Source organism: Cognatundibacterium oligocarboniphilum, assembly GCF_013377855.1.
Lineage (GTDB): Bacteria > Pseudomonadota > Gammaproteobacteria > Burkholderiales > Burkholderiaceae_D > Undibacterium > Undibacterium oligocarboniphilum.
Genome location: NZ_JABXYJ010000004.1, coordinates 57,672 through 115,342 on the forward strand (window position 1 = coordinate 57,672; position 57,671 = coordinate 115,342).

The window sequence follows — 57,671 nt, forward strand, 5'->3', positions numbered from 1 at the left end:
AATCCGGCAGTTTCCGGAAGGGGCGCTGCAGTTTGAAATCGGCATCCAGAGTTTCAATCCTGACGTGCAGAGCCTGATCAGCCGCAAGCAGAATAACGACAAAGCCGCCGACAATATCCGCTGGCTGACCACGCAGTCGCATGCGCATCTGCATGTCGATCTGATTGCCGGACTGCCCGGAGAAACCATTGCCAGCTTTGCTGACGGGTTTAACCAGCTGGTGGCGCTCGGCCCGCATGAAATCCAGTTCGGCATTTTAAAACGTCTGCGCGGCACGCCGATTATCCGCCATACCGAAGCCTATGCACTGGCATTTGACCCCCAGCCACCGTACACGATCCTGGCGAACCGGGACATCTCTTTTGCCGACATGCAAAGACTGGTGCGATTTGCCCGTTACTGGGACATGATTGCGAATTCGGGCCGATTTGCGCACACCCTGCCGGTGATTCTGCACGATGCGCCGTTTGAAAATTTCATGGAATTGTCAGACTGGATTTATGCCAATACCGACGCCACGCACCGCATTGCACTTGACCGGCTGGCAGGGCTGGTGGCGACCTGGCTGCAGGAACAACGCGGCATGCCGCAGGCCAGCGCCGTGATGCTGATCAGCAGCGATTATGCCGGCAACGCCAAGCATATTCAGGGCGGCGAAAAATCAAGGTCAACCGGACAGACTCAGGAGCCGGCCGTAGCGCGCGCCACACCGCAACGCCAGAGTCGCCATCTGGCGGCCTGAGTCACTTGCGGCCTGCATTCATGATGCGGGCAATGTCGCCGTTTTTCTTTCCGGAACGGATCACGCCGTTGAGCTTGCGTATCCAGAGATCGTAACGGCCGGGTGTGGCGGCAAAACACAGTTCATCCACCAGCAGCGGTTTCGGCAAAACCGTGAAGTCCGGTTGATTACCGTCAGCACGCACCATGTCACGCGCAGTGACCTGATGCAAATAGGCCGCCACCTCGTCTGCCCGCTCATGAAAATCCCCGAACAGCATGGCATCCATGCGGCGGTTCATCAGCTTTTTCAGGCGGGGAATATCGGAACTGACGTCTTCTTCAACGTTGAATTTCACCTGCCGCTGCGCCTCGAATGCATCGCCATAACTGGAACCGCGGGTGATGCCGATGGTTTTTCCCTGCAGATCCGCCACACTGTCAAACGGAAACACCGCATCGCTGCGCACCACCAGCCACACATAATTGGCATAGAAAACGTCGGAAAATGCCAGATCAGACAGGAGCTTTCCCTTACTCAGTCCAAACGCCAGACCTTCGCCCTGACGCACATTATCAATCAGACGGGGATAGGTGTAACGGCGGATATCGAAACGGATTTGCAGACGCCGTTCAACATAGTCCAGTAAATGCCGCACTTCGGGACGCAAAGGCTGCATGTCGCCGGATTCGTTGCGGTTTTCCCGGATCAGCAGTACCAGTGTGGCCGGCTCGGTCGCTGCGGCCTGTACCGGAGACATCATCAGTAGCCAGGACAGGAGCAGGCAGCCGCAAGTGCGCACGCTGCGCCGCCTGAACCATTCAACACTCCTGCTGCCCATTATTGATGCCATGCTATTTCCTCTGCATATCACTTCATCATAATGCACAGCGGGGAAATAAAATTTCTTTCAGGCAAATTTTTCCAATAAGGTGGCAAGACGCTGACTACTGATCAGCATTTCTTCTCTGGTTGTCGCCTGTCCGGCATGAGTCGTTACGGAATCCGTCAGCAAGGTCACAAAGGAGCGATCGAGCGCTTTGCGGGCCGCAGACATCTGCTGCGCAATGCCTTCGCAATCGGCAGGGTCGTCGGCCTTGGCGATCAGCTTCTGCACGCCGCGCAACTGACCTTCGATACGCGCCAGACGATGTAATAAATCTTTTTTCTGGGCATCGCTCAGTGCCTTGCCAGAGATGATTTTTAATGGGGGAGTATCGGACATATTGCTCTTTCTGCTGTGATGAAATAAGGGGTTCTGTGCTACCAAAAGACATACTCTGCCCAGTATATATCTCACATTCAAGAAGGGTGCAAAATATCACTTCGCCTCTTGTGCGACGGCACGACAGACTTACCCGGTACAGATCCGCTCAGGCAAAGAAATTTCCGTCAAAAAATATTTATTTCCAAGAAGAATTTCACTATGGAAATTTTATTGCCGGATTCGGCCACGATTCACAATTTAACGTCGCTAAACAACGTGCAAATGCCATTTGTCTGCAGCTTATGCCGCATAATAAAGTCTGTCTGATTCTGTTTTTCTGCCATGCCGAATTCGCTGCAAGCGCACCTCCCCGTTTTGTCATCCGCCAAACCCAGGTTTTCTCTGGTGTTGCTGGTCATGCTGTTGTATTTTCTGGCGAGCAAAATGACGTTTGCGGTGTCTCACAGTTACCCGAATGTCAGCCTGATCTGGCTGCCGTCCGGCATTGCCACGGCAGCATTGTTCCGGTTTGGCCGTCCGATGATGGCGGTGATTTTTGTTGCCGGCCTGCTCATGGAACTGAGCTGGAGCCTGAAGCTCCACGTCGCCGTACCGCTGGCGCTGGGCAATCTGCTCGGTCCGCTGCTGGCAAGCTGGATCATGCGCCGGCAGCGCTTCAATCCGCGCTTTGCCCGGCGACGCGATGTCGTCGGCTTTACCGCTGCCGCCATGCTGGGCGCGGCCTTGTCCTCGTCCGCCGGCATACTGACCGTGATGGCGCTTGGGCGACAACCCGTCTCCGGCAGCTCCTGGTTCAGCTGGTGGGCGGGCGATGCGGTGGGCACATTGCTGATCGCTCCCATGCTGCTGAGCCTGTCTGCGCATTTTCCGACCGCATTACAGAGACGAACCAAGGAACTCCTGACTTTCCTCGTGGTGCTGTGCAGCGTGCACTGGTTTGTGTTCCTGTCGCCTTACAATCACCTGAACATGATTTTTATCGTAGTCGGCACGCTGATCTGGGCAGCAATCCGCTTTGACCTGACACTGGTCAGCAGCTCCACCCTGGCTTCGGCATTATTTGCCGCCTGGGCCGCCTCTCAGCATCAGGGGCCGTTTTCAGATGACGACTCTGCCAGTTTGTTTACCCTGTGGGCTTATGCCACGACGATTGCGCTGATTACGCTGCTGATTGCGTCCCTGCAATCGGAAAACCGCGCTGCACGCAAGCAGATCCATGATGCTTACCAGCGCATTCACAAAGTGGCTTCGCGGCTGCCCGGACTGGTCATGCAATACCGGGTCCGGGATCAACATACCTCCAGCGTACCGTTTGCCAGTGACACCATCCGGCAAATGTTTGAAGTCGCCGCCGACGAGGTCAGAGAAAATGCACGCCCCCTGTTTCAACGGATCGACCGGCGCGACTTCGAAACCGGTAAGCGCCGCCTGTACGAAGCCGCCGCTCAGTTATCTGCCTGGCAAACCGAATTCCGCCTGCACCGCCGCGATGGCAGCATACGCTGGCTGTATATCGATGCGCTGCCAGAACCGGAGCCCGATGGTGCGATGCTGTGGCACTGTTTCGTCACCGATATCACCGACCGCAAGCAGGCCGATACCGAGCTGAGGATTGCAGCCTGTACCTTTGAATCGCAGGAAGGTATTTTCGTCACGGATCCCAACTGGCGGATTTTGAAAGTCAACCAGACCTTCACCCGCCTGACCGGTTACGAAGCAACCGAGCTGACCGGTTGTCACCCGCCAATATTGCGCAACCGGGAGCAGCACGAAGGATTTTTCCAGGAAATTGTTGACGCCCTGCATCAGCATCATTTCTGGCACGGAGAATTATGGAGCTCCAGAAAAAACGGTGATATTTATCCCCAGATGATCACCCTGACTGCCATCATGGACGATAATGGCGAGGTCAGCAATTACATCGGCTCATTCACCGATATCAGCCAGCACAAAGGTTATGAAGCCGAAATCCGCAATCTGGCTTTTTACGATTCCCTGACGCAGCTTCCGAATCGCCGGTTGCTGATGGACCGGCTGGCGCATCTGATTTCCATCCACCAGCGCAACAGCAGCCACAGCGCGATTTTCTTTATCGATCTCGACAACTTCAAAGCCCTCAACGATACACGCGGCCATGATGCCGGCGATCTGTTGCTGGTTGAAACGGCAAAACGGCTGTGCGAATGTGTGCGGGATAGCGACACCGTGGCACGGCTGGGCGGCGACGAATTCGTGGTGGTGCTGGAAGAACTCAGCGACAGCAAGGAAGAAGCCCTGCAACAGGCCGGCAAAGTCGCAGAAAAAGTGCGTCAGGTGTTAAGTGAGCCATATCAGATCACCGATTTTGAACATCATGGTTCCAGCAGTATCGGCGTCTGCCTGTTTCAGGGCGGCGACATTACCGTCAAAGACCTGTTCAAGCGCGCCGATACCGCCATGTATGAAGCCAAAACCGCCGGCAGGAACGCGGTACGCTTTTTTGATCCGGCAATGCAGGCCATCCTGGTGGTGCGCATGCTGATGGAATCGAACCTGCGCGCGGCGCTGGCCAACAACCAGTTCCAGCTGCATTATCAGGTACAGGTCAATGCCGATGGCAAGCTGATTGGCGCAGAAGCCCTGCTGCGCTGGAAACATTCTGACCGCGGCTTTATTTCACCCGCCGATTTCATTCCTGTTGCCGAGGAAACCGGGCTGATCCTGCCGATCGGAAAATGGGTGCTGGAAACTGCCTGCGTCCAGCTCAAAAAATGGGAGGCCGACCCGGATACGGCCGATCTGACACTGGCGGTGAATGTCAGCGCCAAACAATTCCAACAGCATGATTTTGTCGATACGCTGTGCGACATGGTCAGCCGGCATCAGATTAATCCGACCCGGCTGAAACTGGAGCTGACAGAAAGCACGATTCTGGATAATGTCGATGCGACGACAGAAAAAATGCATCTGCTCAGAAAGATCGGCATTGCCTTTTCGATGGACGATTTCGGCACTGGCTACTCCTCGCTGGCCTACCTGCAACGGCTGCCACTGAATCAGCTGAAAATCGACCAGTCGTTTGTGCGTGACCTGAGTGAAGATGAAAATAACGCCACTATCGTCAGAGCGATTATCTCGCTGGGCGTGAATCTGGGACTGAACGTGATTGCCGAGGGCGTGGAAACCAAGGCGCAGCGCGCCTTCCTGATTGCGCATAACTGCTACGCCTTTCAAGGCTACCTGTTTTCCAGACCCTTGCCGCAGGAAGGCTTTCTGGCCATGATCAAAGAGCCGCCATCAAACGATGCCTAAGGCGCTCCAGTCCACCTTATCATCCCGTACCGGCGGGCACCAGAAATAACTGGTGGTCAGCGGCAAGGTAAAACGGAACAGGGCATCGGTGATGCCGTCTTCCGCACCGGACATGCGCCGCAGCTGCGCTTCAAACGCGGCGAACGAGGCGGCAAACGCCACGAACACCAAGCCGGCCTGCTGCCCGTCCGCCCAGGGCATGGAACGGCGCAGCATAAATGCTTCCGGCTCAAAATCTTCCTGCGCGGTACGTTTCACATGCGCCGATGTGGGAGCATCTTCCAGTTCTTCATTGTCCGACGCACGCCGCCCTATCATCTGATCGCGCTCGTCCTGCGAGATGGCGTCCAATTTGTCGAAACGGTGTTCCCATTGCTGAACTGCGGCAAAGCTGCCGCCGTCTGCCGTCAGCGCCACCTGCAGCGCTTCCTCGCCCTGCGGATTTTCAGTGCCGTCTTCATAACCGCTGAGATCGCGTCCGTCCTGATAGCGGAAAGCGCAGATTGCCTGCCGCAAAACGAAGGCCGGTGCCAGCATCTGCTGCACATGGCGCTGCACGTGCACCAGCGCCCCGCGCTCGCTGTCGCGGCACCACAGCCATAATGCCGCCGGTGTCGCGGGCAGATGCATTGTCGCTCCCGGAATTTCCGTAAAATCGTACAGACCGGGAATCGCCGCGCCGAACAAGGCAGCCAGTTGCGCACCGATACCGGCCACCACCCGCTCGCCGTCTGCCAGTGACTGCAGTGCGCGTAACGCCGCCTCTGCGGCAGAACGGTCTGCCTGCGGCGAGAGCTCAAAACTCAGATAAACCGCCTGCGCCGGAATCGCCTGCAAAATCCCTTTCTGATACGCCTTCATTTCCTTCCTCCATCATTGCCGAAACCGGATCACTGTCCAGACCATAGTGTAATGCGGCGCAGCCCACCCTGCACAGAGCCTGACAAAAGGCTTGTGATCTCATCGCGTTCGTGATTACAATGAATCCGGCTGCAGGTTTTCACAAGAAGCCTTGTCACCACGTCGCTCGGACGGTTCCGGGCGTTACGTCACCCTACAATTTACTTTTCTGTCATGACTACTACACTAACTCCGCCGGGCCGGGGTTCAGCAGGTGAGGGCGTTGCTTCGTCCGGACCGCAGTTCTCCTTTTCCCGCATCAATCGTCTGCCTCCCTACGTTTTCAATATCACCGCCGAGCTGAAGATGGCGGCGCGCCGTCGCGGCGAAGATATCATCGACATGTCGATGGGCAATCCCGATGGCGCCACCCCGAAACATATCGTCGACAAGCTGGTGGAAGTCGCCCAGCGCCCAGACACGCATGGCTACTCGGCATCGAAAGGCATACCGCGCCTGCGCCGTGCCATTGCACGCTGGTATAAAGATCGTTACGAAGTCGAACTCAACCCTGATTCTGAAGCGATCGTCACCATCGGCTCCAAGGAAGGTCTGGCGCATCTGATGCTGGCGACGCTCGACAAAGGCGACACCGTGCTGGTGCCGAACCCCAGCTATCCGATCCATATCTACGGTGCGGTGATTGCCGGTGCCGATATCCGCTCGATACGCATGAGCCCCGGCGTCGATTTTTTCGCCGAACTCGAAAGAGCGATACGCGAAACCTATCCGAAACCGAAGATGATGATTTTCGGTTTTCCATCCAACCCGACCGCGCAATGCGTGGAACTGGATTTTTTTGAGCGCGTGGTGAAGCTGGCCAAAGAACACAACATTCTGGTGGTGCATGATCTGGCGTATGCCGACATCGTGTATGACGGCTGGAAAGCGCCATCAATCATGCAGGTGGAAGGCGCGCGCGATGTGGCGGTGGAATTTTTTACCATGTCGAAGAGCTATAACATGGCGGGCTGGCGCATCGGCTTCATGGTCGGCAACAAAGAGCTGGTTGCCGCACTGGCACGCATCAAGAGCTATCATGATTACGGCAGTTTTACGCCGGTGCAGGTGGCGGCGATTGCCGCGCTGGAAGGCGACCAGAGTTGCGTGCATCAGATCCGCGATACCTATCAGGCGCGACGCGATGTGCTGGTGAAGGGTTTGCACGATATCGGCTGGATGGTTGAAAAACCGAAAGCCTCAATGTATATCTGGGCTGAAATTCCGGAACACTACCGCCATCTCGGTTCGCTGGAATTCGCGAAACAGGTGCTGGAAAAGGCCAGGCTGTGTGTGTCGCCCGGTATCGGTTTCGGCGAATACGGCGATGCTTATGTACGCTTTGCACTGATCGAAAATGAAGCGCGCATCCGTCAGGCTTTGCGCGGCTTGAAGCAGATGTTCAAGGAGGACGGTCTGATCAGCTGAACCGGGATACCGCTTCCCGCGACGCTGGCAACACGTTCCTGAACATTTACCATGCGGTCAGCACAAGAACGTTTTTGTGCTGACCTTTTTTCTGATTTTTTGTTTATCACCCTATCATGAGCCAATACTGGAGCAGCCTTGTTCACACCCTGACCCCTTATGTGCCGGGCGAACAGCCGAAGCTGCAGCAACTCATCAAACTCAATACCAACGAAAATCCGTATCCGCCGTCGCCGCAAGTACTGGCGGCCATTACCGGGGCAGCGTCTGCTGATCTGCGACTGTATCCCGATCCCGGTTCGGACCGGCTGCGCGAAACGATCGCTGCGTATTACAGTCGCGAAAGCGACAGCAGTATCACACCGCAGCAGGTGTTTGTCGGCAACAGTTCCGACGAAGTGCTGGCGCATACATTTCAGGCGCTGCTCAAGCATGCGCTGCCTTTGCTGTTTCCGGACATTACCTACAGTTTTTATCCGGTGTATTGCGGCCTGTATGGCATCACTTACCGCAGCGTGGCGCTGGATGCCGACTTCCGGATTCAGACTGCGGATTATGCGCAGCCGAATGGCGGCATTATTTTTCCAAATCCGAATGCCCCGACCGGCTGTCTGCTGGGTCTGGAACAGATCGCCGCGCTGCTGGAAAGCAACCGGGATTCGGTAGTAGTAATCGATGAAGCGTATATCGATTTCGGCGGCGCATCGGCGATCCGGCTCGTGAACCGGTACCCGAATCTGCTGGTGGTGCAGACCCTGTCCAAATCCCGTTCGCTGGCCGGTTTGCGGGTCGGGCTGGCTGTTGGTCATCCCGATCTGATTGAAGCACTGAACCGCATCAAAAACAGCTTTAACTCTTACCCGCTCGACCGGGTGGCGGTGGCGGGCGCGATGGCTGCGTTTGAGGATCAGGCCTATTTTGAACAGATCTGCCGCGCAGTGATTGCTACCCGCGACCGGCTCACGCAAGGTTTGCAGCAGCTGGGATTTTTCGTGTTGCCGTCAGCGGCCAATTTTGTGTTTGCCCGCCATCCGCAGCACGATGCGGCAACACTGGCGCAGCGGCTGCGGGAACAGCATATCATCGTGCGCCATTTCCGCTTGCCGCGGATTGAACAATTTTTGCGCATTTCTGTCGGTACCGATGCGGAATGCGATGCGCTGCTGACGACACTCGCGCAGTTAGCCGGACAATAAAAAACAGCGGTCTTCGCCGCTGTTGTCTGTTTGCCTGACCGGCGCTGCCGGTTTGTTTTACAGGGTCGGCGTGCCGTGCGGAGATTATTCCGGCCAGACTGACAGCACGAGTTCTTCGATATTGTCAGGATGACTGATTTTCTTGCGGGCATCGGCCCAGTCTGACGGTTCCGGTCTGGCCTTACGGGTCTGCACCGGGGTGTCGACCGCCATTTTCATGGCAAATACGACGATGCCGGATTTGACCTCAAACGGCGGCAGTTTCTGCACGATGTCGTCGATCTGGCCCGCATAGTATTCATGCAGCGCCGGGCTCATGTCGAGCCAGGAAGCGGTCGCGCCATCGGAACGGATGGCGATCACCAGATAACCGGAAGTGGCCGGGATTTTCGCTTTTTTGAGTGTCTGGTAAATCTTCGACTGCAGCGTCCGTGAATAACGCCCCAGATTATCCGCCGTCACGCCTTTCTGTTGCAGCACCGGGTCGGGCTGGAAAAAATAAAACGCGTCAAACCGCACTTCTGCGGCCGGCGCCCAGGCCGACAGGGACAGTAACAGCGCAGCCAGCAGCAGTCTCATGATGTTTCCTTTTTTTATTTATGCACAAACACACCGGCGGCGCGATTTTTCTGCACGTCGTTCCACGGAAAAACCTTGCCGTTCATCGCCACATGCACGCCGGGTGGCAGCAATTGGGCGGCGGCACAGGCAAAGCCAAGATTGAAAAACGCGTCGGAATTGGCGATTTCATACGGAATCATGGCGCCGGTGAAAACGATGGTTTTATCCAGTCCTGCCGCGCCCAGCACTTCGGCAGTTTCACGCATGGTGTCGGTGCCGTGGATGATGACGATGGCTTTTTCAGTCGCCTGGCTGCAGGCCTGCAGAACCGTCTGACGGTGACTGTCGTCCATGTCGAGCGAATCCATCAGCATGCAGATATCCAGCGCAACCGGCACCGTCAGCCGCGCGCGCTGCAGCACCTCGGGCAGATGGCTGTCGGTAAAACTGAGTTTGCCGTTGATTTCATCGTAGTGTTTGTCAAACGTACCGCCGGTGGCGAGAATGCGCAGTGTCATGGTGAGTTTATTCGTAGAGGTGAAGGGAATCGGATGCCGCCATTGTAACGCGCCGGGGCAGGTGCTGAAAACTGCTACACTGACGCGCCTTCCCCCTGTTTGCTGGATGATTCCTGCTATGAAACCGATTGCTCCCGGCACTGTTATTTTTCACCGGCACCGCGGCTATGGCGTGCTGACGGCTGTGAATCTGCTCACGGGCTGGGTCGGTGCGCGCTTCGGGGATGAAAAACGCAGCATCGATCTGAATTTGTCGGCCGATGAAGTCCGGCATGCAGACGGCGAACCCATCCTGTTCCGGCGCGCGCCGCCGGAATGTATGCCGCATGCGCGCCTGATGGCGATGGTGCGCGAGCTGCACGCTGCGGGCTATCAACGGCTGTATCTGTACAGCTGGCCCAAACCGTCCGGCCTGCACTGGCGCTGGCAACTGTTCTCCGGCCAGCGCCACTGGATGCAGCGGCCACTGCGCGAGGGCTGGTATGGCTCGGGGGCCGATTATATTTTCAATCCCGTCATGGGCTGGGGCGATGCGCCCGGTGCAGACACCGCCGGACTGATCGCGGCGCTGGCGCAATACGACCCCGCCGGACTGGCCCAGGCGCTGGGCAGGGACGAAGATCACACGCGCTGGTTTGCCGGCGTTTGCGACGCGCTGCTGCCCGACTACGCCTACAGTCTCGGCGCCGATACCCCGGAGCAACCGCTGCCGCTGGATTTGCCGGTGATGGCGGTGCACCCGCGCCTGCCGCCTTATGCGAGATCTGCACTGACGTATCCGCCGGGCTGGGAACAGACCTGGAGCCCGGACAGCATCGCCCGCCGCCATCAACAGCGCACCGTGGTACGGCATGATGTGATTCCGTCCGGCTGGAGTCTGCCGCTGGAGTGGTAAGACCGACCAGCCTGTTCCGGATTTTTTCAAATCAATCCTGTCTCCACAGATACTCCCCCCACTTTTTTCCAAAATCAGTCTGATATCAAGATTTAACAAGATCATTTTTATATACTCCCATTGAGTATATTTTTCCCCTGATAGTCATTCGCGTAAAAAGCGGGCACCGCAACATCTGCCATTGTCCTGCCCACTGTCGCCGCACGGCATGAAACCGGACAAAATCCGCTACAATCCCGCTTCCACCACATGTCGCGCATTGCCCGTCTCAGGACAAACGCGGCACGCACCCGGGGACGACCCCGGCGCATCTCGTCATTCGCAGGGACGACCCTGCAGCCATCACCTTTCGGAATCCCATCATGAACTGGATCACTCTGCTTACCGCCGGTCTGTTTGAAATCGTCTGGGCCATCGGCCTGAAATACACCGACAGCTTTTCCCGTTTCTGGCCCAGCGCCTTGACACTGGCTGCTATGGCAGTGAGTGTGGGCTTACTCGGAATCGCCATGAAAGGCCTGCCGGTCGGCACCGCCTATGCGGTCTGGGTCGGCGTTGGCGCAGTTGGCACCGCGATCATGGGCATCATCCTGTTCGGCGAACCCGCCAGCCCGGCGCGCCTGCTCAGCCTCGCCCTGATCGTCTGCGGCATCATCGGCCTGAAACTTGCCACGCCTGCCTGAGTTTGCCACCAGCAATGCGCCTGTGCATCCAACAAGCGTGCGTAAATCAGCCGCTAAAATACAGGTGAACCAATGGAATTCTGCATACTCCTCCTGTTTTTAAGAAAAACCCTAAAATCCCGTCATAAATATTGGGCTTGTAAACATACCCAGGGGAGTATATTTTTGGTGTTTTGAGATCGTGTGACGCGGTGGATTCGATCACTAACAGCAAATGGACAATGCCAGACTCAGGCTGATGTGATGATTGTTGAAGAAAGCGTGGGGATTTGGGGTTCAACTCCGAACTAACCAGCACCCAGCATGTGCCGCGAAGCGGCAAGCTCTTTGCTGGGTGTCTGGGTTGAGTGACAAGTTAGGCAGGTGGCAAAGGCTCGATTGGTTGCGTCGTTAATGCGTTGCTCTGTGTTCGTTTTTTATTTTTTTAAAGCTTAGTACGCCACGTTTCTAAAACCAATTTCACCGCAGGCAAAAGAGGCTTTGTGGTTCCATCGTTAAGTGTGACGAAAACTTCAGCTGCTTCTGCGAAGCCACCTTCGCCAAACGACGCATGAAAAAGACCGAGTGTCGTGGTGACCCGATCGGAGGTTGGCACTTCGCGCACAGGTTTACTAGGGCTCTTTGGAACAAAAAGTTTCGCGTGCTTTGCTGCGTCCGCGATGTCTTGAATGAATTGGAAGCCAGGACATATTTCGAGCATTTCATTGCGAACAGCATCTAGGCGCTGGTTCATCGTTGAGCGATCCGTGGGAGGTTGGCCTTCCTGTGCTAAGTGATCTGCCATGTGATTAAGCACAATGGCTGCAAGCAATCCACGCCGCAGATCATGCGGAGATTGCGCGAACTCGGCCACAGTTGGTTCGACCATTAGGGTGAGAAAGTCTTTGGCACTTGACGGCATGGATTTTTCGAGGCCTAACATGATTTAATTTTCATTTTGCAACATTAACCGTCAATGATCAAACTGTCAACATGTTGCAATCCCCTTGAAAACCGCATGAATATTGACTGCATTTGTTTATACCGATATTTTATACAGTACAAATAAATGAACAAAAACATCATCCCTCAAAAACCACGCTTGCTGGATCAGGTGCACGAACGTTTGCGTTATCAGCATGACAGCTTTTCGACTGAAAAAGTGTACGTGTGCTGGATACGTTTCTTCCTTCGCTGGTGAAAACTCACACGTTCTGCCACCACATCGCACACTGCCAGTCATTGTGCATATATCTAACCTTATCCACAGCACATCTTCACCCCTACAATAAATTAGTCGGCATACCCTTCGCGAAATTCACGACATTCTGAAATGCCACCGAGAAATACAACTCGTAGCTGTCTTTTTCGACATAGCCCAGGTGCGGCGTCGCCAGCACGTTTTCTCTTCGCAGCAGCGGATGCTGCAAGGGCAGCGGTTCGCTTTCAAACACGTCCAGCGCGGCAAAACCGGGGCGGCCGGCGTCCAGCGCCTGTTCCAGCGCACCGGGCTCCACCAGCTCGGCACGGCTGGTGTTGACGAACAGCGCATCCGGCTGCATCTGCGCCAGATCGGCACGGGTCACGATGCCGCGCGTGGCGTCATTCAGTCGCAGATGCAGCGACAGCACGTCGCAACTGGCAAAAAAGTCTTGTTTCGATGAGGCTACCTGATAGCCGTCTTGCAGCGCCTGATCGAGACTGGCTTCGCTGCCCCAGACCACCACGTGCATGCCGAAAGCGCGACCGTAACCCGCCACCAGCCGCCCGATGCGGCCATAGCCCCAGATACCGAGCCGCCGGTTGCTGAGTACGCGTCCCAACTGATTCTGTGCGGCATGCACCGAAGCCGTCTGCCACAGTCCCTGCTGCAGCAGCGACGTATAATTCACCAGCCGCCGCATGGAAGCCATGATCAGCGTCCAGGTCAGCTCGGCCGGCGCAGTCGGGTCGCCGATGCCCTCGGTGACCGCAATGCCGCGCTCTCTGGCCGTCTCCAGATCAATATGCCCCGCCACTTTGCCGGTCTGGGAAATCAGCTTCAGATTTGGCAGACGCAGCAGCAAAGCCCGCGGCAGGCGGGTGCGCTCGCGGATCAGCACCAGCGCATCAAACGGCGCCAGCCGAATCGCCAGCTGACCCACGCCGACGGCGCTGTTATGAAACACTTTCACTTCGTGCTCGCTCAATAACTCAAAGCAGCCGAGCTGCCGCACCACATCCTGATAGTCATCCAGGATTGCAATCTTCATGGCGGGATTCCTTTGCGTGGAAAGAACAGATGAAACTGTTTCACTTTCATATTTTATATAATTATGATAACGAATCTGATGCAAAATTCGCCCGAAACAGCGCGGGCGTGTACAATTGTCAGTCCGTAGCTTTTTGATTCTTCCGCCCGCTCACCTGGCAGGCGCTAGCTGGAGTCGGGATCATCGTCCTGATTTCCTATTATCCGACAGAACCGCCGCTAGGGTATCCGCTTTGCTGGAGCCGGGAAATGCGTTCCCCCCGCGCTCGCAGGCCAGCCTTTCAACGACGATCCTGCCGTGCCGCTACACCGGAATTTTTTATTGAAATGGCATTGGAGGTAGTATCGTGAATCAACCTATCATGCAAGGCGTGGCTGCAATCAACGCACCCGCTCACGTGAAACATCAGAAACTGATCAACTGGGTCGCTGAAATGGCGGCACTGACCAAGCCCGACACCATTTACTGGTGCGATGGCAGTCAGGAAGAATACGACCGCCTGTGCGCCCAGATGGTCGCTGCCGGCACCATGAAAAAGCTGAACCAGGCGAAGCGTCCGAACAGCTATCTGGCCTGCTCCGACCCGACAGACGTTGCCCGCGTCGAAGACCGCACCTATATCTGTTCCGAGAAAAAAGAAGACGCCGGCCCGACCAATAACTGGATGGCACCGGCAGAAATGCGCGCCACGCTGAACCCGCTGTTCGACGGCTGCATGCAAGGCCGCACGATGTATGTGGTGCCGTTCTCGATGGGTCCGCTCGGCTCACCGATTGCGCATATCGGCGTGGAATTGTCTGACTCTCCGTATGTGGCAGTCAACATGCGCATCATGACGCGCATGGGCAAAGCCGTATTTGACGTGCTGGGGACGGACGGTGATTTCGTCCCTTGCGTCCATACTGTCGGCGCACCGCTGGCAGCCGGTCAGCAAGACGTGGCATGGCCGTGCAATGCCACGAAATACATTGTGCATTATCCTGAAACCCGCGAAATCTGGTCGTTTGGTTCCGGCTACGGCGGCAATGCGTTGCTGGGCAAAAAATGCTTCGCGCTGCGTATCGCTTCGACCATGGGCCGCGATCAGGGCTGGCTGGCAGAACACATGCTGATTCTGGGCGTGGAATCACCTGAAGGTAAAAAACATTATGTTGCAGCGGCGTTCCCGTCGGCGTGCGGCAAAACAAATTTTGCAATGCTGATTCCAGCGATCAAAGGTTGGAAAGTCACCACGATCGGTGACGATATCGCGTGGATCAAACCGGGCAAAGATGGCCGCCTGTATGCGATCAATCCGGAAGCCGGTTATTTCGGTGTGGCACCGGGCACCAATACGGCAACCAATTCGAATTGCATGGCATCGCTGACAGCGAATACGATATTCACCAACGTCGCACTGACCGACGATGGTGATGTCTGGTGGGAAGGCATGACGAAGGAAGCGCCGGCCCATCTGATCGACTGGCAGGGTAAAGACTGGACCCCGGCCATCGCCAAGGAAACCGGCGCGAAAGCGGCGCATCCGAATGCCCGCTTCACCGTCGCCGCCACACAAAATCCGGTGATCGATGCAGCCTGGGATGATCCGGCTGGTGTACCGATTTCTGCGTTTATTTTCGGTGGCCGCCGTTCCACCACCGTACCGCTGGTGACGGAAGCACGTAACTGGATCGAAGGCGTCTACATGGCCGCGACCATGGGTTCCGAAACCACTGCCGCCGCCGCTGGTCAGCAGGGCGTGGTGCGTCGCGATCCGTTTGCGATGCTGCCGTTCATGGGTTACAACATGAGCGACTATTTCCAGCACTGGCTGGACATGGGTAAGAAAATCGACGCTGCTGGCGCAAAACAGCCTGCCATTTTCTGCGTCAACTGGTTCCGTACCGATGCGAATGGCAAGTTCGTCTGGCCTGGTTTTGGCGACAATATGCGCGTACTGAAGTGGATGCTGGATCGTATCGAAGGTAATGCCAACGGCGTGGAAAACGTGTTTGGCGTCACACCGACCTTTGACGACCTGAACTGGGATGGCCTCCAGTTCACGCAAGAACAGTTCAATACCATCACGTCGATCGATAAGACGGCATGGGAAGCAGAGCTGAAACTGCATACCGAGCTGTTCGAGAAACTGGCCTACCATCTGCCGGCAGAACTCGAAGCGACCCGCGTGGCGCTGGAAAAACGTCTGGCAGCATAAGCGGCGGTCTGATCCACGAAAAAGCGCGAAATCTTTCGCGCTTTTTTTATGGTTTGCTACACTCTGCCTGTTACGGATAAGAAACAGGTCCACGATGCATCTCCGTCTTCCTCTCTGCCGCCCGCAACACTTGCTATGCCGTCTGTGATTCTGGTTGTGCTGCGCGGCCAGCAGCTCTGTTCATGCGATGACCCCGTTGCAAATTATCATCCTGGACGACACACGCCCCAGCTCTGTTGCTGCCAGAGAAGTATTACAGCAGGCTTATCAGCGCCTGAAGATACCGGTGCAATTCATCGAGGTTCCGGCGAAACGGGGTATCGGTCTGTTGCAGGCAGGAAGCGCGGATGGCGTGACTTTCCGTCTGACGCTGGAACCCGACTACGATATGCTGCCGGTGAAAGTGCCGGTGACCAGTGAAGAACTGATGGTTTATACCAGCGGAAAAAATTTTGAAGTGCATGGTTTTGCCAGCCTGCAGCCTTATCTGACCGGTTATGTCAACGGTGTGCTGATCATTGCCGAGCACACCGGTAATCTGCGCACAGACACCGCCCCGTCGATTGATTCGCTGTTCCGCAAATTAGCCGCCGGACGGACAGATATCGCTCTGGAATCGCGCCAGAGCTTATGCCATGTCATCCGCCTCGGCTTAACGCAGATTGTGATGCTGGAACCATCGCTGATGCAGCGTCCTGGTTTTCATGTACTGCACAAAAAATACCAGACATTGATTCCGAAACTGGAAGTCGTGTTATCGCAAATGGAAAAACAGGGAGAAATCCGCAAAATCAACGAAGCAGCTATCCAGTCTTATCTGTCGCACTGCCATCAGGGGTTGCAAGCCCGAAGCTGATTTTTTTCCGACGCCGGATGCTACGGTACGCCGATAGCGGACTCAGCGCACTCGCCCGACAAAGACCATCCCCAGTTGCCGCGCCCGCTTTTCCTCCTCCATATGCAGGTAGACCCGAGGTGGTCGACACCGAGCACGGCGACAGGGCACGGCTGCGCTCGACGATCACCCAAAGGATCAGCCACTCGGTCCCTTGGCGGTAGGCAATCCGGGTAGGGGCGCTTTCAAGTCGCTTTCAGCATACATAGTTGAATTTCGGTCCGGGGCAGCACCGGCGCGAACCGGTGACGCGTCGTCTTATACGGGAAAATTCTGTTCTGCCACAGAATAGTGCGAAAAATGCAGTCGACGCAAAACGCTTCCCCGGTGTTCCAATCCGTGACCGCGACACGCGGGTCGTCGTAGCTGAGCAGCACGCACGGCAAATGGTTCAGTCCCAACAAGGCCGCCGCCCGTATCCGGTGGTTGCCATCCATGACGATGCCGGTGCCGCCGTCAACGGGGACCGGTGTCGTCCAGATGCCCGCTTCTGAAATGACGGAAGCCAGCTTGTGTACGTCGACGTGGTCAACATCTTCCGAAGGACGGAAGAAATCGATCGGCTTGAGTGCAACGCAATAGGAGTGATGATCGGCCATGTTTTCTTTCCTTGGAGACGATTTCAATGACATAGATGAGGGTTTCAAATTCGTGCCAATGTCGTCCCGTTATCGCCCCGACGCCGTGCGCGGCCGCTGCAACGCAAAACTGGAACGCCGCGCCAGCTCGACATCGAAATGCGGTGGGGCGTCAGCCGCAATGGGCACGAAGGTGCCGTGCACGCGAAACACCTGCTCGATCAGACTGGTTCCGGCGAGTGCGTGCGGATCCCCGTCGAACACCAGGCTGCCCCGCTCAAGCAGCGAAATGCGGTCGCAAACAGACATTGCCTGATTCAGATCGTGGATCGCCATCACGATGGCGACACCCCTGTCGCGGCTGAGCCGATAGACGAGATCGAGTACCTCGACCTGATAACCGATATCGAGGAAGGTGGTCGGCTCATCAAGCAGCAGGATCTGAGCCTCCTGCGCCAGTGCGGCCGAAATCCAGGCCCGCTGGCGCTCGCCGCCCGACAGTTCGGTGAGGCTACGGTCGGCAAGCCCGCTCAAGCCGGTGCATTCCAGCGCCCACCGGATCGCCTGCTCGTCGTCCGGACCATAGCCGCGGAACAAGCCGACGTGGGCGAATCTCCCCTGCCGCACCAATTGCGCGACGGTCATTTCATCGGGGGCCGTCGGCTGCTGGGGCAGATAGGCAAGGTGCCGGGCGAGTTCGCGGCGCGGCATCGCATCGACTGGCCTGCCGTCGATGGCGACGCTTCCGGCTGCCGGCCGAATCAGCCCGGCAAGCGCCTGCAGCGCCGTGCTCTTGCCGGAACCATTGGGGCCGATCAGGGCACGGATTTCGCCTTTTTCAAGAGCAAGATCAAATCCATCCAGCACCATGCGGCGGCCATAAGCGACGGATAACTGGGAACAGGTGAGCGGCATCGCAATCCTCATGGGGTTTTGCGCAAGAGCGCAATCAGTACGGGAACGCCGCACAACGCTGTGACCACACCAATCGGAATCTCGTCTGCCTGGCCGGCGAGGCGGCCGACGAGATCGGCCAGCGTGACCGTGACGGCGCCGAGGGTGATCGTCAGGGGCAGGCGCAGGGCGCTGTGCCGGCCGGCAACGAAACAGGCGAAATGGGGAACGATCAGCCCGACGAACACAATGGGGCCGACAACGCCGACCGCGCTCGATGCAAGGCAGGCGGAAAGCAACAGAACCAGCGAAAAGGCCGGGCGATAGGCAAGCCCGAAGGAGCGCGCCACCGGTGTCGAGAGGCTGAGGAGATCAAGGGGGCGGCGGATGAGCGGCAGTACGGCGAGGCCGACGATGGTAAAGGGCAGAAGAAAAACGGCATGCCGCCAGGTGCGCGCATAAAGGCTGCCGGACAGCCATTCGAGCAGAACTTCGATCCGCGTCGATCCCCATCCGGCAATGAGGCCGATTGCCACTGCATGCAGCACCGCGCCGACGGCGATGCCGGCGAGTGTCAGGCGCAGGGGGCCGAGATCGGCCTGCAGCGCCAGGGCATAAACGACAACGCAGGCGGCCAGTCCGCCGAGCAGGCCGATGCCCGGCAGCCAGTGCAGCGGAATTTCCGTGATCTGTGCGCTCGATCCTGGCGCGTAGGCATGAGCACCGAAGAGAAGGAACAGCGTGACGCTGAGCGTCGCTCCCTGGGAAATACCGACCAGCGACGGGTCGGCAAGTGGATTACGCGTGATGTTCTGGAGCAGGAAGCCGGCCAGGGCGAAATGGATGCCCGCCAGTACGCCAGTGGCGATTCTCGGCAAACGAATGTCGAGGATGATTGCCTGCGCCTCCGGTGATCCATGTCCGAGCAACGTGGCGGCGACATCTCCCGGCGGCAGATCGACCACGCCGAAAAAAACGGCGAGGACGAGCGACAGTAGAAAGAGAGCGAAAGATGCCGGCAGAAAGATCCGGGAAGAGGCCGGCCCGGCACCGGGGCGTAAAGAGTGGACTGTCATGTTGCGGCCTCTCCCCTGAAGGCAAGGCTTTTGCTCTGGATAAGGTAGATGAAGACCGGCCCGCCAACGAGGGCTGCGACAATGCTGACCGGCAGCTCACGCGGCAGGGCTACGGTCCGGGCAACGATGTCGGCCGCGACCGTGGTGAAACCGCCGATCGTGGCGGCGAAGCCGATGGTCCAGCCCGGTCCGCCGGGTTTCAGGAACCGGGCGATATGCGGCGAGACCAGGCCGACGAAGGTGACCGGCCCGGCCACAGGGGTAACACCGGCCACCGGCAGAACAGCGAGGACGAGCAGCACCGGTTTCCAGAAGGCCAGCCGGATGCCCATGCCGGCAGCGGCTTCGTCGGAGAGCGTCATGAGGCCGATGACGCGTCGGCAGACCAGCGCTCCTGCGATGCCGGCTGCAACCCAGGGAGTCATATAGGCAAGATGCGACCATGACCGCCCCTGGAAGCCGCCCGACAACCAGAACAGCAGAGATTTCACCTGTGCGCCACTCCGCATCATGATATAGGTGGTGACGGCGGAGAGAAGCATCGATACGGAAATGCCGCCGAGCGCCAGGTGCAGCGAACGCGACCTTCCGGATGGCCCGTGGGCGATCCAAAAAGTGACGACTGCCGCAGCAAGCCCTCCCGCCATGCCGATCAACGGATAGCAGGCGGGAGAAAGCCTCGGCAGAAAGACAAAACAGAATACGATCGCGGCCACCGCGCCGGAGGAAACGCCGGTCAGCCCCGGCCCGGCAAGAGGATTGCGCGTCAGCGTCTGCAACAGAAAACCGGAAACGCCGAGACCGGCACCGCCGACGAAAGCGGCCAGACTGCGCGGCAGGCGCAGCGTCCACACGAGAATGGAATCGATCCGGTCATCGGGCGACAGCAGGATGGAGACGAGCGCCGAGGGCGTCAGCGACCGGGTACCGGTCATCAACCCGGCGACGGCCACCAGCAGGGCACCGGCAGTCAGAGCCAGCGTCCAGCCTAACGGCCGCAGCCACGACCTTGCCGGTGCGGGTAACAAGGATGGTGTCATTTCTGCAACCCGGCCGGGATCAGTTTCACCGCCTCTGCGCGGACATCGACGGCCGGGAAGGTGCCGGGGTAAAGGTAGTGAGCCGCCTCGCGCAGAACGATCTCGCGGGCGATCGGCCCGTTGGTCTCGACCCAGTGGTCGCCAACATAATGGACGCGCTTGTTCTTAACGGCAGAAAGTTGCTTCCAGATCGGGTTATTTTCATGGGGGCGGTCCGGGCCGGAATCATAGACGAAGATCACCTCCGGGTTCTTTTCCAGCATGGACTCCAGGCTCAGTTCCGTACCGAACCGGCCGCCCTGTGTCATGGGGCCGGCAATGTTGACGCCGCCGAGCCCGATCGCAATCGAAGCGGCAGTGTTCTCGTCATGGAAGGAAAAGGGCGTGGCGCCTGCCCACATGATCAGAAAGCGCGGATGCACGGCCTTGGGCGCCTTGTTTGCGTAATCCTGCAGATGCTGTCTGAAGGTGGCGTTGAGTTCCTTGCCGCGCTCGGGCTTGCCGAGAATCCTGGACAATTCGGTGACTTCCTTCTCGCTTTCGGAGAACAGCTCCATATTGTAGGCGACATAGGGCGCGATCTTCTCTAGGTGCTGCGCATTGGCGGCGGTATAGCGCCGCATAGCGATAACCAGATCAGGCTTAGCTTTGGACAGAAGTTCAAGATTGGGCTTGGCGCGCTGACCGAGCTGCACCATGTCCCTGGTCAGGCCAAGCAGGAAGTCGGGCGCGCGCCCCGGCGTCAGATAGGTAGTGGCAAAGGGTTTGATACCGAGCGCCAGGGAAACATCCGCAGCCAGGTAGGAAATACCGGCGACGCGCTTCGGCGCAGCGGAAAGACGCACCGTCACGCCACGGTCGTCCCGAACCACAAAGCCCGGCTTGTCCTGCCCGCAGGCCGGTCCCGATGTCAGCGCCGCCAGCGCCACAATCGCGCTTCCTGCCGCCCATATGGTGCGAAGATGCCGCATCACTTATTTTCTCCAAAATATATTTGTTGTCACGATTGTTTCCGCCCCGGCATTCATCGCGATGCCAGGCGCACTGCTGCCGGTTCGTCTTTCTGCTGCGGCTTCAGAACCGCCTGCAGGTCCGCGGCGAAGCGCCAGCCGAGCAGAGCGCTTGTGACAGCGAATCCAAGGCAGAGACCAAACCAGATGCCGTAACTTTTCCAGCCCAACCAGTAGCCGCAGACGGCCATGGCGGGGATACCGATCAGCCAGTAGCCGATGAGGGTGTTGGTGAGCCCGGCTTTGGTGTTGCCAAGTCCGCGCAGCAGACCGACACATATGTTCTGCGCGCCCTTGCAGTACTGATGCACGATGGCAAACCACAGCAAGCCGCCCGCCGCCGCCAGCACAGCCGGGTCTGCATCCGTTCCGAGAAAAGGCCGCAGCACGATGCCCGGCACGGCCACATAGGCGATGGCAACGAGAGTCATGACGGCAAAGCTGATGGTAAAGCTGCGCGCCGCGATAGCACCGATCTTCCCCATTTCCCCCTTGCCAGTCGCACGACTCACCAGAATGGAAGAGCCGTGCGACAGCCCGATATTGAGCTGGTAGACGATGTACGCGAGCTGGTTGACGATGTTGGAGGCGGCCAGAACCACCGGCCCGAAGGTGCCCATGAAGACGGCGGCAATCGAGGTGATCGCAGCCTCCGAGCCATAGGTCAGCGTGATCGGCGTGCCCATCCTGGCGATGCGTGCAACCGTTTCCCGTCTGGCGCACCAACCGTTCAGGGCGATCAGCGCACCCAGTTTTTGATCGCGCAGCACGGTGCGGAGATAGACGAGAAAGGTCCACATATTGACCGCTGTGGTCGCCAGCCCGATGCCGGCGAGCCCTAGCTGCGGCAAGCCGAACCAGCCATAGATGAAGACAGCGTTGAGAAAGGCGTTGACAGCGATGGACACCAACGTAACCATCAGCAACGAGCCGGCGCGGCGCATGCCCACCGCGAATTGACGCAGGACATTGAGCCAGAGCATGGGCAGCAGACCCGGCGCCAGCGCCAGCATGATCGGCTTGGCCAGGGCGATCACCGCTGCATCCTGCCCCAGGAGAGGCAACAAATGGCCGAGACCGACCAGCAGCGTGCCGGCGCCAAAGGCAACGATGGTCGCCAGCAGCAGGGCAGCCCGCAACAGATCGCGGATTTCCTCGCGGGCAGGTTCATCCAGATCGGCGCTGCTGGTCCGTGTCTCGCCCTGTCCGGCGGCGGACGCGATGAGATTGCCGAGTCCCGTCACCATGCCGACGCACATGGTCCGCAGCTGATTGTAGAGCAGGAGGGCAAGTCCGCCGGCCGCGACGGCTTGCACGCCGATCAGGCCCATCATCAGAAGGTCGGTACTCGTCAGCGCGACCTGGGCGAACTGGATGCCCGCAATGGGAGCGGCGAGCGCGATGATTTCCCGATACTGTCGAAATTCCATGGTCATTCGTTATCCTCCCGCCGCCAGATTGCACGACGGGCGCGATGCAAGGTGTATCGAGTCCCGATAAGCATCGAACAGCCTGTGAAGACGCTGATGCGCCAGTTCGTCGAGGAGGTGGCGCTCGCGCAGCCACTCGTCGTCGTAGACGCTGTCGAGATATTTCTCTCCCGCGTCGCAGACCAATACCACCATGGTGCTGTTCGGTTCGACCAGCGCCAGCCGTTTCAGCGCGACATGAATCGCCGCGCCGGACGTGCCGCCGACCAGAATGCCGGTCCGGCGCGCAACGACGCGGGCGGCGGCAAAGGCGTCGATGTCGCTGACGGTCAGCCCTTCGTCGATCAGCGTGTGATCGACGTTCGGCCCGACGGTGAACCCGCCCGGTGCGCCGGCTCCGGTCTGCCAATACTTGCCGGGGGGACCGCCGAAGATGATGGATCCCAAAGGTTCGACGCCGATGCTGGTGACCAGGGAACCCAGGTGGCGCAGCTCCTTGACCGTGCCGCACATGGTGCCGCCGGTACCGACCGTGCCAACCAGATAATCGAGATCCGTGCCGAGATCGCCGAGCAGCTCGGCGGCAAGCCCGGCATAACCCTTGTTGTTGTTCGGGTTGGTGTGCTGATCCGGCCAGAATGCGCCGGTCTTCGCGACGATTTCTTCAGCCAGCCGGCGCCGCGCGATCGTACTCGGCCCATCGCCCCTGCTCTCGGCAAAGACCAGATTGACGCCCATTGCCTGCATCGCGCGGAGCTTATCGCGTGCCGCATGATGGTCGACGATGGCCGTGAACTTGTAGCCGCGCTCGATGGCGACGAGGGCGATTCCCTGCCCGGTATTGCCCGAGGTGGGTTCGACGATATGACCTCCCGGCTTGAGCCTGCCGTCGCGTTCGGCGGCGAGGATCATCTCGCGGGCCATCCGGACTTTGCAGGAGCCGGTAGGGTTGAATTGTTCCAGCTTCAGCAGCAGGCGGCTGCCCGATCCGGTACGGGCCAACTCATACAACGGCGTCCCGCCAATCAGGTCGGAACATGCCATTACAATCCGTTCAGCAGACTGATGTTTGGGGATCATTGGTTTATTCTCCAGGTGAAGCGTCCGTCGTGTTGGTTCACGACGATTTTGGGCGGCAGAGCGAGCTGGTGGAACTCGCTCTCGTTCTTGTCCATCTGATAACCAGCGGTATTGGGGTAAACGATCAGGTCGCCGTGGCGGGGTACGGCGGGGAACGTGATCTTGCGCCACGTCAGTACGTCGTACTCCATGCAACTGGAACCGCCGATCACCGCGCACACCGGATTTTGCGGACGCGCCGGTCCGCGCTGCACCAGGAAGGGAGCCGGCAAAAACTCGCTGTTTTTCCACTGCTCCGATAGGCTCATGGAGAGGCCCGCGACAGTCACGATCCCGTGCTCCGCATTGCGCTTGAAGCCTTGCACGGGAAAGACTGTCATTCCCGCGCCATCGAGCAGCGCCCGTCCCGGTTCCAGATAGAGCTGCACATCGGCAGCGATGAGCCTGGCTGCCAGCGTTCCGCCTCCTGTTTCAGTTATCGTCTGCAAGATCGCATCCAGCATCGCCGCGCCGGTGGGCGACTGGTAATAAGGATAGAAATGGCTGAAGCTCTTTCCCGCATGGAACTGGGCGGGATCGAGCCTTTCCTTGAAGACGCGCCAATCGTCCTCTTCGACGTAACTGCAGGCAAAACCACCACCGATGGAGACCGACGAGCAGGGAAAGCCCTGGCCGCGCGCTGCCACGCACCGGTCGATCAGCGCGGCAGCCAGCTCGGCGCGCGGCGCCACCGCGTAGCCGTCGAGATGAAAGGAAAAACCGTCCATCAAAATGTGCCGGCGGGCATCCGCGCAGCGCTGAAGCGCCGCGAGAAGATCGTCCTGATTCAGCCCGAAGCGGCTATTGGGGCTGTTAGGTGGAAGCACGCGCAGCAGGATCCGCAAGACGTTTTCCGTGTTCGATCCTGCTGCAACGGCAATCGCGCGCTCCAGTTCGTCCAGGGCATCGATGGCAACGATCGCGCCGTGGCGGCAGGCCAGCCATAACAGATCGTCGCTCTTGGCCGCGCCCGTGACGCCGATGTCTTCTCCGCGGATGCCGTTGGCAAGCGCATGGACGAACTCGGGTTTACTGGCGACATCGACCGCGCCGCCGAGCCTTGCCACTTCGCGCAACCACGCTCCTGCCTTGTTGGCCTTCTTGCCGAAATAGACTTGCCCCGCGATGTTGCGGTCCCGCAGAACACGCTGAAAGTCCGACAGATTCCCGGCAAAACTCTCGGGGTGAACGAGGTGGAAGGGGCCGTCCACCGCGCGGGTAATCTGGTCGAGCAGCGCGATGTCCTGTCGGGCGTCAACGGCCCAGGCCCGTTCGCAGGCGCGCATCGAGTTGGTGGTCAATTCCATAGTTCGATCCGCTTGCCGCGGCCTGCGGCAATGCCTCTGGTTGCGAGGGCATGCGCGACGGGAATATCCGTGATGATCATTCCGCTCGAGAATGCGAACACCCTATCCTCTTGCGATCGTCGCCCCGGCTTGCGGCCGGCCACGATGTCGGGCAGCTCGGCATCGATACGGGCTTCGTCGCCGGAGCCGGCGAGCCGCTTTCCGGTGACGCCCATCTGCCCTTCGTTCGTCGCGATCGCGTAGTCGGCGTCCAGCAGTGCGCCGGCCTCCACACCCTTGCTGGCGACCGAAATGAGCAAGCCGCCGGGTGGCAGCCACTTGGTCTGGATCTTGGGATGAGCGGCGCGTCCCGAAGCCACGACGACGATATCGGATTGGGCGACAGCAGCGGGCACGTCCTTCACCAGTTCGATCTCGCGATCGGGAAAATACCTGGCAAAGGTCGAAAGACTTGCGGCGATCCCGTCAGGATGTGTGCCGAACAGGCGTAGGGTTTTGAGGGAAGGCAGCGCGGTCAGGAGATAGGGCAGCGTGTTGATGCCCTGCGCTCCGGTGCCGATCATCAACGCCGATTGGACATTCTCCTTGGCGCAGTGCTTGGCGATGATCGCCGTCGTTGCCGGCGTGCGGGAGCCCCCGACACGGTGGCAATCCATGAACACGAACGGTAATCCGGTTGTGTCGTCATAGAGGCTGATCGTCGTATAGTATTTTTCTGCGCTATCGGTGCCCTGGCGATAGGAGGTCTTGAAGCCGAGCTGCTGGAGAGCGCCGTCGTAACCGAGCATCGAATAAGAAACCGCGTCCCGCTGCGCATCGGGAAGTTCCATCATGAGTTTCGTCGGGCAACGGGACTCTCCGTTGGCGTAGAACAAATAAGCATCCTCTACGAGCCGGATCACGTCCGCCGGAGGAAGCTCGATGTCAACCAGATCCGAACGGCTGAGAATATGGACGGCAGGTGTACGCATATATGACTTGGTCATGTCAATTCCTTTCGATGTCGTTAAAGATCAGCCGATACCGTGATACTAATGGTCCGCGGGGCGCCAACACTCATGTAGCCCGCCGTGTTCGACTCCCAGTACTTGCGGTTAAACAGGTTCGCGATGTTCAGATTGAGCGAGACGGGGGTGTCAGCGACCTTGGTGGAATACCGCGCGCCTGCATCGAAGCGGGTCCAGCTCGGCATCTGCACCTTGTTCGCCGCATCCAGGAATCGGGAGCCGGTGTGGAGGGTGCGACCGGTCAACGTCAGCCCAGGTATGGATGGGGCATCCCATTCAAGGCCAAGATTGAATTGAACCTTCGGCACTCCCACGGCCTGGTTGCCGTCAGTGCTGCCACCTGCGGTCTTCGTCAACTTGGGGTCCATCACGGTCACGCCGCTGAGCAAGCGCAGGTTGCGTGTCAACTCGCCAAAGCCCATGATTTCGATCCCCCGGTGGCGTTGCTCGCCGTCTACGCCAAACACGCCCGTGCTCGGGTTCGTGATGCCATTCGGCGTGGAAATCTGAAACGCGCCTGCGGTAAGCGCCAAGGTGCCGAAGTCGTATTTCGTGCCAATTTCGACCTGCTTCGTCCTGTAGGGCGCGAATATCTGTCCTGCATTCACACTGGTTCCTGGGGCCGTAGGTCCTTGGGTGAGGCCCTCGACATAGCTCCCGTAGAAGGCCAGTGACTTGTTCGGGCGCAGGGTCACGCCCACCATGGGCGTGGTTGCACTCTGGTCGTACTGGGAAGTGATCGCGCCGGTCGTTCCTGAAAAGTTATCGACCTTGATCTTTTGGTGCCTGATGCCACCAGAGACCTGTAGGAAGCCGTCCGCGAAAGAGGCGACGTCGGCGATGGCGATCCCCGACAGCGAGGTTTCGGATGCGCGTTTCTTCGAGAAGGAGGACAAGGGAGACGCAATGGCTGTCGGCTGCGCCAACAGGACAGGCGCGTAAATGTTCGTCAGGAAGCTGGCGTACGATGTTTTCCCCAAGTCTTGATCCAGGCTGATACTGCTCGCCGCGATGCTCAAGTTGTGGTCAACCGCTCCAGTCCTGAATTTGCTCCTGATTCCGGCTTCACTCGATTTCGACCCATAGTCGGCGTCTTGGGATACCGACGCCACGCGCCCGCCACCGTTGGCATCGAGGATTTGGGTGCCGTTCTGATAGTCCAACCTGCGTTGATTGAACTGCGCGGCGCCGGTGGCTGCGAACAGGACGATGCGATCGGTGAGGTCGTATTCGGCCCGCACCATCCCAGTCGTACCGCGCGTCTTCGAGTAATCGAACGACTGGCTGGTATTGATGCCGGGGGTGGGAACGGAAGGAAGGCCGACTCCCGAGGCCAGAAAGTAGCCACGCTCGGGAGCATGGATGGTGTCGGCCTGATACAGCAGATCGGCAAATAGCCGAAGCCGTTGGCCTTGGTAGTCCAGCCCCAGGGACATGTCCCCACTGTTCGCCTTTTGCCGATCGATCGGCGGACGTCCATCTCGATAAGCAACGTTCATACGTATGCCGATCTGTTTGTCCTCACCCAGGCGGCGAGCCAAATCCAGATGACTGCCGAAACGGGAATCGGATGCGTATTCCGCAGTCAGACGGGTCAACGGATCGGCACCCGCACGCTTGGTCACGACGTTGATGTTGCCCCCCGTGCTGCCGCGCGGTGGCGTGCCGTTAAGTAGCGCGCTCGGCCCCTTGAGCAGTTCGATGCGCTCCAGAGCGTCCGTGCTCACCATGTGCTTGGGAAGAAGGCCATACAGACCGTTCAAGGCCACGTCGTCGTTCGTAACCCGAAAGCCGCGGATCGTAAAGGCTTCGTACAGATTGTCCCGACCTACCACGTCACGGACGGATGGGTCGACCACGGTTAATAGATCTCCCACAGACTTTGCTTGCTGATCGCGTATGGCCTGCTCCGTATAGCTGGTCATGCTGAAGGGAACGTCCATAAAATCTACATTGCCAAGCATGCCAAGGCTTCCACCGCGCGCAACTTGACCGCCGGAATAAGGCAGAGAGAGCGCGTCAGGCCGTCTCGCAGTGACCGTCACTACGGGGAGAGTTGTTACATCTCCGGCACCCTCTTGTTTTGGCGCGGTTTGGGCGTGACCGTGACTCATCACTCCGGTGGTCAATAGTCCCGCGAAGGCCATACGCAAGGCGGAAGCCAGCGGCTTGGATAGCATGGGCGCAGAGGCGCCCGTAGAGCGGGAAGCAGAAGTAGTCTTGTGCAGCACAGTGTTCCTTTCTTTTGGATGCACTGGCTGGCGACAGCAGGCTTGTGCGACGATCGGTTGGTTTTAATTGGTGAGGATCAACTTTCCATTCAGCGTCAGTCGTAGCCGGTAAACTCTCCCGTCATGCACGATCTTCAATTCGCGCCGGTGGCCGGGAAGTTCCGCGCTCGTGATCCGTCCACATGCAGGACCACCAGCAATTGCATGATCAGCCGCCGGCTGGCACTTATCGGGCATTTCGTTTGGAGCGGATAATCGAGAAAATAAGCGCATGCACAAATTATAAATAAGAATCATTATTATTTGCAACAATATTGTTCTCTATTTTCACCGCTGCACATAAATGCCATGCTTAGTATCATTTAAAAATGGATTGCGCGATTCGAGTGACAGCGCCGTGCCCGTATCAATGTGAACTGCTAATGCCTGGAAACACGAACAGAAGTACTTTTAATCAAAATATATGATGCGCAAACCAATGGATATTCCGCAAGAGCTGCGGGCATCCGGTCTGAAGGCGACTCTGCCGCGCTTGCGCATTTTGCAGTTTTCCCATGAAGGCAAAAACAAACCCTTGGCTGCCGAGAATGTGTATCGCTCCTTGCTGGATGAGAAAATCGATGTCGGCCTGGCGACCATCTACCGGGGGGGCTGGTGCAATTTGCGAAAGCGGAAATCCTGATGCGCCGTCAGTTTGAATCCGGCCCCGGTGTCTTTGAATTGAATAAGGGCAGCCATCATGATCACTTGATCTGTACGGCATACGGCACAAGGTCGAGGAGTTTGTCGATATTAAAATCGGGCGTCGTCAGGAAGAAGTTGCGAAAGAACGTGGCTATGCATTGCATCAACATTCACTGTCTTTGTGTGGTATTTGTGCGAGCCGCGGACAAGGGAAAGTCAAGACGGACACAGCCTGTTGAAGGACTTTCTGACATGATGCCGCACGCCGGACAAATAGATCGTGCAGCGAGAGATGCCAACTTCTATATCCCGATTCCTGATTCTCAGCAGCCACCCTCGTGGCCGGATCATCGGGCATCGTATCGCCCCAAATAATTAGAACACTGAGTCACCAGGATTGGGACATAGTAGATGGGAGTGACCTTCGTCGGCCGGGCACGTTAAATCAGACACCGGCGTACTGCAACGCCCCAGCGTCGGAAAAAATCAGTTCTGGACTTATATCCCCACCAGGAACAGTCATAAAAAAAGCCGCACAGAGCACGGCTTCAATCTAGCAATTGCAATGTGGTGGTTGCCGTCTCCGCAGTATTGTTTTCAGTAACGACTTGCAGACAAAGATTTGACTTGTAAACCAGCGATCCGGGTCGCTTCTGCAGCAGCATGCGGGATATCGCTGACCATCAGTCCCTGACGAACCGGCAAAGCAATGGGCACAACCGGCTGACTCATGCTGCGGCTGACGTGGTTCAACATAGGACGCAGCATATACGCGACCGGAAACGCGATGGGCCAGGTGGTCAGCCACGCTTCCATCCAGGCACCGAAAAAATCGTTGCTGAAACCCAGCCACAGCAGGCGCATGACGGCCGTTGCGACCAGCGTGATCACGCCGGTACTCAGCATGGTCGGCAGCATGGATGCCAGGCTTTTGGAACCTGCAATCTGACGCGGTATCTTCTGTGGCAGAACAGAAACATAAGCTGACATCGTTTTATCTCCGCAGGCAAAAATTTGTTGCATTGCAAAAGCAGGGATATGATCTGGCTTGTGCGAAATTTTTCATTTATCCGCGGGCAGCCAGTGCACGCAATTCTGCCGCCATATTCGGCGATGTGCTGTCGAGGTCATTGGCAATATTGCGCACGGCCAGCATGCTGCGCAGATTACGCAGTGCGGATTTTTCTTCGCGGGTCTTATTCGGGAAAACAGCCAGTTTCAAGGCGCGCAGCATACCTGCCAGTAACGGCTTGAACACGACCAGCATGGTGGTCAGCACGCCCAGACCCAGCAATGGACGGAATGAGGCGATCATTGTGCTGATGGCAGCTTCGGCAACAGGCAGGGCGCTGGTAGCGGGGAAGGCGATATTTAAGAAGTTCATGATGTTTTCTTTTTACTTTGACTTTACGGAATAACGCCATATTATTGCATTGCAACATATAATCCCAATTTCCATTTCCTATAATTAATATATCGTTTGTGAATAATTGCAGTGAACGCTATATATGAAGACAATATGTGGAGACCATCAGAATGAACTTTCTGACATTAGATCTGAACTTATTGCGTGTGTTTGATGCCGTCATGATCGAACAGAATCTGACGCGGGCAGCCGATAAGCTGGCAATGACCCAGCCTGCGGTATCGAATGCACTGAAGCGCCTGCGCTATTCCCTGAATGATGAATTGCTGATCCGTACTGCTTATGGTGTCAAACCGACGCCGCGCGCGGAAGCGCTGTGGCCGGTGATCCGCCAGGCGCTGTGCAGCCTGGAATCGGCGATCGCCCCGGACAGCTTTGATGTTTCCCAGACAAAAATCACCTTCCGGATGGCGATGGCGGATGCAACTGCCGCGCTCTGGATGCCGACCCTGGTCCGTTCAATCCAGAACGATGCGCCCGGCATCAACGTGCGCATGGTGCCGTTAACAACCCGTGAGCCGCGCCCGATGCTGCTGCGCGGCGATATCGATATCGCCGTCGGCTTTTTCCCCGGCGTGGTGGCCCAACTGTCAGGCGGTCAAGCCGCGGGTAACAGTCCGATCCGGCACGAGCGGCTGTATTCCGGACGTTATGTCTGCGTCATGCGGCGCGACCATCCGCTGGCCGGTTCTGAACTGACGGTGGATGACTACTGCGCCGCCCGTCATCTGCTGGTGAGCTTTTCCGGCCGGGCGCACGGACTGATTGACGAAGTGCTGGCAAAGATGGGGCGGGAGAGGCATATCCTGCTGACCGTCAATCAATTCTTTACCGGTGGCAGGGTGGTTGCGCATTCCGATCTGATCACCGTCCTGCCGCGCCACCTGATCAGTGCCACCGGCATGACCGAGGCGCTGATCTGGAAAGAGCTGCCGTTTGAAACCCCGCAGGTACATATCGATATGCTGTGGCATGAGCGTGACAGCCGCAATCCGGCGCATCAGTGGCTGCGCGACAACCTGACCAGCATGACGCACTCCAATCTGGTGGCGGAACTGGAACAAAACAATATGGACGACGACAGCTGAAACCGGCACTGCGATGCGCTGAAGAATTGCACAGCCGGACAAAAATTGATAGGCTGCGGTATGTATTCTTCTTGGATTCAGACAGTCTGACCATCGGCCGGAAAGCCCGCTCTGCTGAAGGGTTTCCGGCAGACACGGGCTGTATAGAAGGCGGAACAGATTACTCTCATTCATCACCATGCGACCAGCGACTCTCCCGCGTCATCTGTTATGCCTGCTGATATTTCTGATGTGGCTGCTGCCGGGCATCGCCACCCATGCCACTGCCGGCATACTCAGGCTGGATGACCGGCAGGAGCAAATATCGCTGCAATCCCATTTTCAGATGCTGGAAGACAAAACCAGCACACTGGATATCCGAGATATTCTGAAACCGGAAATCAACCAGCGCTTCCGCCCCATGTCCAGTAATCTCAGCGCTGGCTACAGCAATTCCGTGTTCTGGCTGCGGCTGGATCTGCAGCGCACACCTGAGAGCATTATCAGGAACTGGATGCTGGAAATCACACCGGTTATGCTGGACGATATTCGTCTGTATCAGCAAGCGCAGGACGGCAGTATCCGCATGCGCCGGGCCGGTGACCGCATTCCGTTTTCCGAACAGGAAATCCGGTTTCATTACCCCGTGTTCCCGCTGCAACTCGATGACACCGCCGTCACCACGGTATATCTGCGGATACAGAGCACCAGCTCGGTGTTCCTGAGAGCGACGCTATGGGCGCGGGACCGGTTTGCCGAATCTTCCAATTACAGGTCCAATATGATGGGCATGTATTACGGCATCATGCTGGCGATGATTGTCTACAACGCACTGCTGATGATCAGTTATCGCGATATCTCCATGCTGCATTATCTGATGCTGTCACTCAGCACGCTGGCAGCTGGCATGAGCGTCAACGGACATCTGGCGATGTATGTGGCACCGGACTGGCCCTGGCTGGTCGATATAGTGCCGGCGCTGTCTTCGCAGACCATAGTCTTGAGTTCATCGCTGTTTATTTCCAGTTTTATGCACCTCAAAACGACGATGCCGCGCACGTATCTGCTGTTTCGGGGTATCCAGCTGTTTGAACTGGTGATGATCGGCTTTGTCCTGGCCGGTTATAACCCGCAGATTGCCGCCATCGCGCAGTCAGTCGGTCTGGCGCAGATTCTTTTGTACCTGCCGGTCTGCCTGCTGTCCGGTTTGCGCGGTTATGCGCCTGGCTATATCGTACTGGCAGCGTCTGCGGCATGGATTTCCGGCGTATCGCTGGTGCCGTTGCGCAATCTCGGTATCATTGAACCGAGCTGGATCACCGATTACAGCTTCCAGATCGGTTCTGCGATCGAAGTGATTTTGCTGGCACTGGCGCAGGCTTACCGCATCAGCCTGATTAAGAAGGAAAGCTCCAGAGTGCAAAGGCAAATGTTGAGACTGTCGCAGCAGGCCGAATCCGAGCTGGAAGAAAAAGTGCAGCTGCGGACCGCTGAACTGGACGAAGCGGTGCTGCGACTGGAAGTGCTGGACAAGCAGAAAAATGAATTTCTCGGCATCGCCGCGCATGACCTGAAAAATCCGTTGACCAGCATCATCGGCATGAGCAAGCTACTGCTCAACATGGGGCACCAGCTGTCAGAACCGCAAAAACAGCAGTATTGTGAGCGCATCAGTACCAGCGGCGAACGCATGATGCATATTGTGACGAATCTGCTGGATGTGAATGCGCTGGAATCCGGCCAACTGAATCTGTCGCCGGAAACGATCGATCTGGGCAAACTACTCAACGAAACCGCACAGCAATATGAAGAGATGCTGAAAGCCAAAGGACTCCGTGCCGTGATCCATGCCGGGCGTGCCGTGATGATCCGGGGCGATGTCAGCGCCTGCACCCGCATTATTGATAACCTGGTGTCAAATGCCATCAAGTTTTCGCCGCCCGGCAGGCATATCTGGCTGCATCTGAGCGAGCAGGACGGCATGGGGCGGCTGGAAATCAAGGACGAAGGTCCCGGCCTGTCGGCAGAAGACCAGACGCATTTATTTACCAAGTTTTCGCGCCTGTCCCCGACTCCGACAGCGGGCGAACATTCCAGCGGGCTCGGTTTATCGATTGTTAAAAAACTCAGCGAAGCACAGCAAGGGCGGGTTCATTGTGTCAGTACGCCGGGGCAGGGCGCGGCATTCATCGTCGAACTGCCGCTGGCCATGATCGATCCGGCGACGCTCTTCAATCCTGCCTGAGAGCGCCGTCCGGCAACACTGCGCAGCGTTCTGCCCCGTAGCGGGGTGATTACTTTACAATCACGTCTGATTTAAAATTTTGATCGGCAATTTTATGTTCACAGGCATTGTTCAGGGCGTTGCCCATATCGCAGACATCAAAGACCTGCCGGGCTTGCGCAGTTTCCGAATTGAATTTCCCGAAGGCTTTGCCAAAGACCTGGAGATCGGTGCCAGCGTCGCTGTCGACGGCGTTTGCCTGACGGTCACCCAGTTGCACGGGGCAAACGCTGCCAATTTCGATGTGATGCAGCAAAGCCTGAACATCACCACGCTGGGCAGCTATGCCCACAACAGCCGGGTCAACGTGGAGCGCGCCGCGCGCGATGGTGCTGAAATCGGCGGCCATCCTTTATCCGGCCATGTGGATTTCACCGCCCGGCTGGCGGCCATCCGTCAGACTGACAATAATTATGTGCTGCGTATTGCTGTTCCACCCGAATGGCTGCGCTACATCTTCGCCAAGGGTTATATCGCCGTCAACGGCGCCAGCCTGACGATTGCCGAAGTCAACCGTGCCGAAAGCTGGTTTGAAATCTGGCTGATTCCGGAAACCCTGCGCATGACCGTGTTTGCAGAAAAGACCGTGGGTGCGGCCCTGAATATCGAAATCGAACGCAGCACCCAGGTGATCGTCGATACCGTGCATACCATACTCAGCGACACGCTGGGTCCGCTGCTACCAGCGCTGGAAACCCTGTTGCAACAACAGGGGGTGGATAACAGCCGGCTGTCCGGTCTGCTGGAATCGGTAAAAAACAGTCACCGCTAAAGCCAGCCAGCACTCTGCGCAGGAGAATTGCACAATACATCATTATTGGTACCAGGCGGACAGAATTAAGCAATCTGCCCCATTTCCTTCAGCACCTCGTGTGCGGAACGGAAAGCATCAATCGCCAGTGGCATACCGCAGTACACGCTGGCATGCAACAAAACTTCCTGAATTTCCTGCATGCTGGCGCCATTATTCACCGCTCCACGCACATGACCTTTGATTTCATGCGCCCGGCCCAGTGCCGTCAGCATGGAGATGGTCACCAGACTACGGGTTTTGAGTTCCAGCCCGTCACGGCACCAGACCGTGCCCCAGGCGTTGCGCGTTACAAACTCCTGTAACGGTGCCGTAAATGCATCGTTCTGATTGAATGCCCGGGCAACAAACTCCTCTCCCATGACCTGTTTGCGAATCTGCAGACCGTCTTCAAATTGCTGATCCATCAATTTCTTCCTCTGCTGGTTGATAAAATCGTCTCATCTTAAGGGGATCGGCCGTATTTCGGCAAATAGCGATAGCACTCAACATTTCCATATGGAAATGTTGCAGATGGTAAAAATTCATAAAAATGGCTTTTAAAAACGCACCGGACTGGCGCAGAATTATCCTGGTCAGGTGGAGTACCACAGGAGCAGTACATCTGGTGCAACAAGGCGCGATAACAACGACCGACCGGTTTTGCGCCCTCTTGATTAAATTACTGTGTCCGCTTTCATAGCCAGCGTCTAAAATGAAAAAATCCGCTACTTTTTTCAGCACTGTTTGAACAGATCGGAAAAAATATGTCCTTCCTGAAGCCGGAAACACCGCGACTCTCTCCATGGAAAGTATTGCTGGTCGATGATGAGCCAGATGTCCATGACGTGACCAAGCTGACCCTGAGCCGTTTCCGGCTGGATGGGCGGGCGCTGGCATTTCTGGATGCCTACAGCGGCAAAGAAGCAAAAGAAATTCTGGCACGCGAACAGGATATCGCGCTGGTGTTTCTCGACGTGGTGATGGAAAACGATAATGCCGGGCTGGAAGTCGCACGCTGGCTGCGGCAGGATCAGAGTAATTATTTCACCCGTATCGTCCTGCGCACCGGCCAGCCGGGCCAGGCGCCGGAAGAAAGCGTCATTGTGGAATACGACATCAATGACTATAAGGAAAAAACCGAGCTCGACCGCAAAAAGCTGTTCACCACCACCTTTGCCGCCTTGCGCGGCTACCGCGACATCATGACGGTGGAAGAGGCGCGCCGCTTCCAGTCCACCTACCGCGAGGGACTGGAAAGAGTCATCGAAGCCTCCAGCCATATTTTTAAACAGCGCAATCTGTATGATTTTGCGCATGGCCTGCTGCAGCAGGTGGTCGCCCTGCTGCAGCTTGAAAACAGCATGCTGGTCAGATTACGCGGCGCTTCGGGGATTTCGGAAGAAAATAAATACGAAGTCATTGCCCGCATCGGTGACATGGGAAATGAAGAACCGATTTTTACACCGGAATTATTGACGCAGCTGAACGAAACCTGCATTAACCGCATCTCGCGCCTGTACGGCGATACCTATGTCGGCTACTTTCCGAACAACAGCGGCAAAACCTCGCTGCTGGTGCTGCAGGGTGTGCATGATGTGTCTGAAGTTGATGCCAAGTTGCTGGAAATTTTTTCGTCCGGCGTGGCGATTGCGTTCGACAATATTCTGCTGAATCAGGAAATCACCGATACCCAGGGCGAGCTGATCATGCGTCTCGGCGATGTGGTGGAGTCGCGCTCGCACGAGGCTGGCAACCACGTGCGCCGCATGGCGGAAGTCTGCCATATGTTAGCCACCGAATCCGGTATGGACAGCGATCATGCCACCATCCTGCGGCAGGCAGCACCCATGCATGACATCGGTAAAATTGCGATTCCGGATGCCGTGCTGCTGAAACCGGGTAAGCTGAATGCCGAAGAATGGGAGATCATGAAACAGCATCCGGATGTCGGCATGTCGATTCTGGACGGCTCGCAGCGCCCTATCCTGCGCGCCGCAGCCGTCATCGCGCACCAGCATCATGAAAAATTCGACGGCAGCGGCTATCCGCAAGGGCTGAAGGGTGAGGAAATTCATCCGTTTGCACGCATCGTCGCCGTCGCCGATGTCTTCGATGCCCTGATTCAGAAACGCTGCTATAAGCCGGCATGGCCGATTGAAGACGTGTTGAAACATTTGCAGGAAGTCGCCGGCACGCATCTTGATCCTCAATACGTACATATCCTGATCCGACATGTGGATCAGGCGCTGGCGATTAATACCATGTATCCTGATTAAACCGCACTGACAGCAACGGGACTGCTCTTGCAGCGGGAGTGTTATGCAGCGCCATCCACTCTGCCGGCTCGTGAAGCAGACGAGAGTGCAGTCCGGATACGGGGAAACTGCATCTGGTAAGTCAGCCCCTGTCCCGGGCTGCTGCTGGCATTCAAAGTTCCGCCCAGCGGTCCGGTCACCAGATTGTAGGAAATATGCGCACCAAGTCCGCTGCCACCCTGGCCGCGCTTGGTGGTGTAAAACGGCTCAAATAATTTTTCCAGCGCAGCCTGACTCATGCCGATGCCATCATCAGCATACGTCATGTGCACAGTGTCCTGCTCGGCGTGAGCACGAATCAGGATATACCCTTCATCGCGCCCTTCAAAACCGTGCATCAGTGAATTGGTGAGCATGTTGGTCAGTATCTGCGAAACGGCTCCGGGATAAGTCCGCATCAGGATGCCGGGCGGACAGTCGATCCGCACCTTATACTGATGGCCTTTCAGCTTGGGCTGCAGCGACAGCAGCACTTCATCCAGATAAGCGCGCAAATCGAATTCGCGGATACTTTCCGAAGACTGGTCCACCGCGACCTGCTTGAAGCTTCTGACCAGCGCCGCGCCGCGCAGACAGTTGGTCATCAGAATCCGCAGCGACTGGTCCAACACATCAAAAAATTGGTTCAGACCAGATTCATCGAGGTGTTCCTGTTCCAGTTCCTTGCGCACCAGCGCCAGCTCTTCGACGATATGACTGGCAGCTGTCACGCAAATTCCAAGCGGCGTATTGATCTCGTGCGCCACACCGGCCACCAGACGTCCTAATGACGCCAACCGGTCCTGATCCACCAATTCTTTTTGTGCCTTTTTCAGTGCAGTCAGCATCTGGTTCAGTGCATCGTTCTGCAGCTTCAGTTGTTCTTTGGCGATACGGTTATTTTCATCGGCCTTCATTCTGGCAAATGCCGCCGCCACATGGTGTGCGACAAATTCAATCAGGTCCTTATCTGCTTCGGAATACGTCACGGCTGCATCGTAGCTTTGCAGAATGATGACCCCATATACGACATCAGCGGCAATCAGCGGCGCACCGATCCAGCTATAAACAGCCAGACTCCCCAATGCCAGGATCGTGCCGTTATCGATCATTTCCAGTAACTGCGCACGGTTGATCAGCTGTGTCTGCCGGTTCTGTATCACATACGAAGTCATTCCTGAACCGAGCGGAAAACGCTTTCCCAGTGCGCTGTTTCCATCGACTTCATCGACCGAATATTCAATGCTGAATTCCTGACTGTCTTCATGAAACAGCGCCACCATAAAATTTTTGGAAGGTACCAGCTGACTGATGATTTCGTGCAGGCGGGAAAATTTCCGATCGTCTTCCGATGCCTGCACCGATAGTTCTGCAATCTGGAATAACACTCTTTGCAGAGTCTCGGCTTTTTTGCGCTCCTCAATTTCATGTTCCAGCATCAGGGTACGTTCCCGCACAGCCTGCTCCAGCCGGTCAACGCTGAACAAGCTTTGCAAGGCTGCCGAGACATGGGCAGCAATCAGTCCGAAAATTTTCTGATCTTCTTCGGTATAAATATGAGTGGGGTCATAGCTCTGCACCACCATCACGCCGAGCGAATGGCGCTGATGATCCAGCAAGGGATGTCCCATCCAATGTTCTGCACGGGTGCCCGAGCCCCAGGTTTTGTTTTCCCGCTCACGGGCTGCGTCCTCCTCGGCGGTCATCACAAGGGGCCGACGGTTCAGGATCACCCAGGCGGTCGGGGATGCCTCCGGCGAATCCAGCGGAAAGCGCTGTTCGGGATCAAGCGGCGTATCGAATTCATCGACTTCATACACATAGCGCACGCTGTACGTGGCATGGTCGAATAAAGCCACATAAAAATTGGCCGCATACATGATGCGGCCGGTGATCTGATGGACAGACTGCAGAAAACTGACGATATCGCTGCAGGCAGCAGACAGTCTGCTGATTTCCAGCACCGCATTCTGTACGGCTTCGAGTCTTTCCAGTCGTTTTTTCATGGGTGTTTCACTATCGAGATACGCCGGATTTTTTTCCGGCGACATACCAACAATGTCCATGCTCAGTGTACTGCAGATCAGCGCGACACCTTGACTGTCGCGGGAAAATTTATTTGATCGGCAGGCAACTGGTGTTTTTGACTTCTTCCATCACGGCATAGGTGTGTGTTTCGCGGACGCCACTCAGTTGCAGCAAGGATTTTCCGAGGAAATCGCGATAGGCGTTCATGTCTTTGACCCGTGCTTTCACGAGATAGTCGAAGCCGCCCGCCACCATGTGGCATTCGAGTACTTCGGGAATAGCCTGCACGCCGCGCCGGAACGCATCAAACACGTCGGGCGTTGTGCGGTCGAGCACGACTTCGATAAATACCAGCAGCGCCACATCCAGCAGATGCGGGTTCAGTTGTGCGGTATAGCCGAGGATATAACCAGATTCCTGCAGTTTGCGCACACGTTCCAGACAAGCGGCAGGAGAGAGGTTAACCCGTGTCGCCAGTTCTACGTTACTGATGCGGCCATCATTTTGTAATTCGGCCAGAATTCTTTTACTGATTTTGTCGAGCATAAGAAGTCAAAAATTGATCAGAAGGGAATTAATAAAATTCGGGATTATTTTCTCACAAAAAAGAAAATTTCGATATGTGTTCAGATTTCCAGAATTAATCATCAAAGAGCATCTATACAATGAAATCATATTTGTTCTCATTATTCTTCTATGGATGCAACTTCTGTGCCTAACACTTCCAAGCCATTTTCCGCTCTGCAGACAGAGCTGCTGCCCGACCAGGGAACTCTCAGAACGGCAATTACCGCTGCATACCGCAGGGATGAAACTGAGGCCGTACAATGGCTGTTAAATGCAGTCCATCCTTATCCCTCGTTACAAAAAGATGTTGCGCAACTGGCACACACCCTGGTCACTTCGGTGCGCCAGCAACGTACGCGGGCTTCCGGGGTGGATGCGCTGATGCACGAATTTTCGCTGTCATCGGAAGAAGGCGTGGCGCTGATGTGTCTGGCAGAAGCTCTGTTGCGGATTCCCGACCATGAAACGGCAAACCGGCTGATTGCCGACAAAATCAGCCGCGGCGACTGGCGCAAACATCTGGGTGAATCGCCGTCACTGTTTGTAAATGCAGCTACCTGGGGCTTGCTGGTAACCGGCAAGCTGGTTGCCACCAACAGTGAGCAGGGGCTTGGCGCAGCGCTGACCCGACTGATCGCCAAAGGCGGCGAACCGCTGATCCGAAAAGGGGTGGATCTGGCGATGCGGATGCTGGGCAACCAGTTCGTGACTGGTCAAACCATCGAAGAAGCGCTGAAAAACAGCCAGGACAATGAGAAACGCGGCTATCGCTATTCCTACGATATGCTGGGCGAAGCCGCCCTGACCGCCAAAGATGCGGCTTTTTATTATCAGGCTTACGAAACGGCGATTCATGCCATCGGCAAGGCATCGGCCGGTCGCGGCATCAAGGATGGTCCGGGTATTTCGGTCAAGCTGTCGGCACTGCATCCGCGTTACAGTCGCGCGCAGCGTGCGCGCACCATGACAGAACTGCTGCCGCTGCTGAAAAAGCTGCTGCTGCTTGCCAAACACTACGACATCGGTCTCAATATCGATGCCGAAGAAACCGACCGGCTGGAGTTGTCGCTCGATCTGATGGAAGCACTGGCATTCGATGCCGATCTCAAAGGTTTTGAGGGCATCGGCTTCGTGGTGCAGGCGTATCAGAAACGCTGCCCGTTTGTGATCGATTATCTGGTCGATCTGGCGCGCCGCAGCGGCAGCCGTTTTATGATCCGTCTGGTCAAAGGCGCTTACTGGGATGCCGAAATCAAGCGGGCTCAGGTCGATGGTATGGACGGTTATCCGGTCTATACACGCAAGGTGTACACCGATTTGTCTTACCTGACCTGTGCGCAGAGATTGCTGGCAGCGACCGATGTGATTTACCCGCAGTTCGCCACCCATAATGCGCTGACCTTATCCACCATTTACACCTGGGCGCAATCCGCCGGCATCACCGACTATGAATTCCAGTGTCTGCATGGCATGGGAGAAACTCTGTACGATCAGGTGGTCGGCAAAGACCGCCTGAATAAGCCCTGCCGTATTTATGCGCCCGTCGGTTCACACCAGACGCTGCTGGCTTATCTGGTGCGCCGTCTGCTGGAAAATGGTGCAAATTCGTCTTTTGTGAACCAGATTGTCGATGAAAGTATTTCCATCGAATCACTGATCGCCGATCCGCTGGCTGTTTCACGTGAACTCGGCGGGAAAGCGCATCCCGGGATTCCGCTGCCGCATGATCTGTACGGACAGGAAAGAAAAAATTCTGCCGGGCTGGATTTTTCCAATGAGCTGACATTACAGAAAATTTCAGCACATTTTGCTTCTGCGGCTGAACGCAAATGGCAGGCTGCGCCACTGCTTGCTGCTGACAGCACCGCCAGCGCCAGCCATCCGGTACTGAATCCTGCCAACCAGCTTGACCGGGTCGGTGAAGTGATTGAAGCCAACAGCCATGATGTGCAACAGGCACTGACCGATGCCGCGCATTTTGCGCTCGAATGGCAGACCACCGCACCTTCAGCCCGCGCCGCCTGCCTCAAAAAAGCAGCCGACCTGCTGGAAGCGCAAACGCTGGATTTCATGGGGCTCGCCATTCGCGAAGCCGGAAAATCCCTGCCGAACGCGCTGGCAGAAGTGCGCGAAGCGGTGGACTTCTTACGCTATTACGCCGCCCAGATCGAATCGCACACCAACACCCAGGCGTTAGGCCCGGTGGTGTGCATCAGCCCGTGGAATTTCCCGCTGGCGATTTTCATGGGCGAAGTCAGTGCAGCGCTGGCTGCCGGCAATGTGGTGCTGGCAAAGCCGGCAGAACAAACGCCGCTGATTGCATTCCGCGCAGTGGAAATTCTGCATGAAGCCGGCATACCGCGTGCGGCGCTGCAATTCCTGCCCGGCACCGGGGAGATCGTCGGTGCCGAACTGGTGGCAGATCATCGCGTGAAAGGAGTGATTTTTACGGGTTCTACGGAAGTCGCGCAGATCATCAACCGGACGCTGACCAAACGCGCCGCTGCGGAAGGCATTGATATCCCGCTCATCGCCGAGACCGGCGGACAAAATGCCATGATCGTTGACAGCAGCGCCTTACCGGAGCAGGTCGTCAACGATGTGCTGTCTTCTGCATTCGATAGTGCGGGTCAGCGTTGTTCCGCTTTGCGGGTACTGTGTCTGCAGGAAGATATCGCTGATAAAACCATAGAAATGCTGCATGGTGCGATGCAGGAATTACGCATCGGCCAGACCGACCGGCTGGCAACCGATATCGGCCCGGTGATTGATGCCGAAGCACAGGGCAACCTGCTGAACCACATCCGCCACATGCGAGGCGTAGCCAAATCGTTTTACAGCCTGGAGTTGGGAAGCGACTGCCGGCAGGGAACGTTTGTGGCGCCGACCGTCATGGAAATTGCCGATCTGTCGGAGCTGAAAAAAGAAGTGTTCGGTCCGGTACTGCATATCCTGCGTTTTCGCCGCGACCAGCTGGGACAACTGGTGGAGCAGATCAACGCCACCGGTTTCGGCCTGACGCTCGGCATTCATTCGCGTATTGATGAAACCATCCATTTCATCACCAGCCGCGCCCACGTCGGCAATATGTATGTGAACCGTAATATCGTCGGTGCGGTAGTCGGTGTGCAGCCATTCGGCGGTGAAGGAAAATCCGGCACTGGCCCGAAAGCCGGTGGCCCGCTATATCTGAAACGTCTGCAACGTACAGCCCAGGCCGATATTGGCGGACACACCGTATACGAACGCCAGACCCCTGCGGCGCTGAATGCGCTGATGGTGTGGGCTAATGCAGAGGGCCTGCAGAAAATTGCCGAGCTGGGCGAACACTATGCGCATCAGAGTCCATACAAGATCACGCAGGTCCTGCCTGGTCCGACCGGCGAGAGAAACACCCTGTCGTTCGTGCCGCGCGGAGCGGTTTTTTGTAGCGCAGACAAACTGCCTTGCCTGGTGAATCAGCTTGCCGCCTGCCTCGCGACCGGAAATACCGCCGTGTTGCCATCCGCTACCATGACATTGCTGCCAGCCAGTCTGCCAGAAGCAGTACGCGCACATCTGCGTGCCGGTGAAGCCCAGCACTGTGGTGCGCAACTGGCGTTGATTGAAGGTGGTCAGCTGCATGCGTATCAGGCTGTCTTTGCGGCCATGGATGGCGCCATTGTTTCCGTCGTCGAAACCAGCGATCACCAGGAAATTCCTTTGTGGCGACTGGTCGCCGAGCGTGCTTTGTGCGTCAATACCACCGCAGCTGGCGGTAACGCCAGCCTGATGACGATGACCAGCTGAGTATTGCGGCGCCGCTTGCCGGTATCGCGTTTCTCCAGACCCCGCAGTTGCGGGGGTTTTTTTTATGAAAATACTGCCGCAGACTGCGATGGGTAAAATCCGGATTCTGCGCTTACAATGCACAGGCGTTGAATCTGCGGTGCGCTCGATGCCGGATGAGCCATGACGCCGCAGATCATGCAAAATCGATTCTTTGCACGATAGGTCGCCACAGGTGCGGATCGCAAGAATATGCGCTAACCGGGATTTTTCCGTCGTTTGATTCACTTACAATGTTATCGCTAACATTTTTCAGATTGTTATGAGCAAAATTCAGACTGCCAAAGGACGTGCCAGCGGTAAAATCACCCTCGCCGAAGTGGCTGCCAGGGCAGGGGTCGCCAGCATGACGGCATCGCGTGCGATCAGCCAGCCGGAGCGGGTTTCTGCCAGCCTGCGTGAACGCGTGGAACAGGCCGTGGCTGAATTGGGTTACGTGCCAAACCGGGCAGCGCGGGCACTGGCTTCGGCGCAGTCAAATGTGATTGCCGTGCTGGTGCCGTCGCTTTCGAACGCTGTGTTCACGGAAGTGCTGGCCGGCATTCAGGATGTGCTCGATGCAGACAATTATCAGTTACTGATCGGGAATACCCGTTACTCCGATGCCGAGGAAGAAAAACTGCTGGGTATCTACTTGCAATCGAATCCGGATGGTATCCTGTTATCCGGCATGACGCACAGCCCGCGGGTGGAACAAATGCTGCAGGCGTCGCAGATACCGGTGGTATCCATGATGGACCTGGCAGAAAGCGGGCAGGCTTTTGCGGTCGGGTTTTCCCAGTTTCAGGCGGGCTATACCATGACGCGCTACCTGCTGGACAAAGGACATCGTCGTATCGGTTTTATGGGCGCCCAGCTCGATGAGCGAACATTAAAACGTGCTGAAGGTTATCGCAAAGCCATGCGGGAATCCGGCCTGGAAAACAACAGGCTGGAAGTCATGGTCAGCGATCCTTCCACCATTGCACTTGGCGCCGAATTATTAGGGCGGATGTTATCGGTAGCGCCGGACTGTGACGCAATCTTTTGCTGCAATGACGATCTGGCGCATGGCGCCATTTATCAATGCCAGCGTCGCGGCATTGCTGTTCCTGATCAGATCGCTATTTGCGGATTCAATGATTTGCCCGCTTCTGCCTGGATGAAACCTTCAGTCACCACCATCAGTACGCCGCGTTACCGGATCGGGTTCGAGGCGGCCAGCCTGTTACGCGCACTGATCCGCAAAGAAGCGGTTCCTCAGACCCAGATTGACCTCGGATTTACCCTGATGGCACGCGAAAGTGCCTGAAAAACGACACTGCAGGATTCAGAACGCTGACGCTGAATCCTGATATTTTTCTGGCTGCCCGAAACGCGCACAGCCAGTATTTTCCTGCCTTTTACATGGTTTTACTGCACATTTTCCGGACACTTTGATGTCATGTTTATGCTGCCATGCAGCATCGGATGTTCTTTACAAATTCCCAGCCAGGATTAAACTCCGATTCAAATGTTAGCGCTAACAATAAAGCTGACTAAGTTGCTTCTTGAACGGAAATTTTGTGAATAACTCCTCTGAAACCCATACTTCCGCCGCATCCACCATTTCCCGCCGCTGGGTGATCATGGGCGTCTGCGGCTGCGGCAAAAGTGAAATCGGCCAGCGTCTGGCAACCGCATTGGCAATCCCTTTCAGCGAAGGCGACAGCTATCACCCGCCTGCCAACATACAGAAAATGCAATCCGGTATTCCATTGACCGATACAGACCGCGCAGACTGGCTGCAAGTGTTGAAGCAACAGCTTGCCACTGCCCGGGACAATCATCAGAACCTGGTCTTATCCTGCTCGGCGCTCAAACGCACTTACCGTGATCTGTTACGTGAAGCAGATCCGGCGCTGGTATTTGTGCATTTGCACGGCGAACGTGCGCTGATCACCAGCCGTATGCGCATGCGCAACGACCACTTCATGCCTTTATCGCTGCTCGACAGTCAGCTGGCTGATCTGCAGATGTTAGAAGTCGATGAAACCGGTCTGCGTCTGAATATCGAGCAACCGCCAGCAACACTGATCGAGGAAATTATTGACTGGACGGCTGGCAGCTGAATCCCTGCACATCTGATTTTTTTTCGCTTTTATCCACACTGACGCGACTTTTTGCTCTGGCCTGACCAGATCTTGCCCGAGTAAAACCAGACGCGCCGGCTTATAACAACTGATTCAAGGAGACACCCATGAATACACCGCAATCCACCAGCATTCCGCGACGACGCTGGGGTATCGGCGCACTGCTCGGTATCGGCGTGCTGATCAACTACATCGATCGTATCGGCCTGTCAGTTGCCGCACCGCAGATTCAGGACTTGTTCAAACTGAGTTCTGTCGAAATGGGTTTGCTGTTCAGCGCATTTGCCTGGTCGTATGCAATTTTGCAGATCCCGGTCGGCATGGTACTGGATAAATTCGGTCCTACCAAAGTTGGTCGTTACGGCGCCTTTTTATGGGGCATCGCTTCCACCATTACTGCCTTGTCCAGCGGTTTTGCGGGGATCTTTTTTGCGCGGATTCTGCTCGGCATTGCAGAGGCGCCGGCATTTCCGGTGAGTTCCAAGGCAACCGGTTACTGGTTTCCGCGCAAGGAGCGCGGTCTGGCAACCGCCATTTTTGATGCTGCCGCCAAATTTTCCAATGTAATCGGCGTACCGCTGGTGGCAGTGACGGTGGTGAGTTTTGGCTGGCGCTGGGGCTTTGCGCTAACGGCCTTGCTGAGTTTTATGTATTTTTTTGCTTTCCTGATTTTTTACCGTGATCCGAGCGCTGATCCGCATTTATCCCGAGCCGAGCTGGATTATATTCAACAAGGCGGTGCCGCACCGGAAGGCAAGGCAGACAATGGCGCTATCGGCATGCTCGGCTATCTGCTGCGCCAGACCAAAGTCTGGGGTCTGACGATAGGCTTTGCCGCGTATGGTTATTCGTTTTACCTGTTTCTGACCTGGCTGCCGGGCTATCTGGTGCAGACCATGCACATGAGTATTCTGAAATCCGCCGGCTATGCAGCCATTCCCTGGATATTTGCCACATTGACGGACCTGTTCGTCGGTGGATGGCTGATTGATCACCTGATCTCACGTGGGTGCGATGAATCCAGAGTCCGCAAGACCGTGCTGATCATCGGTATGTTATTTGGCCTGGCAGTGTTCGGCGCTACTCAGACGGTGGATCCGGTCTGGGCGATTTTCTGGATTTCGATCGCACTCGGTGGTCTGGCATCAGCCGCGCCGGTTGGCTGGTCGCTGCCTTCGCTGATTGCGCCGAAAGGCGGGGCGGGTACCATCGGCGGCATCATGAATTTTGTGAATAATCTGATGGGTGCAGCAGCACCGATAGTGACCGGTTACATCGTCGGCGCCACCAATTCATTCACTAATGCGTTCTTTGTCGCCGGAATAATTTTACTGGTCGGCATTATTTCTTTCGTCTTCGTGCTTGGAAAAATCGAGCCGATTGCCGAACCAGCGGCCAGTCAGCATCCCTGATTGGCCGCTTTTGATCAACATCCGCATGGATTGTCGAAGCAGCCAATCAATGGATTCAACTACGACGCAATCAGCAAATCAGGCGGATGAATTAAGTCAGGGCAGTGCTGTACATGACGAAGTAACGTGTCAGTGCTGACCAGTCTTATACCTGCTCACACTCACTAACCAATTAACAAAAGGTTCCGCGGGAGCCAGAGCTTTCTGCATGCCTTTTATTCGATAAAAGAGAGACATCATGAAAAAGATTAAACAACTCACCTGGATTACCGGAATCGGTTTCACCAGTCTGGCACTGTTCAGCCATGCAGCGCTGGCACAAAGCGCCGTCACCATGTACGGGGTGATGGATGTGGGCGTATCGGTCGATCAGGGTGGCATCAATGGCAGCTCAGTGCGCCTCACCAGTGGGATGGCTACCCAGAGTCGCTGGGGGTTCCGTGGTACTGAAGATCTGGGCCAGGGTATGTCTGCCTTCTTTGTGCTGGAAGGCGGTGTTCATGCCGATACCGGCGGCTCCACCCAAAACGGTACGCTGTTCGGACGCACCTCTGTCGTCGGCCTCAGTAATACGCTGGGCAAGGTATCGCTCGGCTTGCAGGACACGCCTTATTTCACTGCGCTCAACACGATAGTAGACCCTTTGCGTAACGGTATTGCCCGCTCCAACAATCTGATGGCGGCCACCGGTTTCCGCGCCGGAAATTCCATACTGCTCAGAAGCGCCAGCTTCGGCGGTTACAGCGCAGACCTGATGTATGCGGCAGGTGAAGTCAGCGGCGATGTGCATGCTGCCAGCGCCATTGGCGGCTCTTTCGGTTACAGCCAGGGACCATGGAACTGGCGGGTCGCTTACCATCTGAAAAACAATGACAATGCCAGTATCAGGAATACGGATTCTGCGCGCAATTTCCTGATCGGCACTAACTATGATTTTGGTGCGGCGAAACTGTACCTGGGTTATGCCATTGACCGCGGTCCCAACAGCGCTTCATTAAACAATACCGCCGCCAGTTTTGGCGGTGCCGCACCGGTTGCCTCGACCGACAGTACCGATCTGCTGCTGGGAGTCTCGGTGCCTTTCGGTGCCAGTACCGTCGTTGCGACCTATATCCGGAAAGATGATAAAACCGCGCTGAATCAGGATGCCCAACAGTATGCGCTGGCTTATATGTACACTCTTTCCAAACGGACAGACATCTACACTTCCTATGCGCTGATCCGTAATCAGAACGGCGCGGCCTATACTGAAGGCAACAGTGAGGAGCCCGGCCTCGGTAACAAGCAATTCACCGTTGGCCTGCGTCATCGTTTCTGATGCCGCTGTGACGCTGTCCGGATGAGCGTATCGCTGCGAAAACATCGCAGTCTGATGGCTGAAACATCCCAGCGGCAGGCACTTCATTGAAAAGCCCTGCGAGCAGGGCTTTTTTCACTGATTCAGACAGGTAAGAGGGCCGCTCTCAACGTTTTCCATTTGCGGTGCGCTGAAATACCTCGGCCAACTCACCAACAATCCCCTTACGGAACAGCAGAACGCAGACAATGAAAATAAAACCGGTCACTATCGTTACCGAGTCTCCCAGTGTCCGGAACCACTCTACCGTCGTGATATTGGCCAGCAGATTACCCAGATCGCCCAACTTATTTTCCAGCGCAATAATAATAATTGCCCCGACAATCGGTCCTGCCAGCGTCCCCAGCCCACCTACCAGCGTCATCAGCACGACCAGGCCGGACATCGTCCAGTGCACATCCGTCAGCGTTTCGAAACCCAGCACCAGCGTCTTGGTTGCGCCTGCCAGGCCCGCCAGCGCCGCCGACAGTACAAACGCCATCAGCTTATATCTGTCAACGTCATATCCCAGAGAAATGGCGCGCGGTTCATTTTCTTTGACTGCTTTCAGCACCTGCCCGAAAGGAGAATGGATCGTACGCACCACCAGCATGAAACCAAAGACGGCAATCGCCAGCACAACATAATACAAAGTCAGATCGGAACTCAGGTCGATCATGCCAAGTAATTTTCCGCGTGGAACGCCCTGCAAACCATCCTCACCGCCAGTAAATTTAGCCTGTAAAAATACAAAATACAGCATCTGCGCCAGCGCCAGCGTGATCATTGTGAAATAAATACCCTGGCGCCGGATCGCCAGCGCCCCCATGACCAGGCCAATCAGCGCAGCAGCCACAACGCCCAGCAGAAGTCCGATTTCAGTCGGCAAACCCGCATCACGCAAAGCCCAGCCTGCGATGTAACCGGCACCGCCAAAAAAAGCGGCATGGCCAAAAGACAGCAGGCCGGTAAAACCGATCAGCAGATTGAATGCGCAGGCAAACAAGGCAAAACATAGCAGCTTCATCAGAAATACCGGGTACATCATTGTCGGTGCCACCAGCAGCACCAGCAGAGCAATACCGTAAGTCATCTTTTTATTCATGATCGCTCCGATTATTTTTCTTTACCAAACAGGCCAGCCGGGCGAATCATGAGCACAATCGCCATGACAATAAATACCACCGTCGCCGACAGTTCAGGGTAAAACACGCGGGTCAGCCCTTCGATGATACCCAGACCCAGCCCGGTCAGAATCGAGCCGAGAATCGATCCCATCCCACCAATCACCACTACAGCAAACACGGTGATAATCAGGTTGGAACCCATCAGCGGTGATACCTGAATAACCGGTGCAGCAAGCACGCCGGCAAATGCGGCAAGCGCCACGCCAAAACCATAAGTCATGGTGACCATCAGCGGGACATTGATACCAAATGCTTCGACCAGTTTGGGATTTTCTGTTCCCGCCCGTAAATAAGCGCCGAGCTTCGTCTTTTCGATCACAAACCAGGTTGCAAAACACACGACCAATGACGCCAGCACGACCCACGCACGGTAATTCGGCAGAATCATAAAGCCGAGATTGGTCGCCCCCATCAGCGCATCGGGAACGGAATAAGGCTGACCGGAAACGCCGTAAACGGAGCGAAATACCCCTTCGAGCATCAGCGTGATCCCGAAAGTCAGCAGCAATCCGTACAGATGGTCCAGCTTGTACAACCAGCGCAGCATGGTTTTTTCAATCACGATGCCGAAAATACCTACCAGCAGGGGTGCCGCGATCAGCATCACCCAGTAATTGATGCCGAAGTAATTCATGCCCATCCAGGCCAGGAATGCACCCATCATGTACAAAGCGCCGTGTGCAAAGTTAATGACGTTCAGCAATCCGAAAATAACCGCCAGCCCCAGTGACAGCATGGCGTAAAAAGAGCCGTTCACCAGACCCAGTAAAAGCTGGCTCAGCATCGCTTGCAGCGGAATACCAAATATTTCCATGGCACTCTTCAGAAAAATTTCCGTCGCAACGGAGGATGAAAATACCGGGTTTTTCCAGGATCGCCCGATGGCAGAAAAACCCGCTGACGATGAATCGACTGCCCAGCCTGTGCCCCGGCAAACATTCCGGGGTACAGACCGGCAATCAGATTATTTCCATAATGCGCACTTGGATTCAGCCTTTGATGTGAATGCTTGCTCACCAGGAATCGTTTGTGCCACCTTGTAATAGTCCCAAGGCTCTTTGGATTCAGACTGGGTTTTCACCTGCATCAGATACATGTCGTGAATCATGCTGCCGTCGGCACGGACATAACCGTTCTTGGCATACATGTCGTTAATCTTCATGCTCTTGAGCTTCGCCATGACCTTGTCTGTGTCATCACTGCCAGCCGCCTTGACTGCATTCAGGTACTGGATGGTGGCAGAATAATCTGCGGCTTGCAGACTGGAAGGCATCTTCTTCATTTTTTCAAAATACCGGCGTGACCAGGTGCGTGCTTCCGGAGTCTGGTTCCAGTACCAGCTGTCAGTCAGGTACATGCCTTGTGTCAGATTCAGTCCGAGCGAGTGGATGTCGTTGATAAACATCAGCAGACCGGCCAGCTTCATCGACTTGGTGACGCCAAATTCATTGGCCGCTTTAATCGCGTTAATCGTATCGCCACCTGCGTTGGCCAGCCCCAGAATCTGCGCTTTGGAAGTCTGGGCCTGTAACAGGAAAGAAGAAAAATCAGAAGCAGAAAGCGGATGTTTCACCGAACCGGATACCGTGCCGCCATTCGCCTTGACGACATTGGCAGTGTCATTTTCCAGCGAGGCACCAAAAGCGTAATCCGCTGTCAGAAAATACCAGCTTTTTCCACCCTGCTTCACTACCGCAGAACCGGTTCCCTTCGCCAATGCGACGGTATCGTAAGCGTAATGCACGGTATTCGGTGTGCATTCTTCATTTGTCAGACGGGCAGTGCCGGCGCCGATCGAGATAAAGACTTTTTTCTTTTCTGCCGCCACTTTAGACATCGACAGGGAAGTACCCGAATTCGTACCGCCAATCAGCATATCCACACCGTCGCGGTCAAACCATTCACGTGCCCGGCTGGCGGCAATGTCTGCCTTGTTCTGGTGATCCGCCGTCACCAGTTCAATTTTCTTGCCGAGAACCGTGCCGCCAAAATCGGCAATCGCCATTTTGATGGCTTCGATCCCGCCCTGACCGTCAATGTCGGAATACAAGCCGGAAATATCCGTGATGAAACCGATTTTAACGACATCGCCCGATACCTGGGCAGATGCGGAACCGGCAAATCCCGCCAGAGCGGCGGCGACAGCGAGGCTGGCTGCTTTGTATTTTACTTTCATGTCTTCTCCAATCAATTTTTATGAATACCTGCAAACCTGCAGGTCACGGCAGGAATCGTTACACACCCAACAGCTCATTCAAGACAGGCATCTTGTCCTGCAGCAGTGAGGCTGCGAAAGTTTCGACAATCTGCCCGTGCTCCATCACATAAAACCGGTCTGCCAGTGGCGCAGCAAAACGGAAATTCTGTTCCACCATCACGATCGTGTAGCCCTTGGCCTTCAGCGTCATGATCATCCTGGCCAATGCCTGCACAATCACGGGCGCCAGACCTTCGGAAATCTCGTCCAGCAACAGCAGGCGGGCACCGGTACGCAAAATGCGCGCAACCGCCAGCATCTGCTGTTCGCCACCGGACAAACGGGTTCCCTGGCTGTTTTTACGCTCCGCCAGATTAGGAAACATGGCGTAAATTTCTTCCACCGGCATACCGGCATGATCGTGCGAAACCAAAGGCGGCAACATCAGGTTTTCTTCTGTGGATAAGGAAGAAAATATCCCGCGCTCCTCAGGGCAATAACCTACGCCGAGATGCGCGATCTTATGGGTCGGCAAGCCGACGGATTCGACGCCATTGATTTTGATTGAGCCCTTGCGCGCACCGGTCAGCCCCATGATGGCGCGCATGGTGGTGGTACGGCCAGCGCCATTTCTGCCAAGCAGGGTAACGACTTCGCCCGGATGCACCAGCAGATTCACATCATGCAGGATATGCGATTCGCCATACCAGGCCTGGAGATGGCTGATTTCCAATGCGGGGGGAGTTGCCGGGACGCTCATGCATGCGCTCCCTGAAGTTCACCCTCGGTACTGCCCATATATGCCTCCATGACTTTCGGATTCTGAGAAACCTCGGCGTAAGTTCCCTCTGCCAGCATTGCTCCACGTTGCAATACCGAAATTTTGTCGCAGATGCCGGAAATGACACTCATGTTGTGTTCCACCATCAGAATGGTGCGGCCAGCCGATACTTTCTTGATCAATTCCGTCACACGGTGCACGTCCTCGTGCCCCATGCCCTGAGTCGGCTCATCGAGCAGCATCATTTCCGGCTCCATCGCCAGCGTAGTGGCAATTTCCAGCGCACGCTTGCGGCCATAAGGCAAATCAACCGTGACCGTGGCGGCAAATTCTGTCAGATCAACTTGCGCCAGCAGCTCCATGGCGCGTTCATTCAGGCGGTTCAAACTGTGATGGCTTTTCCAGAAATGAAATGAGGTTCCCAACGCCCGTTGCAGACCGATACGCACGTTTTCCAGCACAGTCATATGCGGGAACACGGCAGAAATCTGAAATGAACGGATGATGCCCTGACGCGCAATCTGGGCGGGCCTTGCAGAAGTAATATCCTGACCGTTAAACAGAATCTGTCCTGAGGTTGGTACCAGAAATTTGGTCAGCAAATTAAAACAGGTGGTTTTACCGGCGCCATTCGGGCCGATCAGTGCATGAATATGTCCGCGCTGAACCTGCAGGTCCACAGCGTTAACCGCCGTAAAGCCCTTGAACTCTTTTGTCAGGCGCTTGGTCTCCAGGATGACATTATTGGTCATCTCGTCTCCTTGTTGTTTCCAGAACCGCACCTTTTGGCGTCAGTCCCTGTTTTTATGAAAACACCACAACAAACCCGCTGATCGTGCAGCGGGCATTTATTATTTTATTCTTGAGAACTGCGCTGAAACTATACCTGCAAAATACGCTGGTTCAACGACATTTTGTACGTTTTGCCTCATTGTGATTCCCAACTTTTGATAGTAACCAGCAAATCAAGTGAACGCCAATACGGTATAACTACGGTAAGTAATAGCACGTAGATCAACGATAAATCGCCCTCGTCAGGAGGTGGTGTTAAGCATGTGCAATGCCGCTTTTTCAGCAATCATGACGGTCGGGGAATTGGTATTGCCGGAAGTAATCGTCGGCATAATCGACGCATCCGCCACCCTCAGACCACGGATACCCCTGACGCATAATGTGCTGTCGACCACGGCACTGGCATCATCTGCCAGCCCCATTTTGCAGGTTCCCACCGGATGAAAAATAGTGGTGCCGATATCGCCGGCAGCTCTGGCGAGTTCTTCTTCGGTACGGAATTCCACGCCCGGTTTCATCTCTTCCGGCAAGTATTTTTGCAAAGCAGGCGCTGCTACGATTTTTCTTGTCAAAGTCAGTGAATCCGCCGCAATTCTGCGGTCCTCCGGCGTGCTCAGATAATTCGGCACAATCTTTGGCGCTGTCAGCGGATCGGTTGCGGCAATCCGGACATGGCCGCGTGAGGTAGGGCGCAGGTTACAGACACTGGCGGTAAATGCCGGAAAATCATGCAGCGGATCGCCGAATTTTTCCAGCGACAGAGGTTGCACATGGTATTGCAGGTTTGGTGTTTCCTGACCGGCATCCGAGCGGGTAAACGCACCAAGCTGGGAAGGCGCCATGGACATAGGACCACTCTGAAACATCAGATATTCAAGGCCGATACGGGCTTTGCCAAACAGGTTGTTCGCCATCTTGTTCAGCGTTCTGGCGCCCTGGATCCTGAAGGCTGAACGAATCTGTAAATGATCCTGCAAATTGGCGCCGACACCGGGCAAATCGTGCAGCACCGGTACCCCCACCTGTTGCAAATGTGCAGCGTCGCCAATACCGGAATGTTGCAGAATAGCCGGTGACCCGATCGCGCCGGCAGCCAGCACGGTTTCACGCCGGGATTCGGCAAACCATGCCCGTCCGCCGCCGGTGAATTCAACGCCGGAGCAACGTTTTCCCTGTTCATCGGCGGTGATCTGCAGACGCTGTACCTGGCAGCCGGTCATGATGGTCAGGTTCGGTCGGCTGGCGGCTGGCTTCAGAAACGCTTTGGCGGCGTTCCAGCGGATACCGCGTTTCTGGTTCACATCGAAGTAACCGCAACCCTCATTGTCACCGCGATTAAAGTCCTCCGTTTTCGGGATACCGGTCTCGGCAGCCGCTTCGCGGAAAGCATCCAGAATCTCCCATGACAGGCGCTGTCGCTCGACCCGCCATTCGCCGCCACTGCCATGAAATGCGGCATCGCCGCTGTAATGGTCCTCACTTTTTTTAAACAGGGGCAGCACCCGATCCCAGCGCCAGCTGTCGTCACCACTCAGCGCCGCCCATTCGTTGTAGTCGCGCGCCTGGCCGCGCATGTAAATCATGCCGTTGATGGATGAACAACCGCCCAGCACTTTGCCGCGCGGATAAATCAGGCTGCGGCCATTCAGCCCCGGTTCGGATTCGGTCCGGAACATCCAGTCAGTGCGCGGATTATTGATGCAGTACAGATAGCCGACCGGAATATGAATCCACAGATAATCATCTTTCCCGCCAGCCTCAATCAGCAGCACATGATTTTCTGGCCGTTGTGACAGCCGGTTTGCCAGAACACAACCTGCGGTGCCACCACCAATCACAATGTAGTCGTACTGACCTGCTGATTCCATATCCTCTTTCCCCGAATAGTTAAGCGGTCTGCATGTCGCGGACGAGTTCCGCCATCAGATCTGCCACGCTGATTTCCTTGCTTCTGGCGACCCCCTGACCGCACCACAAAGACATCAGTTCAGTATTGTTTTCTTTCGCTGCTGCTGCGCGGATTGATCCGGTCAGCGCATTCTGTACCGGATAGGCCGGCACCTGTTCCGCCACCCCGGCCATCAGCTGCATGAAACGATTGTCGAGGCCGCGTGCATAACGCCCTGAAAAAGCCCGGGTCTGGCGTGTGGTGTCGCTCTCTGCCTGCAACAGGCGTTGCTTGTAAGCAGAAGAAATCCCGGATTCCAGCGTCGTCAGGAAAGCGGTTCCCATCTGCACCCATTGCGCACCGGCGGCGCGCATGGCGGCGATATCGTGGCCATCCATGATGCCGCCTGCAGCGATCAGCGGAATCTGCATATGCGGAAGGCAAGCCTTCAGCAACGCCATCGTACCCAGCGTGGATGCCTGTTGTGCGCCGATGAACGTACCGCGATGTCCGCCAGCCTCCACGCCTTGCAGGCAGACTGCATCGGCGCCGATCGCCTGCCATACGATCGCTTCCTGCAGATTGGTCGCGGTGCCGACCACCAGAATCCCGGCGTCGTGCAAGCGCTGCATCTGGCTGCCATGCAAGACATCAAAGGTAAAACTGGCCATCGCCGGATGTGCGGTAATCAGTGCATCTAACTGCGATTCAAAATCTTCACACCAACGCGTCGGCGTCGGCAGTGCTTCCCAGCCCAGCTCCTGGCAAACAGGCTGCAACAGGAGTTTGGCCGATTCCAGCGCGGCAAAATCGATCGTTGGCCGGGCCTGTACAAACAGATTGATCGCAAACGGTTTGTCCGTCAGGCGACGGATATGCTCGGCCTGTTCGATAATCGCCAGCGGGGACAACAGCGGCGCGGCCAGCGAACCCAGGCCACCGGCATTGGACACAGCAGCCACCAGCTCCGGCGTCGTGGCACCACCCGCCATTGGCGCCTGTATGATCGGATAAGGGCAAAGATGATCCATCGTCAGCATGAAATTTCCTTCGTCAGAGTGTTGTGTATGATGAGCGCAGCCGTCCGTATCAACCCGGAACGTCAGAAAGACTATACGGCGGATTGCTTACACCAGACTTTATCGAGCCCGCTGCCGCAGTCCGGCATGCCATGCTTTTCAGAGGTCACGGCAGGCTGATCTCATCAGGCATCACACTTACTTGGCGACCGGCATGGTGAATTCCGCCCCTTTACCGATACTGTCCGGCCAGCGCTGCATGATGGATTTGTAGCGCGTATAAAAACGGATACCTTCTTCACCATAAGCATGCTGATCGCCGAACAGCGAACGCTTCCAGCCGCCGAAAGAATGCCATGCCATCGGCACTGGAATCGGTACATTGATGCCGACCATACCGACCTGAATGCGGCGCGAAAATTCACGCGCAGTATTGCCATCCGACGTGAATAAAGACACGCCGTTTCCGAATTCATGGCGATTGATCAGCTCGACGGCCGAAGCAAAATCCGGCACACGGACGATGCACAGTACCGGGCCGAAAATTTCTTCACGATGAATTTTCATGCCTTCTTTCACGTGATCGAACAAAGTACCGCCAAGGAAAAATCCTCCGGCATGTCCGGGCACGCTCAGGCCGCGACCGTCCACCAGCAGTTGTGCGCCTTCGGCCACGCCGTCTGCGATATAGCCTTCAATCTTTGCCTTATGCACAGCCGTCACCACCGGCCCCATTTCGGCATCGGCTTCCATGCCATTTTTGATCTTGAGTGCCTGTACCCGCGGAATCAGCGCGTCGACCAGTTTATCTGCCACCTCACCGACCGCCACAGCTACCGAGATCGCCATGCAGCGTTCACCCGCGGAACCATAGGCAGCACCCATTAACGCATCAACTGCCTGTTCCAGGTTGGCGTCCGGCATCACCACCAGATGATTTTTGGCACCGCCCAGAGCCTGAACCCGCTTGCCCAGCCGGGTGCCTTCGCTGTAAATATATTCGGCAATCGGCGTCGAACCGACAAATGACACTGCCGACACATCAGGATGTTGCAACAAACCGTCCACCGCAGCTTTATCACCTTGCAATACATTGAACACGCCATCCGGCAAACCAGCTTTTTTAAACAGTTCAGCGATGAATAAAGAACAGGATGGATCACGCTCAGACGGCTTCAGAATAAATGTATTACCAGTGGCGATCGCCAGCGGAGCCATCCACATCGGTACCATGAAAGGGAAATTGAACGGCGTGATTCCTGCTGTCACGCCTAAAGGCTGGCGCAGATTGTAATTATCGATACCGCCACCAATATTGTCGGAAAACTGTGATTTCAGCAGTTGTGGCATACCGCAGGCAAATTCAACGACCTCGATACCGCGTGTGACTTCGCCCATGGCATCGGACAGTACTTTGCCGTGTTCACGGGTAATCAGCGCAGCGATTTCCCGGTGATGCGCATCGAGCAGCGCCTTGAACTTAAACATCACACGGGCGCGCTTGAGCGGAGCCGTCTCGGCCCATGCCGGCGCCGCTGCCT

Annotated in this window: 50 protein-coding genes and 1 pseudogene (2 of these 51 cut by a window edge); 20 read left to right on the forward strand and 31 right to left on the reverse strand. The window is 56.3% G+C overall.

What is annotated here, in order from left to right:
• A protein-coding gene (locus tag HV832_RS07585; protein WP_176802971.1) for a B12-binding domain-containing radical SAM protein crosses the window boundary here: on the forward strand, window positions 1–742 show its end. The gene continues 794 nt to the left of window position 1, outside the view; the window shows 742 of its 1,536 coding nt (coding positions 795–1,536); its start codon lies off the left edge, out of view; the stop codon is at window positions 740–742.
• Window position 743: 1 nt separating this feature from the next.
• Here HV832_RS07585 and HV832_RS07590 read toward each other — a convergent pair whose 3' ends face one another.
• On the reverse strand, window positions 744–1,574 hold the full coding sequence (locus HV832_RS07590; protein ID WP_176802972.1) for a substrate-binding periplasmic protein: 831 nt from the start codon (window positions 1,572–1,574) through the stop codon (window positions 744–746).
• Between the two features lie 57 nt (window positions 1,575–1,631).
• Window positions 1,632–1,946, reverse strand: coding sequence for a metal-sensitive transcriptional regulator (locus HV832_RS07595; RefSeq protein WP_176802973.1), 315 nt, complete (start codon window positions 1,944–1,946; stop codon window positions 1,632–1,634).
• Window positions 1,947–2,270: 324 nt separating this feature from the next.
• On the opposite strand from HV832_RS07595, the gene HV832_RS07600 reads away from it, so the two are divergent.
• A complete protein-coding gene (locus HV832_RS07600) occupies window positions 2,271–5,240 on the forward strand; it encodes a bifunctional diguanylate cyclase/phosphodiesterase (RefSeq protein WP_176802974.1) in 2,970 nt (989 codons plus the stop codon).
• On the opposite strand, the gene HV832_RS07605 is transcribed toward HV832_RS07600, so the two are convergent.
• The gene (locus tag HV832_RS07605; RefSeq protein ID WP_176802975.1) at window positions 5,226–6,101 is read right to left on the reverse strand and encodes a Dyp-type peroxidase; all 876 of its coding nucleotides are present in this window, start codon (window positions 6,099–6,101) and stop codon (window positions 5,226–5,228) included. The two genes, HV832_RS07600 and HV832_RS07605, sit on opposite strands and share 15 nt — an antisense overlap.
• Before the next feature lie 213 nt (window positions 6,102–6,314).
• Between HV832_RS07605 and alaC the strand changes: the two genes are divergently transcribed.
• Window positions 6,315–7,568: an alanine transaminase gene (gene alaC / locus HV832_RS07610; protein ID WP_176802976.1), complete on the forward strand. Its 1,254-nt coding sequence runs from the start codon at window positions 6,315–6,317 to the stop codon at window positions 7,566–7,568.
• Between the two features lie 116 nt (window positions 7,569–7,684).
• Window positions 7,685–8,764 carry a histidinol-phosphate transaminase gene (hisC, locus tag HV832_RS07615; protein ID WP_176802977.1) on the forward strand — a complete coding sequence of 360 codons (1,080 nt, stop codon included), beginning with the start codon at window positions 7,685–7,687 and terminating at the stop codon, window positions 8,762–8,764.
• Between the two features lie 84 nt (window positions 8,765–8,848).
• Here the strand turns inward: hisC and HV832_RS07620 are convergent, their stop codons facing one another.
• Window positions 8,849–9,343, reverse strand: coding sequence for a hypothetical protein (locus HV832_RS07620; RefSeq protein ID WP_176802978.1), 495 nt, complete (start codon window positions 9,341–9,343; stop codon window positions 8,849–8,851).
• 14 nt (window positions 9,344–9,357) lie between these two features.
• Window positions 9,358–9,843 (reverse strand): asparaginase domain-containing protein, encoded by a 486-nt coding sequence (locus HV832_RS07625; protein WP_176802979.1) that lies wholly within the window; start codon window positions 9,841–9,843, stop codon window positions 9,358–9,360.
• 118 nt (window positions 9,844–9,961) lie between these two features.
• On the opposite strand from HV832_RS07625, the gene HV832_RS07630 reads away from it, so the two are divergent.
• Together HV832_RS07630 and sugE are read left to right on the forward strand one after the other, a co-directional pair.
• Window positions 9,962–10,738, forward strand: a complete 777-nt coding sequence (locus HV832_RS07630; protein ID WP_223827192.1) for an L-asparaginase — start codon at window positions 9,962–9,964, stop codon at window positions 10,736–10,738.
• 362 nt (window positions 10,739–11,100) lie between these two features.
• Window positions 11,101–11,421, forward strand: a complete 321-nt coding sequence (gene sugE, locus HV832_RS07635; RefSeq protein WP_176802980.1) for a quaternary ammonium compound efflux SMR transporter SugE — start codon at window positions 11,101–11,103, stop codon at window positions 11,419–11,421.
• A gap of 424 nt (window positions 11,422–11,845) precedes the next feature.
• Here the strand turns inward: sugE and HV832_RS07640 are convergent, their stop codons facing one another.
• Window positions 11,846–12,343, reverse strand: a complete 498-nt coding sequence (locus tag HV832_RS07640) for a hypothetical protein (protein ID WP_218131988.1) — start codon at window positions 12,341–12,343, stop codon at window positions 11,846–11,848.
• Between the two features lie 126 nt (window positions 12,344–12,469).
• Here HV832_RS07640 and HV832_RS17485 point away from each other — a divergent pair, with 126 nt between their 5' ends.
• Window positions 12,470–12,601 (forward strand): hypothetical protein, encoded by a 132-nt coding sequence (locus HV832_RS17485; protein ID WP_280525083.1) that lies wholly within the window; start codon window positions 12,470–12,472, stop codon window positions 12,599–12,601.
• A gap of 82 nt (window positions 12,602–12,683) precedes the next feature.
• Here the strand turns inward: HV832_RS17485 and HV832_RS07645 are convergent, their stop codons facing one another.
• Window positions 12,684–13,652 carry a D-2-hydroxyacid dehydrogenase family protein gene (locus HV832_RS07645; RefSeq protein WP_176802981.1) on the reverse strand — a complete coding sequence of 323 codons (969 nt, stop codon included), beginning with the start codon at window positions 13,650–13,652 and terminating at the stop codon, window positions 12,684–12,686.
• Window positions 13,653–13,998: 346 nt separating this feature from the next.
• Here HV832_RS07645 and HV832_RS07650 point away from each other — a divergent pair, with 346 nt between their 5' ends.
• Together HV832_RS07650 and HV832_RS07655 are read left to right on the forward strand one after the other, a co-directional pair.
• Window positions 13,999–15,849 (forward strand): phosphoenolpyruvate carboxykinase (GTP), encoded by a 1,851-nt coding sequence (locus HV832_RS07650; protein WP_176802982.1) that lies wholly within the window; start codon window positions 13,999–14,001, stop codon window positions 15,847–15,849.
• A 196-nt stretch (window positions 15,850–16,045) separates the two neighbouring features.
• Window positions 16,046–16,705: a substrate-binding periplasmic protein gene (locus HV832_RS07655; protein ID WP_176802983.1), complete on the forward strand. Its 660-nt coding sequence runs from the start codon at window positions 16,046–16,048 to the stop codon at window positions 16,703–16,705.
• A 224-nt stretch (window positions 16,706–16,929) separates the two neighbouring features.
• Here HV832_RS07655 and HV832_RS07660 read toward each other — a convergent pair whose 3' ends face one another.
• The 11 genes from HV832_RS07660 to hemP all read right to left on the reverse strand — a co-directional run bounded on the left by HV832_RS07660 (window position 16,930) and on the right by hemP (window position 28,733).
• Window positions 16,930–17,343, reverse strand: a complete 414-nt coding sequence (locus tag HV832_RS07660; RefSeq protein ID WP_176802984.1) for a ParB N-terminal domain-containing protein — start codon at window positions 17,341–17,343, stop codon at window positions 16,930–16,932.
• Between the two features lie 69 nt (window positions 17,344–17,412).
• Window positions 17,413–18,249 (reverse strand): ABC transporter ATP-binding protein, encoded by an 837-nt coding sequence (locus tag HV832_RS07665; protein ID WP_218131989.1) that lies wholly within the window; start codon window positions 18,247–18,249, stop codon window positions 17,413–17,415.
• A complete protein-coding gene (locus HV832_RS07670) occupies window positions 18,246–19,292 on the reverse strand; it encodes a FecCD family ABC transporter permease (protein ID WP_176802985.1) in 1,047 nt (348 codons plus the stop codon). The genes HV832_RS07665 and HV832_RS07670 overlap by 4 nt, the downstream gene beginning before the upstream one ends.
• A complete protein-coding gene (locus HV832_RS07675) occupies window positions 19,289–20,332 on the reverse strand; it encodes a FecCD family ABC transporter permease (protein ID WP_176802986.1) in 1,044 nt (347 codons plus the stop codon). Before HV832_RS07675 ends, HV832_RS07670 begins: the two co-directional genes overlap by 4 nt.
• Window positions 20,329–21,303, reverse strand: coding sequence for an ABC transporter substrate-binding protein (locus tag HV832_RS07680; RefSeq protein WP_176803478.1), 975 nt, complete (start codon window positions 21,301–21,303; stop codon window positions 20,329–20,331). The genes HV832_RS07675 and HV832_RS07680 overlap by 4 nt, the downstream gene beginning before the upstream one ends.
• A 53-nt stretch (window positions 21,304–21,356) precedes the next feature.
• The gene (locus HV832_RS07685) at window positions 21,357–22,778 is read right to left on the reverse strand and encodes an MATE family efflux transporter (RefSeq protein ID WP_223827167.1); all 1,422 of its coding nucleotides are present in this window, start codon (window positions 22,776–22,778) and stop codon (window positions 21,357–21,359) included.
• A gap of 3 nt (window positions 22,779–22,781) precedes the next feature.
• Window positions 22,782–23,816, reverse strand: coding sequence for a PLP-dependent cysteine synthase family protein (locus HV832_RS07690; protein ID WP_223827168.1), 1,035 nt, complete (start codon window positions 23,814–23,816; stop codon window positions 22,782–22,784).
• Between the two features lie 32 nt (window positions 23,817–23,848).
• Window positions 23,849–25,198, reverse strand: coding sequence for a type III PLP-dependent enzyme domain-containing protein (locus HV832_RS07695; RefSeq protein ID WP_176802988.1), 1,350 nt, complete (start codon window positions 25,196–25,198; stop codon window positions 23,849–23,851).
• Window positions 25,189–26,184 carry an ornithine cyclodeaminase family protein gene (locus HV832_RS07700; RefSeq protein ID WP_218131991.1) on the reverse strand — a complete coding sequence of 332 codons (996 nt, stop codon included), beginning with the start codon at window positions 26,182–26,184 and terminating at the stop codon, window positions 25,189–25,191. The genes HV832_RS07695 and HV832_RS07700 overlap by 10 nt, the downstream gene beginning before the upstream one ends.
• A 20-nt stretch (window positions 26,185–26,204) precedes the next feature.
• Window positions 26,205–28,169: a TonB-dependent receptor gene (locus HV832_RS07705; RefSeq protein ID WP_176802989.1), complete on the reverse strand. Its 1,965-nt coding sequence runs from the start codon at window positions 28,167–28,169 to the stop codon at window positions 26,205–26,207.
• A gap of 330 nt (window positions 28,170–28,499) precedes the next feature.
• Window positions 28,500–28,733: a hemin uptake protein HemP gene (hemP, locus tag HV832_RS17585; protein WP_218131992.1), complete on the reverse strand. Its 234-nt coding sequence runs from the start codon at window positions 28,731–28,733 to the stop codon at window positions 28,500–28,502.
• Between the two features lie 181 nt (window positions 28,734–28,914).
• Here hemP and HV832_RS07715 point away from each other — a divergent pair.
• Window positions 28,915–29,359, forward strand: a pseudogene (locus tag HV832_RS07715) (transcriptional repressor).
• A 358-nt stretch (window positions 29,360–29,717) separates the two neighbouring features.
• On the opposite strand, the gene HV832_RS07720 reads toward HV832_RS07715, so the two are convergent.
• A complete protein-coding gene (locus tag HV832_RS07720; protein ID WP_176802990.1) occupies window positions 29,718–30,110 on the reverse strand; it encodes a DUF2798 domain-containing protein in 393 nt (130 codons plus the stop codon).
• 76 nt (window positions 30,111–30,186) lie between these two features.
• A complete protein-coding gene (locus HV832_RS07725; protein WP_176802991.1) occupies window positions 30,187–30,504 on the reverse strand; it encodes a hypothetical protein in 318 nt (105 codons plus the stop codon).
• A gap of 152 nt (window positions 30,505–30,656) precedes the next feature.
• Between HV832_RS07725 and HV832_RS07730 the strand changes: the two genes are divergently transcribed.
• The 3 genes from HV832_RS07730 to HV832_RS07740 all read left to right on the forward strand — a co-directional run bounded on the left by HV832_RS07730 (window position 30,657) and on the right by HV832_RS07740 (window position 34,669).
• Window positions 30,657–31,634 carry a LysR family transcriptional regulator gene (locus HV832_RS07730; RefSeq protein ID WP_176802992.1) on the forward strand — a complete coding sequence of 326 codons (978 nt, stop codon included), beginning with the start codon at window positions 30,657–30,659 and terminating at the stop codon, window positions 31,632–31,634.
• 178 nt (window positions 31,635–31,812) lie between these two features.
• The gene (locus tag HV832_RS07735; protein WP_176802993.1) at window positions 31,813–33,858 is read left to right on the forward strand and encodes a sensor histidine kinase; all 2,046 of its coding nucleotides are present in this window, start codon (window positions 31,813–31,815) and stop codon (window positions 33,856–33,858) included.
• Window positions 33,859–33,952: 94 nt separating this feature from the next.
• On the forward strand, window positions 33,953–34,669 hold the full coding sequence (locus tag HV832_RS07740; protein ID WP_176802994.1) for a riboflavin synthase subunit alpha: 717 nt from the start codon (window positions 33,953–33,955) through the stop codon (window positions 34,667–34,669).
• Between the two features lie 65 nt (window positions 34,670–34,734).
• Here HV832_RS07740 and pcaC read toward each other — a convergent pair whose 3' ends face one another.
• Entirely contained in the window at window positions 34,735–35,115 is a 381-nt protein-coding gene (pcaC, locus tag HV832_RS07745) for a 4-carboxymuconolactone decarboxylase (protein ID WP_176802995.1), read from the reverse strand.
• 339 nt (window positions 35,116–35,454) lie between these two features.
• Here pcaC and HV832_RS07750 point away from each other — a divergent pair, with 339 nt between their 5' ends.
• Complete coding sequence (locus HV832_RS07750) at window positions 35,455–36,966, forward strand: HD domain-containing phosphohydrolase (RefSeq protein WP_176802996.1); 1,512 nt, start codon at window positions 35,455–35,457, stop codon at window positions 36,964–36,966.
• A 41-nt stretch (window positions 36,967–37,007) separates the two neighbouring features.
• On the opposite strand, the gene HV832_RS07755 is transcribed toward HV832_RS07750, so the two are convergent.
• A complete protein-coding gene (locus HV832_RS07755; protein ID WP_223827169.1) occupies window positions 37,008–39,050 on the reverse strand; it encodes a GAF domain-containing sensor histidine kinase in 2,043 nt (680 codons plus the stop codon).
• 49 nt (window positions 39,051–39,099) lie between these two features.
• Entirely contained in the window at window positions 39,100–39,558 is a 459-nt protein-coding gene (locus HV832_RS07760; RefSeq protein WP_162019528.1) for an Lrp/AsnC ligand binding domain-containing protein, read from the reverse strand.
• A gap of 150 nt (window positions 39,559–39,708) precedes the next feature.
• Between HV832_RS07760 and putA the strand changes: the two genes are divergently transcribed.
• From putA to HV832_RS07785, 5 genes are all read left to right on the forward strand, one after another.
• Window positions 39,709–43,368, forward strand: coding sequence for a trifunctional transcriptional regulator/proline dehydrogenase/L-glutamate gamma-semialdehyde dehydrogenase (gene putA, locus HV832_RS07765; RefSeq protein ID WP_176802997.1), 3,660 nt, complete (start codon window positions 39,709–39,711; stop codon window positions 43,366–43,368).
• Between the two features lie 301 nt (window positions 43,369–43,669).
• Complete coding sequence (gntR, locus tag HV832_RS07770; protein WP_176802998.1) at window positions 43,670–44,698, forward strand: HTH-type transcriptional regulator GntR; 1,029 nt, start codon at window positions 43,670–43,672, stop codon at window positions 44,696–44,698.
• A gap of 253 nt (window positions 44,699–44,951) precedes the next feature.
• Window positions 44,952–45,497 (forward strand): gluconokinase, encoded by a 546-nt coding sequence (locus HV832_RS07775; protein WP_317889301.1) that lies wholly within the window; start codon window positions 44,952–44,954, stop codon window positions 45,495–45,497.
• 128 nt (window positions 45,498–45,625) lie between these two features.
• The gene (locus tag HV832_RS07780; protein WP_176802999.1) at window positions 45,626–46,930 is read left to right on the forward strand and encodes an MFS transporter; all 1,305 of its coding nucleotides are present in this window, start codon (window positions 45,626–45,628) and stop codon (window positions 46,928–46,930) included.
• Between the two features lie 238 nt (window positions 46,931–47,168).
• The gene (locus tag HV832_RS07785) at window positions 47,169–48,248 is read left to right on the forward strand and encodes a porin (protein WP_176803000.1); all 1,080 of its coding nucleotides are present in this window, start codon (window positions 47,169–47,171) and stop codon (window positions 48,246–48,248) included.
• Between the two features lie 145 nt (window positions 48,249–48,393).
• Here the strand turns inward: HV832_RS07785 and HV832_RS07790 are convergent, their stop codons facing one another.
• From HV832_RS07790 to HV832_RS07820, 7 genes are all read right to left on the reverse strand, one after another.
• Entirely contained in the window at window positions 48,394–49,371 is a 978-nt protein-coding gene (locus tag HV832_RS07790; RefSeq protein ID WP_176803001.1) for a branched-chain amino acid ABC transporter permease, read from the reverse strand.
• Window positions 49,372–49,382: 11 nt separating this feature from the next.
• Complete coding sequence (locus HV832_RS07795) at window positions 49,383–50,267, reverse strand: branched-chain amino acid ABC transporter permease (RefSeq protein WP_176803002.1); 885 nt, start codon at window positions 50,265–50,267, stop codon at window positions 49,383–49,385.
• 150 nt (window positions 50,268–50,417) lie between these two features.
• Entirely contained in the window at window positions 50,418–51,629 is a 1,212-nt protein-coding gene (locus HV832_RS07800; protein WP_176803003.1) for an ABC transporter substrate-binding protein, read from the reverse strand.
• Between the two features lie 58 nt (window positions 51,630–51,687).
• The gene (locus HV832_RS07805; protein ID WP_176803004.1) at window positions 51,688–52,410 is read right to left on the reverse strand and encodes an ABC transporter ATP-binding protein; all 723 of its coding nucleotides are present in this window, start codon (window positions 52,408–52,410) and stop codon (window positions 51,688–51,690) included.
• Window positions 52,407–53,183: an ABC transporter ATP-binding protein gene (locus tag HV832_RS07810; RefSeq protein WP_176803005.1), complete on the reverse strand. Its 777-nt coding sequence runs from the start codon at window positions 53,181–53,183 to the stop codon at window positions 52,407–52,409. Before HV832_RS07810 ends, HV832_RS07805 begins: the two co-directional genes overlap by 4 nt.
• Before the next feature lie 282 nt (window positions 53,184–53,465).
• Window positions 53,466–55,091, reverse strand: coding sequence for a GMC family oxidoreductase (locus HV832_RS07815; protein ID WP_176803006.1), 1,626 nt, complete (start codon window positions 55,089–55,091; stop codon window positions 53,466–53,468).
• Between the two features lie 19 nt (window positions 55,092–55,110).
• The gene (locus tag HV832_RS07820; RefSeq protein ID WP_176803007.1) at window positions 55,111–56,151 is read right to left on the reverse strand and encodes an NAD(P)H-dependent flavin oxidoreductase; all 1,041 of its coding nucleotides are present in this window, start codon (window positions 56,149–56,151) and stop codon (window positions 55,111–55,113) included.
• A 27-nt stretch (window positions 56,152–56,178) separates the two neighbouring features.
• Here HV832_RS07820 and HV832_RS17490 point away from each other — a divergent pair, with 27 nt between their 5' ends.
• Entirely contained in the window at window positions 56,179–56,310 is a 132-nt protein-coding gene (locus tag HV832_RS17490; protein WP_263398753.1) for a hypothetical protein, read from the forward strand.
• Window positions 56,311–56,328: 18 nt separating this feature from the next.
• Here the strand turns inward: HV832_RS17490 and HV832_RS07825 are convergent, their stop codons facing one another.
• Window positions 56,329–57,671 carry the 3' portion of a CoA-acylating methylmalonate-semialdehyde dehydrogenase gene (locus tag HV832_RS07825; RefSeq protein ID WP_176803008.1) on the reverse strand. Its footprint extends 154 nt past the window's final position, so the window shows 1,343 of its 1,497 coding nt (coding positions 155–1,497); its start codon lies beyond the right edge, outside the window; it ends in the stop codon at window positions 56,329–56,331.

What these genes read in the sequence shown, in the direction of transcription:
- HV832_RS07590 (WP_176802972.1), bottom strand. Translation starts at nt 1,574, where the DNA reads ATGGCATCAATAATGGGCAGCAGGAGTGTTGAATGGTTCAGGCGGCGC.
- HV832_RS07595 (WP_176802973.1), bottom strand. Translation starts at nt 1,946, where the DNA reads ATGTCCGATACTCCCCCATTAAAAATCATCTCTGGCAAGGCACTGAGC.
- HV832_RS07600 (WP_176802974.1), top strand. Translation starts at nt 2,271, where the DNA reads ATGCCGAATTCGCTGCAAGCGCACCTCCCCGTTTTGTCATCCGCCAAA.
- HV832_RS07605 (WP_176802975.1), bottom strand. Translation starts at nt 6,101, where the DNA reads ATGAAGGCGTATCAGAAAGGGATTTTGCAGGCGATTCCGGCGCAGGCG.
- alaC (WP_176802976.1), top strand. Translation starts at nt 6,315, where the DNA reads ATGACTACTACACTAACTCCGCCGGGCCGGGGTTCAGCAGGTGAGGGC.
- hisC (WP_176802977.1), top strand. Translation starts at nt 7,685, where the DNA reads ATGAGCCAATACTGGAGCAGCCTTGTTCACACCCTGACCCCTTATGTG.
- HV832_RS07620 (WP_176802978.1), bottom strand. Translation starts at nt 9,343, where the DNA reads ATGAGACTGCTGCTGGCTGCGCTGTTACTGTCCCTGTCGGCCTGGGCG.
- HV832_RS07625 (WP_176802979.1), bottom strand. Translation starts at nt 9,843, where the DNA reads ATGACACTGCGCATTCTCGCCACCGGCGGTACGTTTGACAAACACTAC.
- HV832_RS07630 (WP_223827192.1), top strand. Translation starts at nt 9,962, where the DNA reads ATGAAACCGATTGCTCCCGGCACTGTTATTTTTCACCGGCACCGCGGC.
- sugE (WP_176802980.1), top strand. Translation starts at nt 11,101, where the DNA reads ATGAACTGGATCACTCTGCTTACCGCCGGTCTGTTTGAAATCGTCTGG.
- HV832_RS07640 (WP_218131988.1), bottom strand. Translation starts at nt 12,343, where the DNA reads ATGTTAGGCCTCGAAAAATCCATGCCGTCAAGTGCCAAAGACTTTCTC.
- HV832_RS17485 (WP_280525083.1), top strand. Translation starts at nt 12,470, where the DNA reads ATGAACAAAAACATCATCCCTCAAAAACCACGCTTGCTGGATCAGGTG.
- HV832_RS07645 (WP_176802981.1), bottom strand. Translation starts at nt 13,652, where the DNA reads ATGAAGATTGCAATCCTGGATGACTATCAGGATGTGGTGCGGCAGCTC.
- HV832_RS07660 (WP_176802984.1), bottom strand. Translation starts at nt 17,343, where the DNA reads ATGGCCGATCATCACTCCTATTGCGTTGCACTCAAGCCGATCGATTTC.
- HV832_RS07665 (WP_218131989.1), bottom strand. Translation starts at nt 18,249, where the DNA reads ATGAGGATTGCGATGCCGCTCACCTGTTCCCAGTTATCCGTCGCTTAT.
- HV832_RS07670 (WP_176802985.1), bottom strand. Translation starts at nt 19,292, where the DNA reads ATGACAGTCCACTCTTTACGCCCCGGTGCCGGGCCGGCCTCTTCCCGG.
- HV832_RS07675 (WP_176802986.1), bottom strand. Translation starts at nt 20,332, where the DNA reads ATGACACCATCCTTGTTACCCGCACCGGCAAGGTCGTGGCTGCGGCCG.
- HV832_RS07680 (WP_176803478.1), bottom strand. Translation starts at nt 21,303, where the DNA reads ATGCGGCATCTTCGCACCATATGGGCGGCAGGAAGCGCGATTGTGGCG.
- HV832_RS07685 (WP_223827167.1), bottom strand. Translation starts at nt 22,778, where the DNA reads ATGACCATGGAATTTCGACAGTATCGGGAAATCATCGCGCTCGCCGCT.
- HV832_RS07690 (WP_223827168.1), bottom strand. Translation starts at nt 23,816, where the DNA reads ATGGCATGTTCCGACCTGATTGGCGGGACGCCGTTGTATGAGTTGGCC.
- HV832_RS07695 (WP_176802988.1), bottom strand. Translation starts at nt 25,198, where the DNA reads ATGGAATTGACCACCAACTCGATGCGCGCCTGCGAACGGGCCTGGGCC.
- HV832_RS07700 (WP_218131991.1), bottom strand. Translation starts at nt 26,184, where the DNA reads ATGACCAAGTCATATATGCGTACACCTGCCGTCCATATTCTCAGCCGT.
- HV832_RS07705 (WP_176802989.1), bottom strand. Translation starts at nt 28,169, where the DNA reads ATGCTTGGCAATGTAGATTTTATGGACGTTCCCTTCAGCATGACCAGC.
- hemP (WP_218131992.1), bottom strand. Translation starts at nt 28,733, where the DNA reads ATGATTCTTATTTATAATTTGTGCATGCGCTTATTTTCTCGATTATCC.
- HV832_RS07720 (WP_176802990.1), bottom strand. Translation starts at nt 30,110, where the DNA reads ATGTCAGCTTATGTTTCTGTTCTGCCACAGAAGATACCGCGTCAGATT.
- HV832_RS07725 (WP_176802991.1), bottom strand. Translation starts at nt 30,504, where the DNA reads ATGAACTTCTTAAATATCGCCTTCCCCGCTACCAGCGCCCTGCCTGTT.
- HV832_RS07730 (WP_176802992.1), top strand. Translation starts at nt 30,657, where the DNA reads ATGAACTTTCTGACATTAGATCTGAACTTATTGCGTGTGTTTGATGCC.
- HV832_RS07735 (WP_176802993.1), top strand. Translation starts at nt 31,813, where the DNA reads ATGCGACCAGCGACTCTCCCGCGTCATCTGTTATGCCTGCTGATATTT.
- HV832_RS07740 (WP_176802994.1), top strand. Translation starts at nt 33,953, where the DNA reads ATGTTCACAGGCATTGTTCAGGGCGTTGCCCATATCGCAGACATCAAA.
- pcaC (WP_176802995.1), bottom strand. Translation starts at nt 35,115, where the DNA reads ATGGATCAGCAATTTGAAGACGGTCTGCAGATTCGCAAACAGGTCATG.
- HV832_RS07750 (WP_176802996.1), top strand. Translation starts at nt 35,455, where the DNA reads ATGTCCTTCCTGAAGCCGGAAACACCGCGACTCTCTCCATGGAAAGTA.
- HV832_RS07755 (WP_223827169.1), bottom strand. Translation starts at nt 39,050, where the DNA reads ATGGACATTGTTGGTATGTCGCCGGAAAAAAATCCGGCGTATCTCGAT.
- HV832_RS07760 (WP_162019528.1), bottom strand. Translation starts at nt 39,558, where the DNA reads ATGCTCGACAAAATCAGTAAAAGAATTCTGGCCGAATTACAAAATGAT.
- putA (WP_176802997.1), top strand. Translation starts at nt 39,709, where the DNA reads ATGGATGCAACTTCTGTGCCTAACACTTCCAAGCCATTTTCCGCTCTG.
- gntR (WP_176802998.1), top strand. Translation starts at nt 43,670, where the DNA reads ATGAGCAAAATTCAGACTGCCAAAGGACGTGCCAGCGGTAAAATCACC.
- HV832_RS07780 (WP_176802999.1), top strand. Translation starts at nt 45,626, where the DNA reads ATGAATACACCGCAATCCACCAGCATTCCGCGACGACGCTGGGGTATC.
- HV832_RS07785 (WP_176803000.1), top strand. Translation starts at nt 47,169, where the DNA reads ATGAAAAAGATTAAACAACTCACCTGGATTACCGGAATCGGTTTCACC.
- HV832_RS07790 (WP_176803001.1), bottom strand. Translation starts at nt 49,371, where the DNA reads ATGAATAAAAAGATGACTTACGGTATTGCTCTGCTGGTGCTGCTGGTG.
- HV832_RS07795 (WP_176803002.1), bottom strand. Translation starts at nt 50,267, where the DNA reads ATGGAAATATTTGGTATTCCGCTGCAAGCGATGCTGAGCCAGCTTTTA.
- HV832_RS07800 (WP_176803003.1), bottom strand. Translation starts at nt 51,629, where the DNA reads ATGAAAGTAAAATACAAAGCAGCCAGCCTCGCTGTCGCCGCCGCTCTG.
- HV832_RS07805 (WP_176803004.1), bottom strand. Translation starts at nt 52,410, where the DNA reads ATGAGCGTCCCGGCAACTCCCCCCGCATTGGAAATCAGCCATCTCCAG.
- HV832_RS07810 (WP_176803005.1), bottom strand. Translation starts at nt 53,183, where the DNA reads ATGACCAATAATGTCATCCTGGAGACCAAGCGCCTGACAAAAGAGTTC.
- HV832_RS07815 (WP_176803006.1), bottom strand. Translation starts at nt 55,091, where the DNA reads ATGGAATCAGCAGGTCAGTACGACTACATTGTGATTGGTGGTGGCACC.
- HV832_RS07820 (WP_176803007.1), bottom strand. Translation starts at nt 56,151, where the DNA reads ATGCTGACGATGGATCATCTTTGCCCTTATCCGATCATACAGGCGCCA.
- HV832_RS17490 (WP_263398753.1), top strand. Translation starts at nt 56,179, where the DNA reads ATGATGAGCGCAGCCGTCCGTATCAACCCGGAACGTCAGAAAGACTAT.